This is a genomic window from Luteibacter jiangsuensis, from assembly GCF_011742555.1.
In the GTDB taxonomy this organism is placed as follows: domain Bacteria; phylum Pseudomonadota; class Gammaproteobacteria; order Xanthomonadales; family Rhodanobacteraceae; genus Luteibacter; species Luteibacter jiangsuensis.
In genome coordinates this window covers 111,458-168,015 of record NZ_JAAQQR010000006.1, presented here as the reverse complement: position 1 = coordinate 168,015, position 56,558 = coordinate 111,458, and the positions used below count along the sequence as shown (strand labels likewise).

Annotated in this window: 50 protein-coding genes and 1 tRNA gene (2 of these 51 running past the window's edge); 24 read left to right on the top strand and 27 right to left on the bottom strand. The window is 65.9% G+C overall.

The window, feature by feature from the left end:
- On the top strand, positions 1-412 hold the 3' end of the coding sequence (locus tag HBF26_RS14180; RefSeq protein ID WP_167127768.1) for a dermonecrotic toxin domain-containing protein. The gene continues 2,201 nt to the left of window position 1, outside the view; the window shows 412 of its 2,613 coding nt (coding positions 2,202-2,613); the start codon falls outside the window, past its left edge; its stop codon occupies positions 410-412.
- Positions 413-489: 77 nt separating this feature from the next.
- A complete protein-coding gene (locus HBF26_RS14175; protein ID WP_167127765.1) occupies positions 490-1,887 on the top strand; it encodes a class II fumarate hydratase in 1,398 nt (465 codons plus the stop codon).
- A gap of 158 nt (positions 1,888-2,045) precedes the next feature.
- On the opposite strand, the gene HBF26_RS14170 is transcribed toward HBF26_RS14175, so the two are convergent.
- From HBF26_RS14170 to HBF26_RS14140, 7 genes are all read right to left on the bottom strand, one after another.
- Complete coding sequence (locus HBF26_RS14170; protein WP_167127762.1) at positions 2,046-3,266, bottom strand: serine hydrolase domain-containing protein; 1,221 nt, start codon at positions 3,264-3,266, stop codon at positions 2,046-2,048.
- Positions 3,267-3,323: 57 nt separating this feature from the next.
- Positions 3,324-4,274 carry an ABC transporter permease family protein gene (locus HBF26_RS14165; RefSeq protein WP_167127759.1) on the bottom strand — a complete coding sequence of 317 codons (951 nt, stop codon included), beginning with the start codon at positions 4,272-4,274 and terminating at the stop codon, positions 3,324-3,326.
- A complete protein-coding gene (locus HBF26_RS14160) occupies positions 4,271-5,128 on the bottom strand; it encodes an ABC transporter ATP-binding protein (RefSeq protein WP_167127756.1) in 858 nt (285 codons plus the stop codon). The genes HBF26_RS14165 and HBF26_RS14160 overlap by 4 nt, the downstream gene beginning before the upstream one ends.
- Positions 5,125-5,499, bottom strand: coding sequence for a GntR family transcriptional regulator (locus HBF26_RS14155; protein WP_167023723.1), 375 nt, complete (start codon positions 5,497-5,499; stop codon positions 5,125-5,127). Before HBF26_RS14155 ends, HBF26_RS14160 begins: the two co-directional genes overlap by 4 nt.
- A gap of 5 nt (positions 5,500-5,504) precedes the next feature.
- Positions 5,505-5,840 carry a hypothetical protein gene (locus HBF26_RS14150; protein WP_167023726.1) on the bottom strand — a complete coding sequence of 112 codons (336 nt, stop codon included), beginning with the start codon at positions 5,838-5,840 and terminating at the stop codon, positions 5,505-5,507.
- Between the two features lie 35 nt (positions 5,841-5,875).
- Positions 5,876-6,058, bottom strand: coding sequence for a hypothetical protein (locus tag HBF26_RS14145; protein WP_167023729.1), 183 nt, complete (start codon positions 6,056-6,058; stop codon positions 5,876-5,878).
- Positions 6,059-6,388: 330 nt separating this feature from the next.
- Positions 6,389-8,662: a TonB-dependent receptor gene (locus HBF26_RS14140; RefSeq protein ID WP_167127753.1), complete on the bottom strand. Its 2,274-nt coding sequence runs from the start codon at positions 8,660-8,662 to the stop codon at positions 6,389-6,391.
- A gap of 291 nt (positions 8,663-8,953) precedes the next feature.
- Between HBF26_RS14140 and HBF26_RS14135 the strand changes: the two genes are divergently transcribed.
- On the top strand, positions 8,954-10,363 hold the full coding sequence (locus tag HBF26_RS14135) for a porin (RefSeq protein WP_167127750.1): 1,410 nt from the start codon (positions 8,954-8,956) through the stop codon (positions 10,361-10,363).
- A 126-nt stretch (positions 10,364-10,489) separates the two neighbouring features.
- Here HBF26_RS14135 and HBF26_RS14130 read toward each other — a convergent pair whose 3' ends face one another.
- The gene (locus tag HBF26_RS14130; RefSeq protein WP_167127747.1) at positions 10,490-12,235 is read right to left on the bottom strand and encodes a M28 family metallopeptidase; all 1,746 of its coding nucleotides are present in this window, start codon (positions 12,233-12,235) and stop codon (positions 10,490-10,492) included.
- Positions 12,236-12,533: 298 nt separating this feature from the next.
- On the opposite strand from HBF26_RS14130, the gene HBF26_RS14125 reads away from it, so the two are divergent.
- The 3 genes from HBF26_RS14125 (at position 12,534) to HBF26_RS14115 (ending at position 16,046) form a co-directional block, all read left to right on the top strand.
- Positions 12,534-13,514 (top strand): helix-turn-helix domain-containing protein, encoded by a 981-nt coding sequence (locus tag HBF26_RS14125; RefSeq protein ID WP_167127744.1) that lies wholly within the window; start codon positions 12,534-12,536, stop codon positions 13,512-13,514.
- Between the two features lie 70 nt (positions 13,515-13,584).
- Positions 13,585-14,532 (top strand): LD-carboxypeptidase, encoded by a 948-nt coding sequence (locus HBF26_RS14120; RefSeq protein WP_167127741.1) that lies wholly within the window; start codon positions 13,585-13,587, stop codon positions 14,530-14,532.
- A gap of 80 nt (positions 14,533-14,612) precedes the next feature.
- On the top strand, positions 14,613-16,046 hold the full coding sequence (locus HBF26_RS14115; RefSeq protein WP_167127738.1) for a chloride channel protein: 1,434 nt from the start codon (positions 14,613-14,615) through the stop codon (positions 16,044-16,046).
- An 11-nt stretch (positions 16,047-16,057) separates the two neighbouring features.
- On the opposite strand, the gene HBF26_RS14110 is transcribed toward HBF26_RS14115, so the two are convergent.
- Entirely contained in the window at positions 16,058-16,399 is a 342-nt protein-coding gene (locus HBF26_RS14110; RefSeq protein ID WP_167023750.1) for a hypothetical protein, read from the bottom strand.
- Positions 16,400-16,620: 221 nt separating this feature from the next.
- Between HBF26_RS14110 and HBF26_RS14105 the strand changes: the two genes are divergently transcribed.
- From HBF26_RS14105 to HBF26_RS14095, 3 genes are read left to right on the top strand one after another with little or no spacing between them, the layout of a single operon-like run.
- A complete protein-coding gene (locus tag HBF26_RS14105) occupies positions 16,621-17,865 on the top strand; it encodes a histidine kinase (RefSeq protein ID WP_167127735.1) in 1,245 nt (414 codons plus the stop codon).
- A complete protein-coding gene (locus HBF26_RS14100; RefSeq protein WP_167127732.1) occupies positions 17,858-18,634 on the top strand; it encodes a LytR/AlgR family response regulator transcription factor in 777 nt (258 codons plus the stop codon). The genes HBF26_RS14105 and HBF26_RS14100 overlap by 8 nt, the downstream gene beginning before the upstream one ends.
- 13 nt (positions 18,635-18,647) lie before the next feature.
- The gene (locus HBF26_RS14095) at positions 18,648-18,980 is read left to right on the top strand and encodes a hypothetical protein (protein ID WP_167127729.1); all 333 of its coding nucleotides are present in this window, start codon (positions 18,648-18,650) and stop codon (positions 18,978-18,980) included.
- Here the strand turns inward: HBF26_RS14095 and HBF26_RS14090 are convergent.
- On the bottom strand, positions 18,977-20,959 hold the full coding sequence (locus tag HBF26_RS14090; RefSeq protein ID WP_167127727.1) for a CocE/NonD family hydrolase: 1,983 nt from the start codon (positions 20,957-20,959) through the stop codon (positions 18,977-18,979). The two genes, HBF26_RS14095 and HBF26_RS14090, sit on opposite strands and share 4 nt — an antisense overlap.
- A gap of 150 nt (positions 20,960-21,109) precedes the next feature.
- On the opposite strand from HBF26_RS14090, the gene HBF26_RS14085 reads away from it, so the two are divergent.
- Together HBF26_RS14085 and HBF26_RS14080 are read left to right on the top strand one after the other, a co-directional pair.
- Positions 21,110-22,708 (top strand): Na+/H+ antiporter, encoded by a 1,599-nt coding sequence (locus HBF26_RS14085; RefSeq protein ID WP_167127725.1) that lies wholly within the window; start codon positions 21,110-21,112, stop codon positions 22,706-22,708.
- Positions 22,709-22,816: 108 nt separating this feature from the next.
- Complete coding sequence (locus tag HBF26_RS14080; RefSeq protein ID WP_167127723.1) at positions 22,817-22,999, top strand: DUF3606 domain-containing protein; 183 nt, start codon at positions 22,817-22,819, stop codon at positions 22,997-22,999.
- A 19-nt stretch (positions 23,000-23,018) separates the two neighbouring features.
- On the opposite strand, the gene HBF26_RS14075 is transcribed toward HBF26_RS14080, so the two are convergent.
- Positions 23,019-24,089, bottom strand: a complete 1,071-nt coding sequence (locus HBF26_RS14075; RefSeq protein WP_167127720.1) for a serine hydrolase domain-containing protein — start codon at positions 24,087-24,089, stop codon at positions 23,019-23,021.
- Positions 24,090-24,297: 208 nt separating this feature from the next.
- Here HBF26_RS14075 and HBF26_RS14070 point away from each other — a divergent pair, with 208 nt between their 5' ends.
- Complete coding sequence (locus HBF26_RS14070; RefSeq protein ID WP_167127717.1) at positions 24,298-24,771, top strand: Hsp20 family protein; 474 nt, start codon at positions 24,298-24,300, stop codon at positions 24,769-24,771.
- Between the two features lie 67 nt (positions 24,772-24,838).
- Here the strand turns inward: HBF26_RS14070 and HBF26_RS14065 are convergent, their stop codons facing one another.
- Both HBF26_RS14065 and HBF26_RS14060 read right to left on the bottom strand, forming a co-directional pair.
- Positions 24,839-25,765, bottom strand: a complete 927-nt coding sequence (locus tag HBF26_RS14065) for an alpha/beta hydrolase (protein ID WP_425483002.1) — start codon at positions 25,763-25,765, stop codon at positions 24,839-24,841.
- 155 nt (positions 25,766-25,920) lie between these two features.
- Complete coding sequence (locus HBF26_RS14060) at positions 25,921-26,670, bottom strand: 3-oxoacyl-ACP reductase family protein (RefSeq protein WP_167127710.1); 750 nt, start codon at positions 26,668-26,670, stop codon at positions 25,921-25,923.
- A gap of 117 nt (positions 26,671-26,787) precedes the next feature.
- Between HBF26_RS14060 and HBF26_RS14055 the strand changes: the two genes are divergently transcribed.
- The 5 genes from HBF26_RS14055 to HBF26_RS14035 all read left to right on the top strand — a co-directional run bounded on the left by HBF26_RS14055 (position 26,788) and on the right by HBF26_RS14035 (position 30,747).
- Positions 26,788-27,726 (top strand): LysR substrate-binding domain-containing protein, encoded by a 939-nt coding sequence (locus tag HBF26_RS14055; protein WP_167127707.1) that lies wholly within the window; start codon positions 26,788-26,790, stop codon positions 27,724-27,726.
- A gap of 97 nt (positions 27,727-27,823) precedes the next feature.
- A complete protein-coding gene (locus HBF26_RS14050) occupies positions 27,824-28,237 on the top strand; it encodes a type IV pilus modification PilV family protein (protein ID WP_167127704.1) in 414 nt (137 codons plus the stop codon).
- On the top strand, positions 28,195-28,770 hold the full coding sequence (locus HBF26_RS14045) for a PilW family protein (RefSeq protein ID WP_167127701.1): 576 nt from the start codon (positions 28,195-28,197) through the stop codon (positions 28,768-28,770). Before HBF26_RS14050 ends, HBF26_RS14045 begins: the two co-directional genes overlap by 43 nt.
- A 226-nt stretch (positions 28,771-28,996) precedes the next feature.
- Entirely contained in the window at positions 28,997-30,025 is a 1,029-nt protein-coding gene (locus HBF26_RS14040; protein ID WP_167128044.1) for a glycosylasparaginase, read from the top strand.
- Between the two features lie 2 nt (positions 30,026-30,027).
- The gene (locus tag HBF26_RS14035) at positions 30,028-30,747 is read left to right on the top strand and encodes a copper homeostasis protein CutC (RefSeq protein ID WP_338039677.1); all 720 of its coding nucleotides are present in this window, start codon (positions 30,028-30,030) and stop codon (positions 30,745-30,747) included.
- Between the two features lie 1,296 nt (positions 30,748-32,043).
- Here HBF26_RS14035 and pdeM read toward each other — a convergent pair.
- The 7 genes from pdeM to HBF26_RS14000 form a co-directional block, all read right to left on the bottom strand.
- A complete protein-coding gene (gene pdeM, locus HBF26_RS14030; protein ID WP_167127698.1) occupies positions 32,044-32,703 on the bottom strand; it encodes a ligase-associated DNA damage response endonuclease PdeM in 660 nt (219 codons plus the stop codon).
- Positions 32,700-35,141, bottom strand: a complete 2,442-nt coding sequence (locus tag HBF26_RS14025) for a ligase-associated DNA damage response DEXH box helicase (RefSeq protein ID WP_167127695.1) — start codon at positions 35,139-35,141, stop codon at positions 32,700-32,702. Before HBF26_RS14025 ends, pdeM begins: the two co-directional genes overlap by 4 nt.
- Positions 35,098-36,693: an ATP-dependent DNA ligase gene (locus HBF26_RS14020; protein ID WP_167127692.1), complete on the bottom strand. Its 1,596-nt coding sequence runs from the start codon at positions 36,691-36,693 to the stop codon at positions 35,098-35,100. Before HBF26_RS14020 ends, HBF26_RS14025 begins: the two co-directional genes overlap by 44 nt.
- Positions 36,693-37,715 (bottom strand): ligase-associated DNA damage response exonuclease, encoded by a 1,023-nt coding sequence (locus HBF26_RS14015; protein ID WP_167127690.1) that lies wholly within the window; start codon positions 37,713-37,715, stop codon positions 36,693-36,695. Before HBF26_RS14015 ends, HBF26_RS14020 begins: the two co-directional genes overlap by 1 nt.
- A gap of 51 nt (positions 37,716-37,766) precedes the next feature.
- A complete protein-coding gene (locus HBF26_RS14010; RefSeq protein WP_167127687.1) occupies positions 37,767-39,530 on the bottom strand; it encodes an ABC transporter transmembrane domain-containing protein in 1,764 nt (587 codons plus the stop codon).
- A gap of 85 nt (positions 39,531-39,615) precedes the next feature.
- Positions 39,616-40,212, bottom strand: coding sequence for an IMPACT family protein (locus HBF26_RS14005; protein WP_167127684.1), 597 nt, complete (start codon positions 40,210-40,212; stop codon positions 39,616-39,618).
- Between the two features lie 195 nt (positions 40,213-40,407).
- Entirely contained in the window at positions 40,408-41,919 is a 1,512-nt protein-coding gene (locus tag HBF26_RS14000) for a GGDEF domain-containing protein (RefSeq protein WP_167127681.1), read from the bottom strand.
- 298 nt (positions 41,920-42,217) lie between these two features.
- Between HBF26_RS14000 and egtB the strand changes: the two genes are divergently transcribed.
- Complete coding sequence (egtB, locus tag HBF26_RS19900) at positions 42,218-44,386, top strand: ergothioneine biosynthesis protein EgtB (RefSeq protein ID WP_167127678.1); 2,169 nt, start codon at positions 42,218-42,220, stop codon at positions 44,384-44,386.
- A gap of 9 nt (positions 44,387-44,395) precedes the next feature.
- Here egtB and pgaD read toward each other — a convergent pair whose 3' ends face one another.
- From pgaD to HBF26_RS13970, 5 genes are all read right to left on the bottom strand, one after another.
- On the bottom strand, positions 44,396-44,839 hold the full coding sequence (gene pgaD, locus HBF26_RS13990) for a poly-beta-1,6-N-acetyl-D-glucosamine biosynthesis protein PgaD (protein WP_167127675.1): 444 nt from the start codon (positions 44,837-44,839) through the stop codon (positions 44,396-44,398).
- The gene (gene pgaC / locus HBF26_RS13985; RefSeq protein ID WP_167127672.1) at positions 44,836-46,086 is read right to left on the bottom strand and encodes a poly-beta-1,6-N-acetyl-D-glucosamine synthase; all 1,251 of its coding nucleotides are present in this window, start codon (positions 46,084-46,086) and stop codon (positions 44,836-44,838) included. Before pgaC ends, pgaD begins: the two co-directional genes overlap by 4 nt.
- On the bottom strand, positions 46,083-47,954 hold the full coding sequence (gene pgaB / locus HBF26_RS13980; protein WP_167127669.1) for a poly-beta-1,6-N-acetyl-D-glucosamine N-deacetylase PgaB: 1,872 nt from the start codon (positions 47,952-47,954) through the stop codon (positions 46,083-46,085). The genes pgaC and pgaB overlap by 4 nt, the downstream gene beginning before the upstream one ends.
- A gap of 5 nt (positions 47,955-47,959) precedes the next feature.
- The gene (gene pgaA, locus HBF26_RS13975; protein WP_167127666.1) at positions 47,960-49,981 is read right to left on the bottom strand and encodes a poly-beta-1,6 N-acetyl-D-glucosamine export porin PgaA; all 2,022 of its coding nucleotides are present in this window, start codon (positions 49,979-49,981) and stop codon (positions 47,960-47,962) included.
- Between the two features lie 252 nt (positions 49,982-50,233).
- Positions 50,234-50,425, bottom strand: coding sequence for a hypothetical protein (locus tag HBF26_RS13970; protein ID WP_167127663.1), 192 nt, complete (start codon positions 50,423-50,425; stop codon positions 50,234-50,236).
- A 123-nt stretch (positions 50,426-50,548) separates the two neighbouring features.
- Between HBF26_RS13970 and HBF26_RS13965 the strand changes: the two genes are divergently transcribed.
- The 3 genes from HBF26_RS13965 (at position 50,549) to HBF26_RS13955 (ending at position 52,340) form a co-directional block, all read left to right on the top strand.
- Positions 50,549-50,905, top strand: a complete 357-nt coding sequence (locus HBF26_RS13965; RefSeq protein ID WP_167127660.1) for a type II toxin-antitoxin system prevent-host-death family antitoxin — start codon at positions 50,549-50,551, stop codon at positions 50,903-50,905.
- Positions 50,902-51,531 carry an ATPase gene (locus tag HBF26_RS13960; protein ID WP_167127657.1) on the top strand — a complete coding sequence of 210 codons (630 nt, stop codon included), beginning with the start codon at positions 50,902-50,904 and terminating at the stop codon, positions 51,529-51,531. The genes HBF26_RS13965 and HBF26_RS13960 overlap by 4 nt, the downstream gene beginning before the upstream one ends.
- Before the next feature lie 476 nt (positions 51,532-52,007).
- Positions 52,008-52,340, top strand: a complete 333-nt coding sequence (locus tag HBF26_RS13955; protein WP_167127655.1) for a hypothetical protein — start codon at positions 52,008-52,010, stop codon at positions 52,338-52,340.
- Between the two features lie 156 nt (positions 52,341-52,496).
- On the opposite strand, the gene HBF26_RS13950 is transcribed toward HBF26_RS13955, so the two are convergent.
- Positions 52,497-52,572 (bottom strand) — tRNA-Ala (locus HBF26_RS13950).
- Positions 52,573-52,645: 73 nt separating this feature from the next.
- Positions 52,646-54,415: an oleate hydratase gene (locus tag HBF26_RS13945; RefSeq protein WP_167127652.1), complete on the bottom strand. Its 1,770-nt coding sequence runs from the start codon at positions 54,413-54,415 to the stop codon at positions 52,646-52,648.
- Between the two features lie 155 nt (positions 54,416-54,570).
- Between HBF26_RS13945 and HBF26_RS13940 the strand changes: the two genes are divergently transcribed.
- The 3 genes in view from HBF26_RS13940 to HBF26_RS13930 are tightly spaced (at most 14 nt apart) and all read left to right on the top strand, a layout consistent with a single transcriptional unit that may run on beyond the window.
- Positions 54,571-55,725, top strand: a complete 1,155-nt coding sequence (locus tag HBF26_RS13940; RefSeq protein ID WP_167127649.1) for an NAD(P) transhydrogenase subunit alpha — start codon at positions 54,571-54,573, stop codon at positions 55,723-55,725.
- A 14-nt stretch (positions 55,726-55,739) separates the two neighbouring features.
- Complete coding sequence (locus HBF26_RS13935; protein WP_425482998.1) at positions 55,740-56,030, top strand: NAD(P) transhydrogenase subunit alpha part 2; 291 nt, start codon at positions 55,740-55,742, stop codon at positions 56,028-56,030.
- Between the two features lie 2 nt (positions 56,031-56,032).
- On the top strand, positions 56,033-56,558 hold the 5' portion of the coding sequence (locus tag HBF26_RS13930) for an NAD(P)(+) transhydrogenase (Re/Si-specific) subunit beta (RefSeq protein WP_167127643.1). It continues 890 nt past the right edge of the window; the window shows 526 of its 1,416 coding nt (coding positions 1-526); the start codon lies at positions 56,033-56,035; the stop codon falls past the right edge of the window.

Here is a 56,558-nt window from a genome sequence, read left to right as displayed (position 1 = left end):
TCCCGCAAACAGCCACCTCGGCGCGTTCTTCCAATACGTGGTACGTACCGCGGGACGAGAGGTCGCATCGGTATCGGACAATGCGATACCCGGGGCGGATCCGGCCATGAGCGAGGTCCACTTTCCTTCGGACATCGGCCCTGATGACATTTATGTCGTGGACTCCACCGACGCGAATTATGCGAAGGCGATCAGCGAGATCATCGAGTCGGAGCATGTATCGACGCCGTACGGCGTTCCGCTGGAGGCGCTGGCGGAATACATGGCCGGCCATCTCGACATCCACGCGCCGAACCGGTTCTCGGAGCATCATCTCGACGCCGACCTGGTTTCCGTGCCTGGACGGGTGCCCGGCGCGGCATCGGACGACGGTACGGCTACGGCCGCGACGCTCCCATCGGCCGCCCGGTGATGCGTGCACCTGTAAATGCGCGCGCCATGGCCTTACCTTAGGAAGCCAACCAACCAGCCTTTATCCGGAGTCCGCACATGAGCAAGTTCCGTACCGAACGCGACAGCATGGGCGAGTTGAAAGTGCCTGCCAAAGCACTCTACGGAGCCCAGACGCAGCGTGCCGTGGAGAACTTCCCCGTGTCGGGACTCACGATGCCGCGGGAATTCATCCGGGCACTGGGTCTGATCAAGTCGGCCGCGGCGCAGGCCAACGTGACGCTGGGGCACCTCGACAAGGCCTCCGCCAAGGCGATCCGCGATGCCGCCGGCCGGGTCGCGGCCGGCGAGGTCGACGAGCACTTTCCCATCGACGTCTTCCAGACTGGGTCGGGCACCAGTTCCAACATGAATGCGAACGAGGTGATCGCTCACCTCGCTGCGGCAAGCGGCCGCCAGGTGCATCCCAACGATCACGTGAACGCGGGCCAGAGCTCCAATGACGTGATCCCGACCGCGATCCTCGTGAGCGCCACGCTGGCGACGAGCGAGAAGCTGCTCCCGGCGTTGAAGCACCTGCGCAAGACGATAGACGGGCGCGGGAAGGAACTGAAAAAGGTGGTGAAGACGGGGCGCACGCACCTGATGGACGCGATGCCGATCACGTTCGGCCAGGAGTTGTCGGGCTGGTCGGCGCAGATCGCCGATGCCGCCGAGCGCATCGGCGACACCCTGAAGCGCACCCGTCGTCTGCCCCAGGGCGGCAGCGCCGTGGGCACCGGGATCAACGCCGACCCGAACTTCGGGCCGGCCGTGGCCGCCGAACTGACGAAGCTGACGGGCGTGAAATTCGAATCGGCGGAGAACTACTTCGCCGGGATGGCCGCGCAGGATGCTCCGGTGGAGCTTTCGGGCCAGCTTCGCACGCTGGCCGTGGCGGTCATGAAGATCGCGAACGACCTTCGCTGGATGAACTCCGGGCCGCTGGCGGGCCTGGGCGAGATCGAACTGCCCGCCCTGCAACCGGGTTCGTCGATCATGCCGGGGAAGGTCAACCCGGTGATTCCGGAAGCGGCGGCGATGGTGGCTGCGCAGGTCATCGGCAACGACGCCACGATCGCCATCGCAGGCCAGTCTGGCAACTTCCAGCTCAATGTCATGCTGCCGGTGATCGGATACAACCTGCTTCAGTCCATCGAGATACTCGCCAACGTCGTCACGCTGCTCGCCGACAAGGCGATCGCAGGGTTCAAGGTGAACGAGGAACACATCCGCGAGGCGCTGGACAAGAATCCGATCCTGGTCACCGCGCTCAATCCCGTCATCGGCTACGAGAAGGGCGCGGCGACGGCGAAACAGGCCTACAAGGAAAAGCGTCCGATCATGGACGTGGCGCTGGAAACCACGGGGCTTTCCAAAGCCGAACTGGCGAAACTGCTCGATCCCGCCGCGCTCACCAAGGGCGGCATCCATGGCGGTGGCGGTGGCGGTGGCTGATCGTCATCCCTGCGCAAGCAGGGATCCAGGGCTTGGCGCGCATTCGGGCGGTAAGGCTCTGGATTCCTGCGTTCGCAGGAGTGACGGGTAGGTCGGATCGTCGTCAGCCTTCAATCTCGTCGTTCCCGCGAAAGCGGGGAAACCAGTGACTCCTCCCATCACAACACGCAGGCCGGATGTCGATCCGGCAGCACCGGCGCCGACCGCACAGCCGGCCGGTCGTAAGGAACGTAGCTGCTCCAGTACCAGGGGAAGCAGGTTTTCCCCAGCACATCGTCGAGCAGGTACGCGAAGATCGACTCCCCGTTCGAGCTGTTGCTCATCATCAGCACGCAGGTCTTCGAGCGTTCCAGGCATACGAAGAGATTATTGGTGCCGTCGTCGTGTCCTTCCTTGAAGAACGCCGGGCCGTGCGGCGATTCGAACGTTCCCACGCCCATGGCGTAACCGAGCGAAATCGCGTCGTTGTCCCTGGAGTCGGCGAGCCCGATGGTAGGGAACTGACGTACCGAATGGATCTTCACCACCGGCTTAAGCCAGGTGCGATACGTGGCAGGCTTCAATCCGTCACCGCGCGACATCGCAGCGAGCAGGTTGGCGTAGTCGGCGATGGTGGTATCCATCGAGCCGGCCGCACGCACCGATTCGCGCCGCTTGTGGCCCAGCGGCTTGCCTGCCTCGTCATAGCCGATGGCCACGTTGTCCGCGAAGTCGTCGCGCCAGACCATGCCGCTGCGCTTCATGCCGTAGCGCTCGAACAGGCGTGCCTGCATCAGCCGGCCCACATCGATGCCTTTGCCGTTCTCGAGCACGAACTGCAGCAGGTTGATACCTTCGCCGGAGTAGCCGTAGCGCGTGCCGGGATCGAAGTAGAACATGAGCTTGCCGTTCGGATCGAAGTCCTTCCCAGGGTGCCAGAAGCGGAAGTTCGGAAACCCGGTGCGATGGCTGAGCAGGATTGATGGCGTGAGCTTCCGCCATCGTTCGTCGCCCGCGAGATCGGCGTACTTCGGATAGTCGGGAAGCGGCTTCGGCAGATCCTTCGCGATGCTCGCGTCCAGATCCAGCTTCCCCTCCTCGACCAGCGACATCGTGGCGTAGGCGAACGCGGCCTTGGTGAGCGACGCCGCATACATCACCGTATCGGTGGTGAGCGGCAAGCCTTTTTCCACGTCGCGCTGTCCGTAGGCCTTCACGGACACGACCTTGCCGTTCTCGACGATGGCGACCGCGAATCCCGGCACCTTCGCTTCCTTCATGAGGAAGGCGATGCGTGCGTCCAATGCTTCGCCACGGAGCGGGGCCGATTCAGCAGCCAGTGCAGGTACGGCGGGAGCGGAAATAGCCAGGAGCGAACCGAACAGCAGGGAACGTAGCATCGTGCGTCCTCCCAAAAGAGGACGGCTCCCGAAGGAGCCGTCCGTTGTCGTCGAAGGTCAGCTGTCGTCGCGCCAGCGGCGGAACCAGATGGCGCCGGCGATCATGGCGGCACCGGCTGCCGCGCCAATCCAGAGCGAGGGGCTGGCCAGGGCGCTGTAGTGGTAGGCCAGGTCCATGCTGTTCATCAGCGAGGCAGGGTCGTCATGACCCACGCCGCTCAGCGGGGAGGCGTTGCCAACCCAACCGCCCGGCGCCAGGCTGCCCAGCAGGCGACCCACCACGTTCTTCCAGAACCACTCGCTCGACAGACCGGCGAAGCCCATCAGGCCGAACCAGGACACGATCACGCCGGCGCCGACGGGTAGGGCGATGGCCCAGAGGAACGGCTTGCTGCGGGCCCAGGACGAGCAGAGCAGCAGCCAGCCGATGGTCGGCAGTGCCCAGATCGCATACAGCGGGATCAGCAGGATCATGGTCAGCACGACGCGGATCGGGTGGGCAGCGATCAGCAGGCTCCACAAGCCGACACCGTGCATGGAGGCGACCACGGTGAACAGGAAGCTCATTGCCAGTCCCACGATCACACCGATGACCACCGCGATCGCCGGAGCAAGCAAGGCGGCGCTGGCAACCTTCGAGAGCACCGTCGAGGTATCCGACAGCGGCAGCGATTTCCAGAAGAGCACGCTGCGGTCGCGGCGATCGTCGTAGAGCGCACCGAGGCAGTAGAAAAACACCACGATGGCCGTGACGCACAACACGACGCCGGCGATGGCGTAGAGCGAGATGTCCACCATCGCGCCGACGTTGTTCATATCCTCGGGGCGGAAACTCATTTCCCCATACTTGAAGACGCCCCAGTTGTTGCGTCGCCCGAAGACCTCGCCGAGGACGATGCCCATGAAGTTCAGCGCGAGGAAAACGATGCCGGTGACCACGGGTGCCCAGAAGAAGCCGCCCTTGTGTTCCCAGAATTCGCGCTTGACCAGCCAGTAGAAGGTTTTCATGCGTAGGTACCCTTCATGGTGGCGACGAAAAGGTCGCTGATCGACGGCCGCCTGACTTCGCCGAGGCGTTCCAGCTGCGGCCGGCTCACGTTGTCGAAAAGGAAGATGCTCTTGCCGAACACCTGGCGCTCGTCGAGTGGTTTCAGTTCGCGCGCCGCGGCCGCCATGTCGGAACCGACCAGGACTTCGGCGAAGCGCTCGCCCAGGCTGTCCATATCCGTGTCGAGCACGATCTTCCCGTCGCGGATGAACATCAGGTCGGTGAGGATGTGTTCGATCTCCTCGACCTGGTGGGTGGTGACCAGGATCGTCTTCTCCTCGTCGAAGTAGTCCTCGAGCAGGCTCTGGTAGAACTGCTTGCGATAGAGGATGTCCAGGCCCAGGGTGGGTTCGTCCAGGATCAGCAGTTTCGCGTCGATGGACATCACCAGCGCCAGGTGCAGCTGCACGATCATGCCCTTGGAGAGCTGCTTCACCTTCTGGCCCCGTTGCAGCTTGGTGCGTGCCAGGAAGGCGTCGCACTTGGCGCGGTCGAAGCGGGGGTGTGTATTGGCCACGAAATCGACGGCGTCGCCCACCTTCAGCCAGCGGGGCAGCACGGCCACGTCGGCGATGAAGCACACCTGTTCCATCAGCTTGTCGCGTTCCTTGCGCGGGTCCAGTCCGAGGACGCTGAGCTGGCCGTCGAACGTCGTGAGGCCCAGGATGGCCTTCAGTGCCGTGGTCTTGCCGGCGCCGTTGGGGCCGATGAGGCCGACGATGCGGCCGGATTCGATCTGGAACGAAGCCGAATCGAGCGCAAGCGACGTCTTGTAGCGCTTGGTCAGGCCGGTGGCGGTGACGACCGCTGTCATGACGGGTCCTCCGTGGAGCCGCTGGCTTCACGCATCAGGGTTTTGAGATCGAGGCCCATGCGCTGCAGGCGGGCATACAGGGCCGGCCATTCCTCGCGCAGGAAGCGCTCCCTTTCACTCTTCAGCAGCGCTTCGCGCGCCCCATCGATTACGAACATGCCAAGACCCCTCCGTTTCTCAACCAGTTGTTCGTCGACCAGCTCCTGGTACGCCTTCGAGACGGTCAGCGGGTTGATCTGGAAATCCCCCGCGACCTGGCGTACCGACGGCAGCGGGTCGCCTTCGTTCAAGGCGCCGTCCAGGATCATGGCCACCACGCGTTCGCGGAGCTGGCGATAAATCGGGACGCTGTCGTTCCAGGTGATGGACATGTATGTCATTCCTTCGCCGTCTGGCGCAGTGCGTTACCGAACGAATAGTAGGGCATGGCCAGCTGCGCACGGATCAGCGCGGCGGCCCGTTCTTCCGCGTTGCGCTTCAGCGCATCCGCGGCGGAATCGAAAGTGGCCTCGCTCAGCAGTGCCGCCTCGCGCACGTCGGCGGCGGTGGGTCGGACTTCGAGCGAGGGCAGGTCGACGACGGCAGTGCCGTTGACGAAGTGGGGAGCGGCGAGCATCGCCGCCGCGCGGTCATCGAAGGAGCGCAGGGCGAACACGGCGGTGCCGGCGATCAGGACGGATGCGGTCAGGGCGATCAGATTCGGCGCTTTCATGGGACGACTCCGATGACGTGCTGCGTGGTGCCGGGTTAGAGGGAGGCGACGTTCGCGCCGGTGTCGGCGTAGACGACGATGGGGGCCAGGTCGGTGACCTTCGTGCCGTTGATCTCGGTGAGCGGGGCAGCGGTGGTGGACGTGCTGCTGAAGACGCCGAGCGTGAAGGCGGCGATGGCGACGGAGGCGGCCAGGGCGATGTAGTTCGGGCTTTTCATGGTGTCTGCTCCTGTGGTGCTGTGGGTGACCGGTGTTGTAGTGAACTATAACACCAGATTTTTAGCCGTCAACCGGAATTTCGTGAAATTCCATATGACTTATGGCCTATGCCGCGCCGGGGTGTGCTGGTGCTGTGAGCCGGCGGGGCACCCGTTCTGATGCGGGATTGCCCGTAAAGGTTTAGGTGGGCGAGCCCACCCTGCGAAGCGAACCCGCCAAATCCCAAGTAAAGAAACCGAAACGCCACGGCACTTTCCCAGCCTCCGCCGAGAACAAAAAAGGCCGGCCCCTCGGGGCCGGCCTTTCGTCGATCGCGATAGTCGTTACGCTTACAGTTCCGCGCGGAACTCCACGCCGATGATCCGCGGATCGTTCACGAACGCGGTGCGGTTGTTGAAGTCGATGCCGCCCGTGATGACCTTCTTGTTCGTGATGTTCCGGCCGTACAGGGCCACTTCGCGCTTGCCGAAGTCCCAGTTGTAACCGATGCGAATGCCGCCTTCGAGGAACGGCTTGCTGCGGAACTCTTCCGAGTCGTACAGGAAGAAGTTGACCTCGCTGCGGTAGTTCCAGTCGGTGTACACGAAGAACTCGCCGCTTTCGCCATACGGGATGCCGTAGCGGGCCGTCCAGGTACCGATCCACTTCGGTGCGTTCGGCAGCACGTTGCCGTCGATGAGGGCGTTGCCGCTCGCATTCAGCGGATCGATCACCGTGCAGCCGCCGCCGCAGGGTGCGACGGCCAGGTTGCGGTCCTTCAGCTCGGTGTGGTTGTAGCTGCCGCCGGCGGTCATGTAGAAGTTCGGCGTGAGATAGGCTTCGAGATCGAACTCGGCGCCGTAGCCTTCTGTCTTCTTCGCGTTGATCAGCTGGGTGACGTTGGTCGCACCGCCCACGGCCGTGAGCTGCTGGTTGTGCATGTTGTACTTGTACACGTCGGCGTTGAAGCGGAGCTTGTTGTCGTCCGACGTGGACTTGTAGCCGATCTCGTAGGACGTGATCGTTTCCGGCTTCGCCGTGGAGATGCTGTTCGCGAAGTTGATGCGGCCCTGCACGCTGGGCGCGCGGAAGCCGTTGGCGATGCGCGCATACACGTTCGAGTTCTTCGACAGCTGCCACGTGCCGGTCAGGTCGCCGCTCCAGCGTGCGTCGGTGGGCTGCGAGGTGAGCGGGCCGACGGGGCCGGTGAAACCGAGGAAGCGCTCGGCCTTGAAGTCGCGCTTGTCGTGCGACCAGCGCGCGCCGGCGCGCACGTCGAAGTCGTCGGTGAAGTTGTAGTCGGCCGAACCGAACACCGCCCAGGCCTTCGTGCGCTGGCTCTGATCCACCCAGCCGTTGAGGGCGTGGTTGTTGAGCGTGTCGTACGAGAAGTTCGTGATCGCGATGTCTTCGTCGAAGTAGTACGTGCCGACCTGCCACTTCAGGCGTTCGGCGCTGTCGTTCGACAGGCGGAATTCCTGGGTGATCTGACGATCCTTCGGCAGTGCATCCGCGGTCTCGGAGTAGAACGGGGTGATGCGATTGGTGGAGCTCGGCTTCGCCGGCGTGCCGGAGGCGTCGTAGCCGCCGTCGACGTCGCCGAGGCTGTACGTAGTGGCGCGCTCGAGACCCGTGATGGAGGCGAAGTTGAGGTCGCCGAAGTGCCAGTTCAGGTGCAGGTTGCTGCCCCAGGTGAACAGGTGCTGCTTGTTGCGGCCGTCCTGTGACACCGAGTCGCGATCGAAGCCCGGCACGAACTGGTCGCCGCCGAGGGTGATGGCATTCGCGCGGTTCACCATGGCGCTGCCGTCGAGCCAGCGGCCGTGCACGTTGATCAGGGCATCGAAGTCGTCCGACGCCTTGTACAGCGCCTGAAGGCGCACGGCGCGGTCGTTGTAGCCGCCCAGATCGTCCTTCTTGCCGGTGTAGTCGTTGTCGATCCAGCCGTCGCGGTGCTGGGCGAGGGCGGAGACGCGACCCGACCAGCTCGAGCTGAGCTTGCCGCCGATGGCGGCCTCGGCGTTGGCGGTGCCGTACGAACCGTAGGACACGCGGGCATAACCCTCGGTTTCCTGCGTGGGCTTGCGCGATTCGAACTTGATCACGCCGGCCGGGGAATTGCGGCCGAACAAGGTGCCCTGCGGGCCGCGCAGTACTTCAACCTGTTCCAGGTCGAAGAGCGGGAAGCCCTTGAGGATCGGGTTCTCCTGGACGATGTCGTCGTAAACCATCGACACCGGCTGCGACGCGTTGAGGTCGAAGTCGCTGTTGCCGAGGCCACGGATGTAGAAGCGCGGAAATTCGCGGCCGTACGACGTCTCGGCATAGACGCTGGGGGCGCGCGACGCAAGCTGCAGCACGCCGTCGCCGGCCTGGCCGAAGGCCTCGAGCTTCTCGGCCGTCACCACGGTCATCGAGATGGGCACCTTCTGCAGGTCTTCCGTGCGCTTTTCGGCGGTCACGTTGATGGTCTGCAGCGTGGCGGTGCGGGCAGGCGCATCGGAAGGCTGCGTTTCCTGCTGGGAGGCGTCCTGGGCGACAGCCGTACCCGCGGCGAGCGCGGAGGCGATGGACAAGGCAATGACGAGACGTCGCGGCGTGCGGCGCGGGCTTGCGAAGGACATGGGTTGTTTCCGCCTGGGATGCGTGGGTAGGAGAAGCGTCTCGCCCAATGCGGTGGAGCCGGTCCCCGGGCGAGGCGCGTCTGCCGGCAATTATCCACTGTGACGCCTTGATGACGAAAGGGTTGCGGCGCGGAACCTCGCTCCGCGTGGAAGCCGCAGGCGCCTGTCACGGAAGTGCAACGCGGTCGGGCTACTTTCTCCTCGCTCAGTATGAAGCGACAACTTGACGACAGATGGCATCTTGATCGCCGACGTTTGAGTATTTTCTCAAAGATATTCAGGGAATCACCCATGAAGAAAATCCCGCTGGCCGCAGCCTTCTGGACCATGTGCGGCACCGCGGCTGCCGAAGGCGCCCCGCAGGCGGCCGTGGAACTGTTTGTCGACACGGCGACACGGCAGATCTTCGCCGAGCCTGGACCCGGCCGGCAGCGGCTCGGCAAGTTCGTGCCCGTGGTCGAGGGCGCGGCGGCGTCCGCCCCGGTCGCCAGTGCGCGCGATGCCACGGTGGCCGCGCCGGCCACTGTGGCTGCAGTTCCCTCGGCGCCGGTGCGCTCGTCGTCCACCAAGGCCTGGTACGAGAAGATCGGCATCCGTGGTTATGTGCAGATGCGCTACAACCAGGAGCTGAGTGGCGATGCGAAAAGCCTGAAGTCACCTGGCGACCGCTTCATCGGCCGCGACCAGGGCTTCGGTATCCGTCGTGCGCGCGTGGTCATCAGCGGCGACGTGAGCGACAGGATGTCGATCTACATTCAGCCGGACCTTGCCAGCACGCCCTCCGGTTCGAGCACCACCCATTTCGCGCAGCTACGCGACGCCTACGCCGACCTGTGGCTCGACAAGGAGAAGACGTGGCGCATCCGCGCGGGGCAGTCGAAGATTCCTTACGGTTGGGAGGATCTGCAGTCGAGCCAGAATCGTCTTGCCCCCGATCGCGCCGATGCGCTCAATTCGGGTGTTCGCGACGAACGCGATCTTGGCGTCATCGCCTACTGGTCGCCCGCGGTGGCCAAGGAGCGCTTCGCCTATCTGCAGAAGTCGGGCCTCAAGGGGTCGGGCGACTATGGCGTGGTGGGTTTCGGCGTCTACAACGGACAGGGCGCGAACCGGCCCGATCGTAACGATCAACTGCACTCGGTCATACACTTCTCGTATCCGTTCAAGTTCGCGAACGGCCAGTTCCTGGAAGTGGGTGCCGACGCCTACGCCGGCCGCTACAAGGTGTCCACCGCCGCCGCAACGATCGACGGCGCCACCTTCACGCCGCGGGTCGATGCGCCGGAGGCAGGTTCCACCGACCGCCGCGTCGCGGCGCACGTCGTCTACTATCCGCAGCCCTTCGGATTCCAGGCGGAGTGGACCGTGGGCAAGGGCCCGGAACTCGATATCGCGCGCCGCACGATACGCACGAAGTCGCTGCGCGGTGGCTATGCGCAGGTGATGTACAAGTTCGACGGCGGGTACGGCTCGCTCATGCCCTACGCGAAATGGCAGACCTACCGCGGCGCGGCCAAGTTCGACACCAATGCTCCGCGCATGAACGTCGACGAGGTGGAAGCCGGCGTGGAATGGCAGCCGTCCAACGCCGTGGAGCTTGCCGTGGCGTGGGCGAACATGCGCCGAACGGACGTGAGCGCATGGCCGTACCGCCGTGTCAACGGGCAGTTGCTGCGGATGCAGTTGCAGGTGAACTACTAGCGGGCGCTTCTTCACAAGCAATGCAGGCTTTGTGTGGGAGCCGCTTCAGCGGCGATGGGTGCTCGCGGCAAGGTTGCCCGCTGCCGCGGGATCGCCGGCAAAGCCGGCTCCCACACAAAGCAGTCGTTATTTCTTTTTCTTCGAGCCTTCGGCCAGCGACTTCTCGCGCACCGCCTTGAACTCGCTGCCGTCCTTCCATACCGGCCACACGTCGCTGTCGGCGAGCTTCTCACCCAGGCCATAGAACGCCTTCACGTTCTGCATCACGCCGTCGAAGTTCCAGCGCATGTCGTAGACGTCCGTCGGCTGGTGGTAGCGGTTCTTGCCGTAGTCCTCTTCCGCGGCCATGCCGGCCGCCTTGCCACCGTCGACCATGTCGATGCCGCCACCGGCGGCAAGGGCGGGCACGCCCGCCTTGGCGAAGTTGAAGTGGTCGGACCGGAAGTAGTAACCCTTCTCCGGCGCCGAATCGCCGCTGACCACACGGCCATCGGCCTTGAGCACATCCGCAAGCATGTCTTCCAGATCGTTTTGCCCGTGGCCTTCCACCGTCATGTCGTGCGTTGCGCCGCCGATCGCCAGGGCATCCATATTGATGTCGGCGACGGTCTTTGCGAGCGGGAAGGGCGGGTGCGCCACGTAATATTTCGAGCCGAGCAGTCCCGATTCTTCCATCGTCACGGCAGCGAACACCACGGAACGCTTCGGTTTCTCCTGGGCGAACTTCGCGGCGATCTCCAGCATGGCCGCGATACCGGTGCCGTTGTCGATGGCGCCGTTGTAGATCTGGTGCCCCTTGAGCGCCGGGTCGTGGCCGAGGTGGTCCCAGTGGGCGGTGTACACCACGGCTTCGTCAGGCTTTTCGCTGCCCTTGACCATGCCGATCACGTTGTTGCTCAGCGAGTGCGTGATCGTGCTCTTCAGGTGGAGGGTTGCCTTGGCATCGAGGGGAACGGGCTTGAAGCCGCGCATGTCGGCCTGCTTTGCCAGTTCGTCGAAATTCTTCCCGGCCTTGGCGAACAGGCGTACGGCCGCATCATGGGTGAGCCATCCGGCCACCGGCAGGCGCGGCGCGGGGTCTTCGCTTTCCGGCAGGTCGAGGCGGGGCGTGGTCCAGCCGCTGCGAACCACATTCCAGGCGTAGCCGGCCGGCTCCGTCTGGTGCACGATGAAGGCCGCCGCGGCACCTTTGCGCGCAGCCTCTTCGAATTTGTATGTCCAGCGGCCGTAGTAGGTCATCTCGCGGCCCTTGAACAGGTTCGCGTCGCTGCCGTTCCAGCCGGGGTCGTTGACCAGCATCACCAGCGTCTTGCCCTTGACGTCGAGGCCGTCGAAGTCGTTCCACTGGGATTCGGGCGCGTCGACGCCATAGCCCACGAACACCACGTCGGAATCCTGCAGGTCCACCTCCGCCTTGGCCTGGAGCGTGCCGGCGACCATGTCGGTGCCGAACGCGAAACGCTCCGTGACGCCACCTTCCGCGATGTCCAGGGTGAGCGAGTCCTGGCCGGTCAGGGCGGTGGACACGGCGGGAACCGTCTGGATCCATTCGCCCTTGTTGCCAGGCTCCAGCCCGGCCTGCTTGAACTGCTCGATGATGTAATTCGTGGTCAGCCGCTCGCCGAGGGTGCCGGGTTTCCGGCCATCGTATTCGTCCGACGAGAGGGTCCTGAGATGCGCGGCGAAGTCCGCGGCCGTGATGTCGGGGGTGAACTCGTGGTGCTCGTTGGCGACGGCGGGCAGCGGCGGGGGCGGGGCGGTGGAGGGGCGGGCCGGCGCAGGGGCTGGCGCGGTCGCGGTCTTGTCTTCGTCGTGGGACTGACACGCGGCCAGGGTAAGGACGGTCAGGCAGGCGAGAGCGAGGTGGCGCATTGGCGTGGGTTTCCCTTCGCGGCAGGTAACACGAGGAGTGTATCGCCAGCTGCCCGGCCTTGGCTGAAACCTGAAGCACGAAGTCGGCCAATGCTCGTGCGGGGCGCCGATTGCAAATGCGCTGAATCGGCAAATTCACAAAGTACTGGCATTTGATCCCATACATCGTTAGTTATAAGTGTCGCCGGAATGTCAGCGTACAGGCCGGCGAGGGGGTAGGCATCGAGCGCCATGCCGGGGGCCGTCCACTACGGAAGGCGGCGGACGTTCGCGGGAGTGAGCACTGGGAGGTAATCGCATGAGCCGCCTTGCCGATATACAGGGAATGGAAGACTACGATCTCGTGAAACTGGGCGCCGTGCTCGGCGTGTGCGAGGTCGACCTGCTGACGTTGAGCCCTGCGCGACCGCGCGCGGCGATCGCCACCCGGATGCATGACGGAATAACGTATCTGTCCGCGCACATCGATTTCGATGTGCGAGGCGCTCTTACGGTTCCCGAGGACGCGTGCATGCTTGTCTACCTGCACGAGACTGGCGAACGCAGCTGGTGCCAGGGCATCGGGGTGGAGTCCGACATGGCCGTCACGCTGTTGCGCGGCACGCCAAGCGACTTCATGTTCGAACGCGGCACCCGTTTTACCCTCGTCATGGCGCCATATGCGCGTTTCCGCGCGCGCTTCCTGGCATCCGACCATGCCGACGTGGACATGGCCGCGCAGCGGCTTCGCCTTTTTGCCGTGCGCTCCGAGCATCTGAAGCGCGCCTATCGGCAGATCGCCGCAAGCACGCACGATGCCGACGATCACAGCATGGGTCCGATCGAGGACCTGCTGGATGAGCACATCCGCGTTGCGCTTGCGTCATCTCCCGAGGAGCGCCCGGTAGCTTCGCGCGGCCGGCGCGCCCATTACCAGGTGGTGCGACGAGCCGAGCGCTTCATGCGCGCCAACCTTCGCCGCGATATCTACTCGCAGGAACTGTGCCAAGCCGCGGGTGCCAGCGAGCGAGGCCTTCGCTATGCGTTCGACGACCTGCTCGGCATTCCGCCCAATCGCTACCTCGCCATGCTGCGCCTGTGCACGGCGCATCGCAGTCTCGTCACGGCCGAAGCGGGCAGGCGCTCCGTCAAATCCGTCGCGCTCAGCTGCGGCATGTGGGACCTGTCGCGTTTCGCCGAGAAATATCGCAGCGTATTCGGCGAGCAACCTCGGGAAACGTTGACCAGGCATGCACCGTCGGAAGACCTGACGCCGGCCGACGAGTACTACGACTGGTGAGGGCGCCCATTCACAGTTGCCTTGGCTCGCCGGGAGAGGTATTGGTAGGGATCGCCACGCCTTACCCGACATGCCGAAACGACTTGATATAAGACTCATCGCACCTTCCGGTTACGCCGCGGATCGCGCCGCATGCCATCGAGGCATCGAGCGGCTCCAGGCGGCCGGTCATCGCGTGCAGGGTGAGGCCGTCGTCGAGCGCACCTTCCTGCGTTTCGCGGGCAGCGACGCCGAGCGAGCGGCCGACATCAACCAGCTGGCGGATGCCACTGCGCCGCTGCCGGACATGGTCATGGCCACCTGCGGGGGCTATGGCGCCATCGCCTTGCTCGACCTGCTCGATTACGGCGGGCTGGCCACGCGTTTCCGCGATCAGGCCTGCGTTTTCGTGGGGCACGGCGATTTCACGGCCATCCAGTGCGCACTGTACGCGCGCAGCGGCATCGGTTCGCTGCATGGTCCCATGCTCCTGCAGGATTTCGGCGCCACCTACCTGCGCGAAAGCACATGGCGCCACTTCTGGCAGACCGCCACTTCGCCGCGCACCGAAGTGAGCTGGCTGTGTGCCGAAGACCAACCCGACCTTCGCGTCGAGGGCACGATCTGGGGCGGCAATCTTTCCACGGTATGCAGCCTCATCGGCACGCCTTATCTGCCTGAGTTCGACGGCGGCATCCTCTACGTGGAGGAAACCGGCGAGCAGGCGTGGCGCGTCGAGCGCATGCTCTACGAGCTGAAGCTCGCCGGCGTGCTCGACCGCCAGCGCGCGATCCTGATCGGCGGGCTCTCGGGCCAGCGCGTGAGCGAATACGACAACGGCTACGACACCGAACACGCGCTGCAGCGCTTCGGCGACGCGTGCGGTCTTCCGATCCTGCGAGGTCTGGCCTTCGGGCATGGGCCCGACAAATGGACATTGCCTTTCGGCGCTCAGGCGACCGTGGACGTGCTCGACGGAACGGCACACCTCACAGCCTCGGGATACCGGCATGCTGGCGACGCGTCCTCCGTCAACTGACGGCCTGTTCATCTGCCAGCCAGCTACTGGGCGTAGATCCCGGTAGCCTTGCGCCGCATTCTTCTTTTGCGGCCCCCTCCATGATCGATCCCCTGCACGCACCGCACGACCGTGCGGCGATTCCGCTTGCGCCATCGCTCGATCAGGCGCTTGCCGACGCACATATGGAGCCGCGCTTGCCGCTGCTGAGCAGGCGCGTGCTTCGCATCGGACTGCTGGCCATCGGACTGGGTCTCGTCGTCGGTTGCGTGGCGCGCTTGCTCACGATGCTGATCGGGCTGGTGACCAACCTGACCTTCCACCAGGTGTGGAGCACGGCGCTGACCTCTCCGGCGGGCCATCGGCTTGGTGCCTGGGTCATCGTCGTGCCGGCGATCGGCGGCATCGCGGTGGGCATGATGGCTCGCTGGGGATCGCGCGCCATACGCGGCCACGGCATACCGGAGGCCATGGAGCAGGTGCTCACCAACGAAAGCCGTATCCCCGCGCGCATGACCTGGCTGAAGCCGCTCTCTTCGGCGATCGCGATCGGCACCGGCGGCCCCTTCGGTGCCGAAGGGCCGATCATCGCGACCGGCGGCGCCCTCGGTTCGTTCCTGGGCCAGCGGCTGCCGGTGAGCGAACATGAGCGCAAGACGCTGCTGGCCGCGGGGGCCGCGGCGGGCATGGCCGCCATTTTCAGCGCTCCGGTATCGGCGGTATTGCTCAGCATCGAACTACTGCTTTTCGAACGTCGTGCCCGCTCGCTCCTCCCCGTGGCGCTGGCTGCGGCCACAGGGACCGGGGTGCGTTTCGCCCTCGAAGGCCCCGGACCGGTGTTTCCCATGCCCGCGCTCTCCGCAGTGGCGCCACAGGCCCTTGTCGCGTATGCCGTGCTCGGCCTTCTGATGGGCGTGGCGGGTGTGTTCATCACGCGGCTCACCTACGGCATCGAAGACGCTTTCGAAAAGCTGCCGATCCACTGGATGTGGTGGCCGGCCCTCGGTGGCCTCGTGGTGGGCGCGGTGGGGTACGTCATGCCGGCCACGCTCGGCGTAGGCTACGACAACATCACGAACGTCATTTCCGGGCGGCTGGGGCTGGCCGCGATGGTCCTGCTCGCGCTGGCGAAGCTCGTTTCGTGGTCCGTGGCCTTGGGCAGTGGTACCTCCGGCGGCACGCTCGCCCCATTGTTCACCGTCGGCGGCGCACTTGGCGGCGCGTGCGGCATCGTGCTCGCCATGTGGCCGCCGCTGCATGTCGATCCGCACATGGCCGCATTGATCGGCATGGCGGCGTTATTCGCAGGCGCGTCGCGCGCGCTCATGACGTCCGCGGTCTTCGTGTTCGAGACGACGATGCAACCACATGCGCTGCTGCCCCTGCTGGCAGCCTGCACCACGGCCTATATCGTGTCCGGCCTGATGATGCGGCACACGATCATGACCGAGAAGATCGCCCGCCGCGGCGTGCACGTGCCCACCGATTTCGTGGCCGATCGCGAACTGCATCGCCCCGGTGCGTCCGGGGCGTAAGCCTGATCGCGTCAGGTGAGGGCGGTGACCTGGGTGGCGCCGATCACGCCGATGAAGACGATCGAGAGCATCCAGAAGCGGGCCGGGTCGCGCCATACGCAGATGCCCAGGCACACGATGCCGAGCACGCATGACACGATGCCGGCAGCGGTGAGGCCGAGGGCCACGAGCGATGGATCGTTGCCGCCCGAGGCGATCAGCATGGGACGGAAGATCGCATACCAGGCAAGCACGAGGCAGGCACCGCCCACGATGCCGAGCAGCCAGTTGGCGGGATGGTGTTTCGGCAGCATGTTGATGCCGAGGAAGATCGAAAGTACGACGACAGCGAAAACGACGAGCAACAACGCCATGCATTGACCCCTTTGTCGTGGCCTGCGGTCCCCACCGCGAAAGCCGTCTCCCGAGAATGACCCATCGGGCACCCCAGGTCATGCTGCGGCGCGCAAGCGAAGCGATCCCCGCCGCGAGTTGGCCTGTTTCGTCGCCGCATGAGGCGTTTCGTCGGAATCGCCACCTGCCGCGCGGAGACGCGTCGTATGCTCCACGGCGTTTCCAGGGTGGAGTAGGCAAGATGGCAAGCCTGAAGTTCCTCGCACGCATCGTGGTCGCGTGGGTAGCCGCGCTCTGCGTGCTGATGGTGGTGTGGTCGGCGCTCGGTTGGAACCGCGGCGACCTGCCGTGGATATTCACCCTGGCATGGTTCGTAGGCGTGCTCGTCGCACTCGCGCGGGGCGTGACGCACCTCTACCGGGTGCGCGTCATCGCTGGCCGCATCGACGCGGAAACCGTTTCCAATCGTCAGCGGCGTCGTGTCGAGGTGGCATACCCCGCCGACGAGGCCTTTGCCATTGCCGAAGAGGTGATCCGCGAGCTGCCCAATGTGCAGCAGGTGACCAGCGCGCGCGGCGGGTTGCAGCTGCGTGCCGTGATTCGCGCTCCGGCTGCGGAGCAGAACCGCCGGCGTGCCCGGGCCCAGTGGCAGGCGGCGATCGACCGGGCGACGAACGTCTCCGCCACGATCACGCCCGGCGATGGATCGAGCAGTGTCATGTTCGCATGCGAACCCGACAGCGGCGCATGGACGGATTGGTTCAACCCCGACGGCGGTACGTCGCTGGAACTGGCGGAAACGCTGGTGCGGGCGATGACCCAACGCCTTTCCGAACGGCGCAATCGCGAGCGCGCCGACGCGCGGCAGACGAAGATGGAAAAGGAACTCACGGCGGCGCAACTCGGCCTGCTGCAAGCGCAGGTGGAGCCCCATTTCCTCTACAACACGCTGGCCAGCGCGCAGGAGCTGGTGCGCACGGATCCGGCCCGCGCGGATCGCATGCTCGGGCATCTCATCGACTACCTGCGGCGTTCGCTGCCGCGCACCGATGGCTCTCTCTCCACGCTGGGCGAGGAACTGGAGCGCTCCACCGCGTGGCTCGAGATCATGAAGCTGCGCATGGGCGAGAGGCTTGCCGTGCACACCGACGTTCCGGAGAGCGCGCTCAAGGTGCCGATCCCGTCGATGATGCTGCAGACGCTGGTCGAAAATGCGATCAAGCACGGCCTCGAACCGAAGCCGGGTGGCGGCGGCATCTGGATCCGCGCCGGCGTGGACGGCTCCGGCCTTTCCCTCACGGTGGCCGACGACGGCCTGGGTTTCCGCAGCGACGGTGCGGGCACCGGCATCGGCCTGAAGAACCTACGCGAGCGGTTGCGCCTCATGTACGGCAGCACGGCCACGTTCTCCATTGGCAACAATTTCCCCCATGGCGTCGCCGCGACGATCACGTTCCCGGCGACGGGAGTGGCCGATCATGCGTAACACGCCTTGCTGCATCGTGGCCGAAGACGAGAAGCTTCTCGCCGCGGCCCTGCAACGCGAGCTTTCCAGCGCCTGGCCGGAGCTGGAGGTCGTGGAAGTCGCCGAGGACGGCGGCGCGGCGCTCGACGCCATCGCCACGCACCGCCCGGACGTGGCCTTCCTCGACATCCGCATGCCCGGTCTCACCGGCCTTGAAGTGGCTGCCGCGGCGGCCGACGCGAGCCCGCACACCCTGGTGGTTTTCATTACCGCGTATGACCAGTACGCAATCGACGCATTCGAGCGCGGTGCCATCGACTACCTGCTCAAGCCGGTGACGCCGGACCGGCTGGCCCAGACGGTGACGCGGCTGCGCGGCCGTCTTGCCGACGCGGCACGCCACGTGCATCGCACCGCGCAGGTCGCGCGGGACCTCGGCGAGCGGCTGGAAGGCTCGGCCGACGAGCCGCTGACGTGGATCACGGCGAGCACGGGAAGGGCGACACGGCTGATCCTCGTGGAAGACGTGATCTATTTCCGCGCGGACAACAAATACACGCTGGTGGCGACGGCGGAGGGCGATGCGCTGCTCACACGACCCATTCGGGAACTGTTGCGCCAACTCGATCCGAAGTCGTTCCGACAGATCCACCGCTCGACCATCGTGAACCTGCGGCAGGTAGCTTCGGTGGAGCGCGACGATACCGGCAAGGGCTGCCTGCGCCTGCGCGGCCGCCCGGAGACCCTGGCGGTGAGCCAGCCATTCATGGCCCTCTTCCGGGCCATGTGAGCGAGGAGACGACATGCGCATCTTCCTGGCCATCATCTATTGCTTCATGAACCTAGCCGGCTGCACCGACAGTCAGAACCGGACACTCGTCGCCACGACGAAAGAGAACGGCGTGACGACCCTCGACAGCGTCGTCGAAGTGCGCATGGGGCGTGCCCGCTTCGCCTGCGAGGCGAGTGCGGGAGGGCAGTGCCACTACACGGTGTTCGACGGCGAAAAGCCGATACGCACGTTCGCTCTTGCGGTGTCGGAAGAGCGCCTGGTGGACGGCCTGCCGTCCGGGTTCACGTTATGCGTGTATCCCATCGAAACCAAGGCGTTCGCCAGCGACTGCCGTACTGCTTAGCGCGGCACCACCGTGAAGGTGATCTTCGACGGGTGTTCGGCATCGTGGTGCACCGCGTTGTGCGCGATCACGCCCTTCGCCTCGTCGTAATTGTTGCCGCCCGTGTTGAGGTTGCGGTCGAAGCGCGGGAAATTGCTGCTCGATATGGCCACGCGCAGCTTGTGCCCCGGGAAGAAGAAGTTGCTGGTGTCGATCGGCTGGAAGGTCACCTTGTACACCTCGCCGTCCTTCATCCACACCGGCGGCTTGTCGTAGCCCTCGCGGTAGCGCATGCGCTGGATGTTCTCGGTGAGGTTCCAGGCGGTGCCGTCCGGATGTACATCCATCACCTTGAACGTGAAGTCGGTGTCCTTCGCGTCGGACGACACGTATAGCGTGACCGTGATCGGGCCGCTCACTTCCGTGCCTTCCTTGAAGGGCTCCGAGTCGTACACCAGGATGTCGTTGCGCGCGAGCTGCGGGTTCTGGTCGAACGAGCCGAACTTCACCGCCGTGCCCTGGCAGCAACCGCCACCGCCCAGGGTGGTGACCGGGTTGGCGGGGTCGTAGACGAAGCGGTCCGGCTGATCGGTGCCCCCGGCGGCATCGACGAGCTTGCCGTCGCCGTATAGGGTGTTGGCCTTGCCGCCGCTGGTGAAGTAGAGGTCCCGCGTGACGGCGCCGGCGGGCGGCCATGTGGGCGAGTCGTGCCACTTGTTCTCGCCCATCACGTAGTACATCACCTTGGGCTGCTTATCCACGACGGGGCTGTCCACCCCCTTCAGGAACTTGTCGAACCATCCATACACCAGCGCCTGGTAGTCGAACCGGGCATCGCCCACGTCGAGGTCGCCGATCATCGTGTGCTCCGTGGCGCGGGTGAATGCGCAGTGGAGGACCGGTGCGATCACCGCGTACTGCTGGTCGGCGATTTTCTTCGGGGCCGTGGCCCGCACGTGGTTATACGCCGCGAGGTTGGGCGACACCGATACGTCGAACCAGCTCATGAACCACAGGCCCGGACGGTTGATCTTCATGTTGTCGTGCCACAGGCCGCCCTTGTACCAGGCTGCGCTGTTCGGCGCGCGCGCGATCATGTTGCCGCCCGTGGGCACGTCCATGGCGTCGGCGAAGATGCCCTTGGGGCCGCCGACGGCCTTCATGATGTCTTTCTCCGGCAGGGTCCAGAACGCCTTGTCCCAGTCGGGCTCGGGCGGCTGGGAGTCCAGGTCGAACATCTTCGACGCCTGGATGAGGTCCGCCTGGGAGAGGTTGGAGGGGAACATCGGGCGCAGCTGATTCTGCTCCTTGTAGAGCCAGTCGATGAAGAGCATCTGCACCGCGCCGCCCCGATACCAGTTGCCTTGCTCGTAGTAAGGACCCACCCGGCCCACGCCGGCACCGAACCCCTGCACGTTGAACGTGGCCAGGCCGGGTTCGTCCTGGGCCACCACCGCCATCTGCCATTCGGCCGTCGACGAGCAACCGGTGGTGCCGACCTTGCCGCTGGACCACGGCTGCGAGGTGATCCAGCGCACGGCGTCCACACCGTCGGAGAGTGGGGCGCCGAGGATCTCGTAGTTGCCTTCCGAGAAATAGTGGCCGCGCTCGTTCATCTCGACGAAGGCGTAGCCCCGCTTCACCGCTTCGAGTTCGTGAGTCATGTCGCGGGGCGCGCCGAGCTTCACGTCCCAGAAATTGAAGTTGTAAGGCGTGCGGACGAAGATGGCCGGCACCTTGCCGCCAGCGTTTTTCGGCCGATAGATGTCGGCCGCCATGCGCTTGCCGTCGCGCATCTTCACCATCACCTTGCGGTCGATCACGGCCACGTCTTCGAGCTGCTTCTCGATGTCCTTCCGCTTGGCGATCGTCGCCAGCTGCTCGCGGGTGAGGCTGGTCTGCTGCGCGGCGACGGGTGCGGCAACGAGGGCAAGGCAGAACGAGGCAGCGCCGACCGACAGCGCGGTCCTGACGTGGCGGAGGGCAGGGCGCTTGGACATCGATGGTGCCTGTTTTCAGGGACGGTTCATCGAGTCTGGCAAAATGTCCGCGTCCGGTAAATGCATGACTTCCGGCACGGTAGCCATGCTTCCGTGCAATAGACGTCCGTCCCGACACGGCTAAGATGCCGGTACCGCTTTGGGGGACGCATGGCTTCGACCGAGACTTTCAAGTTCATCCTCGTATTGCTCGTGGCGATCCTTGCGCTCGAGTTGATCGCCCGCCGCCTGCGTTTGCCTTCCGCGGCGGCGCTGCTCGCCGGTGGCATCGCCATCGCCTTCCTGCCCGGCGTGCCCGAGGTCAGCTTCGATCCCGAACTGGTGCTCACCGTCTTCCTGCCGCCGCTCCTGATGGATGGCGCCTTCTATACGGTGTGGGCGGAGTTCCGCCGGTATCTCGGCGGCATTCTCTGGCTAGCCGTAGGGGCGGTGGTGTTCACCACCTTCGCCGTCGGGGTCACCGTGCACTGGGTGCTGCCCTCGCTCCCGTGGGCCGCCTGCTTCGCGCTCGGCGCGGTGGTGTCGCCGCCCGACGCGATCGCGGCCAAGGCGGTGCTCGACAAGGTGCGGCTTCCGCGTCGCCTGACGGTGCTGCTGGAGGGCGAAAGCCTGCTCAACGACGCGACCGGGCTCGTGCTGTTCCGGTTCGCCGTGGCCGCCGCGCTGACCGGCGCCTTCAGCATGCAGGACGCCTTGCTCAGCTTCGTGGGTCTCAGCCTCGGCGGCATCGCCGTGGGGCTCATCGTGGGCGGCCTGGTGGTGCTGACGCTGCGCCGCATCGACCACGTGTTCCTCGCCATCACGGCTTCCTGCCTGTCGCCCTGGGCGGCCTACATCGGCGGCGAATCGGTGCACGTCTCGGGCGTCATCGCGGTGGTCACGTGCGGCATCATCTTCGGCTGGTACCAGCACGACGTGTTCACCGCCAACGTGCGCATGCGCAGCACGGCGTTCTGGCAGGTGCTCATCTTCCTGCTTGAGGCATTGGTGTTCATCCTCATCGGCTTCTCGCTGCGTGGCGTGATCGAGAGGCTGGGTGGCGTGGGGCAGGCCCTGCACACGTTGGGTGTGCCCATTCTCGCGGTGCTGGTCGCCGTGATCTTCTCCCGCTTCGTCTGGGTTTACGCCACGGACTATCTCCGCGTGCCGTTGGCCCGCATGGTGGGGCGCAAGCCCTCGCCGCCTTCCCCGAAGGCGTCGTTCCTGCTGAGCTGGGCGGGTATGCGCGGCGTGGTGACGCTGGCGATCGCGCTGTCCCTTCCCGAGGCGATGCCGGGACGCGACCTGACGCTCGCCGCCGCCTTCGCGGTGATCCTGGTGACCGTCGTGATCCAGGGCAGCACCGTGGGCGCGATCATCCGCTGGCTGGGACTGGAAGCGGAGGGGCATGCCGACTCGACGTATCTCAACGAAGGGCAGGCATCGCTGCTCATCGACAGCGCGCAACTGGAAGCGGTGAAGGCGCGCGCATACGACGACCAGGGCACGCTGATCCATCCGCGGCTGCTCGAGCAGTACACGTACCGGGTTTCCGTCGCGGAGCGTTACAGCAAGACGCCGGAAGCATTCACGGGCGGGCGCGAGGCGCATTACGACGTGGTGCTCGCGGCCATCGCCGCCGGTCGCGCGGAACTGCTGCGTCTGCATCGCTCGGGACGTATCCACGACGAACTTCTGCACTACATCGAACGCGACCTCGACCTCCAGCAGATCGAAGCGGAGAACGACCGGGAAAGCCCCGGCATCTGACCGCCACAACCCCGCACGCGGGAAAGATGGGCGGAATCTTGCCGGGAATTCCACGCGGCATTCACCCATGCGCGGGGCACGCTCAGAGGCCCCGCCGGAGGTTCAGACATGGCTGACGACAAGAGCAATCGAGGACAGGCCGACCGCGACCGCATCAACGTCAACGAAGACTACGAGGTGCGCTACTGGACAAAGGAGTTCGGCATTTCGGAGGACACCTTGCGTGACGCGGTGAAGCGTGTGGGGCCCATGGTGGACGACGTCCGCGCGGAACTTCGTCGCAAGCGGTGATGCTCGCCGGTTCGCCGGACTAGCGGCTCTCCTCGTAGCTGGCTCCGAGCAGCGCGGTGGCGAGATCGCCGATCTTCATGTGGTCGTAGCTCGTGTGGTTCATCAAGACAACGGTATGGCCGTCGTCGATGACCCGCCAGGCCAGCACGCGGTAGGCGCCGTCCGAGCCGTATTCCCAGGCGACGGTGCGCGGCTTTCCCGCCACCTCGAGGACCTTGGTGCGGCCGCCGAGGGCATAGCTCTGCTGCGGCCGCACCACCCTCATGAGCGTGCGTACGCTTTCCGCTTTCAGGATGCGGCCTGAAAACAGGGCGTCGAGCAGCGACAGCATGTCGTCGGCGCTGGTGTAGTAGCCACCCGCGAGGGTCATGAACGGTGGAAGCTTCTTGTCGAGTCGCGACGTCGTGGACGGCGCGCCCTTGAAGCCTGTGGCCATCCCCGGGATATCGCCCGGCATGCCGGAAAAGACACCGCTGTGACGCAACGCCAGCGGCTCGGTGAGGAAGCTCCGTACGAGGTCGTCGTAGGAGCGGCCGGTGGCACGCTCGATCACGCCTTTCAGGACGATCCAGTTCGAATGTGAGTAGTCCCACTGGGTGCCCGGTTCGAAAGCGAGGGGGCTGGAGGCGAAGCGATGGATCGCGATAGCCGTGTTCAGCGTGAGGTCGCGTGTTGCCGGGTCGCTCTTGATGGCCTTGTCGATGTCGTTCGGGATGCCGCTCGAATGCGTGAGCAGGTGCAGCAGGGTGACCTTGTCTCCCGATGCCTTCGGGTAGTCGGGCAGGTAGTGCGACACGGGCTGGTCGAGCGAAAGAATGCCCTGTTCCACCAGCCGCATGACGACGATGGAGGTCACCCATTTGGAGAAGGAGCCGGTCGGGAAGGCGGTGGCCGTATCCAGGGCCACGTCGGGAGCCACCCGGGCCTTGCCATAGGCAGCCCGGAAGACAGAGCCCTGGCCGTCGGAGACGAGCACCACACCGTCGAAACCGCCGGCGGCGGCCTTGTCGGCGATGACCTGGCATGAGCCACATGTGGCGGCGGCGCTTCCCGACAAGAGCAGGAGCAGCGAGGCGATGAAGGTGCGCATGAGTTCCCCCCGAAAAACGGTTCGATGCGGGAAAGGGCTCCGGGGTTTAAGGGTTCGGCCGTCTAAACGATCCATGAATCCGGGGTCTTGAAATCCTTCCGCCGCTGCATAAATTACTGCTCGCCGGCCGCCTCGGGGCCGGCCCACCGCTCGCTATGGGGGCGGCAAGGAGAACCCATTCCGTATTGCTTCTAAGGAGGATATGGCCATGCGAACTCTTCTCGATTATTCCCCGCTGCATCGTTCAAGTATCGGTTTCGACCGCGTGTTCGACCTGCTCGAGAGCGCCGCGCGTAACCAGGCGTCCGACAACTACCCGCCGTTCGACTCCATCAAGCTGGACGAGGATCGCTATCGGGTGACCATGGCGGTCGCCGGTTTCCGCGAAAGCGACCTCACCATCACCACGCAAGGCAACCTGCTGCTGGTGAGCGGCGAGCACAAGGGAGAACCAGAAGGCGAGTACCTGCACCGCGGTATCGCCACCCGGCCGTTCCAGCGCCGCTTCGAACTGGCCGAGCACGTGCGCGTCACCGGTGCCCGTCTGGCCGATGGCCTCCTGTCCATCGACATGAAGCGCGAGGTTCCGGAAGCCATGAAGCCGCGCCAGATCCGCATCGATGCGGGCGAGGGCGGCGAGACCTCGGTGCGTCAGATCACCGACCACCAGGTCGCCGCGTAAGAAGGGATGGCCCGGACGCCTTTCCGGCGTCCGGGCCATGGGACGGCTTCCATCGCACGGATGCGCCTCAGCGAGTTTCCGCGGGAATCATCCCGATCGTCGCGAGCCACTTCTCTGCAAGTTCGGGCCAGTGCGTGATGGGTTCGGCCGTGGGCCGCAGCCCGAACGCGTGCCCACCATGGGCGTAGAGGTGTAACTCCGCGGGTGCTTCGGCCTTCGTCATGGCCGTGTAATACACGAGCGCCTGGTTCGCACCATCGACATGGTCGTCTTCGGCTTGCAGCACGAACGTCGGCGGCGTGTCCTTCGTGACGGGGATGTTCGGATTCAGCGTGCGGTAGTCGGTGGTGAGGTGGCCGGGGTAGATGGCCAGCGCGAAGTCGGGGCGTGCGCTTTCCTTGTCCACGGCATCCACCGGGGCATAAATGCGCTTTCGATAGTTTGTGCTCGCTTCGGCGACGATGAACCCGCCGGCAGAGAAACCGAGAACACCGACCTTGTGTGGATCGATATGCCATTCGGCTGCGCGGGCGCGTACCAAGCGCAGCGCGCGCTGGGTGTCGGCGAGCGATGGCAACGACAGCGCGAGGTTGTGCGGCCTGCAATCGCATCGCCAGTCGTACGGAGCGCTGGGTACGCGGTACTTCAAGAGCACGCAGGTTACTCCTCGCGGCGTGAGCCAGTCGCAGACTTCCGTGCCTTCCAGATCCATCGCCAGGCCTTCGAAGCCGCCCCCTGGCACGACGACGACCGCCGCACCCGTGTTGCCCGAGGCCGGCGAATAGACGGTGATCGTCGGCTGCGAAACATTGGTGACCCACGTCACCGGTTTGCCGCCGATGAGGTCGGTGCCCGTCTTGACCGACTCGGGACCGGGCACCGCATTCGCGTTGGGCGGCTGACCCGGCCACAACGGTATCTGGCTGCGCCCTTCCGCGGGCTGCCAGGTGGCGGTTTCGGCCATTGCGGCGCTGGATGCCAGCGCCACGACCAAGGCGACGAGGAACGGCCTCATGTGTTTTTCCCCTGCGTGAATGGAAAACCCATTCTTCAACGCATGCGGGGCGTGGTGCGGCGGGATTGCTGTCCTTGCTCGGGCAAGCCGTGCGGAGGGAGGGGATGCCCTCCGCTCCGTTTCCCCGTCCGGGTTCAGGCGGCAAAGCCGCCGTCGATCATGAGGCTGGCACCGGTGATGTAGCCCGCTTCCGGCCCCGCGAGGTAAGCGACGAAGCTGGCGACTTCCTCGGGGTGTCCATACCGTCCCGCGGCGAGCATCGGGATGAGGCCTTGTGCCATCGGGCCGCTGGCCGGGTTCATGTCGGTGTCGACAGGGCCGGGCTGCACCACGTTCACGGTAATGCCTTTCGGGCCCAGGTCCCGGGCAAGGCCCTGGGTCAGTCCCTGCAACGCCGACTTGCTCATGGCGTAGACCGCGCCGCCGGCGAAAGGCATGCGCTCGGCGTTGGTGCTGCCGATGTGGATGATGCGGCCGCCCTGGCCCATGATTCTCGCCGCCGCGCGGCTGGCGATCACGGCGGCGCGCACATTGACGGCGAGCGTGCGGTCGAGATCCTCCGTCGTGAATTCCTCGATCGGCGCGATGGCGAGCACGCCCGCGTTGTTCACGAGGATGTCCAGCGCGCCGAAGGCTTCCCTGGTCTGCGTCACCGCCGCCTCGATCGCCTTCTCGTCGGCGCTGTCCGCCTGAATGGCCATGGCGCGACCGCCGGCCTTTTCGATGTCGTCGACAACGGCTTGGGCCGCTGCGGCGCCCTGGACATAGGTAAGCGCGACGGAGGCACCGCCGGCGGCCAGGCGGCGGGCCACCGCCGCCCCGATACCACGGGATCCGCCGAGGACGAGGGCGCTCTTGCCCTGGATGCTATTGAGGTTGCTCATGGTCGATCTCCGGTAAGTGGAATGGCTCTCGTGCGCCATCAATTTAGGCGCGCGGAGCCACAACCGGTAGCCACGGAACGGTAGTTTCATTCCATCCAGAAGGTTTAGAATCGAAACGTGGACACCTTGAATGGCATCGCCTGTTTCGTTCGCAGTGCGGAGGCGGGCAGCTTCGCCGCGGCAGCGCGCGTGCTCGGGCTGACGCCCGCCGCCGTCGGCAAGAACGTCGCACGGCTGGAGGTGGAACTGGGTGTGCGGCTGTTCCAGCGAACGACGCGCCGCCTGTCGCTCACCGAGGCCGGCGAAGCCTTCCGCCAGGACGTGCAGGGCAGCCTCGACCAACTGAACCACGCGATGGCGAATGCGAGCGCCCGCACGACGGGCCCGGCCGGCGAGTTGCGTGCGGCGCTGCCCAACGCCTTCGGCCGTGAATACATCGTTCCGATGCTGGACACGTTCCTTACATCGTTCCCGTCCATCCGGGCGGACTGGCGTTTCGACAATCGGCCGGTCGATCTCATCGCCGATGGCTTCGATGTCGCGATCGGCGGAGGCTTCGATCTCCGGCCCGGCGTGGTGGCTCGCGCACTGGCACCTGCGCATCGCATCCTCATCGCGTCGCATCGGTTCCTCGACGACGGCCCGGCCATCGCCACGCCCGCTGATCTCGCGGGCCGAAGCGGCATCCTTATCCGTTCGCCGCAGACGGGACGCGTCAGGGACTGGGTGCTGTCCAATCGCTATGGCGCGGAAGCGGCCATCGAACTGGACAGGAGGGTCCTTTTCGACGACCCCGACGCCGCGTGTCACGCGGCGGCCCTGGGTATGGGCATCGCGCTCGTGGCGGTGCAATCGGCATTGCCGTGGATCGAACGCGGCCGGGTGAAGCGTGTGCTGCCCGACTGGTGGGTCGAAGGCGGCAACCTGTCGCTGTATTACCCCGCGCAAGCCTTGCTGCCGCAGAAGACCCGCGTATTCATCGACCACATCGTGGAGAGCTTCCGCGTGCAGGATCTGGCAGGCCGCTTCAACGCCCTGCACCCCGCCGTGCTCTGAGTGCGGGCGGCCACCACCGTCACCGGTTACACGTGCGCACGCAACGCATCGCCGGCTTCCCATGGCGGAGGACGGGCGCGCGAACGAGGCTGCACGGATGCGATACGACCGTGGCTCTTCCCTCATCGAATCACTCACCGCGCTCGCGATATTCGCCATCGGTTCGGCTTGCCACGCCGTGTGGATCGGGCAGTCCATGGCCACGCATGCGCGCGCGTCGCGGCTGGTCGCCGCCACCACGATCGCCTTGAGCCTCGAGGCACGAATGCGCGTGAACCGGGAAGGCGCGCTCGCAGGGCACTACGAAAGCGAAGCACGCAGCCTGTCCTGCGCCGCCGGTTGCGACTGGCGTGAAATCGCCGCCGCCGACCTCTGGCTTTTCCACAAGGCCATTGACCGGCATCTCGGCGCAGGTGCGTCCTCACGTGTGGCGTGTGGGCCCGCGAGCGAATGCACGATTTCCATCGCATGGTTGGGCCGTCCCGTTATCGACTGGTCGTTCCGACTGTGAATGCGCGGGGCTTCACCCTGATCGAGTGGCTGATCGGAACCGCCGTCGCGGGCATCGTGGGCGCGATCGCCCTGGCGGTACTTTGCCGAACAGGGCTCGTGGCGGCGCGTGCGCAATCCGACGTGCGCATCGACGCCGACGCCTGGCTGGCGCTGGCCGCCATCTCGCGCGATCTGCGTGCGGCTTCGCAATGGCGCGGCTGCCTCGACTCCGACGCCTGCGCGATCGGAGCGCCACGTCGCGTCGGTTCCGCGATCGTCGCGGACAAGGTGCAATGGTTTGCCGACGATGGCCTGTGGCGCTGCGAGCGGGACGAGACGCGTCTCGGGAACCCTTGGGCCTGCGACCGGTTCCTCGATAGTGTTGCTTCCGTGCAATTCGTGGTGGACCTGCGCAGAGGCCACGGTCGGACGATTCGACGCGACTACGCGGAAGGCGACGGCGACAGAGCCAAAGCGATCGAGGTCGTCGTATGGACTCGCAAGAGCAGGCCCTACTCCCGCACCACCGGCCTTCATGAACGTGCGCACTGAGCGTGGCGCCATCCTCATCGTGGTGCTCGCGATCCTGGCCATGATGACGGTCGTGGGCGCGGCGGTGTCGCACTCCGCCTCGGCGCGCATGCTGGCGGTGCGTGAGTTTCTGCGCGTCGAAATCGAGGCCCGCAAGTTGCGCGACGCACAGGTGGCGACGCAGGCAGCCGCCATGCGACCATCGGTGGCGGCGCGACACGCGCGTCGTCGAACAGAAGGGGAGGCCATGGATCGCAGACGATTCCTACAGGGCGCCACGATAGCCTCGGGCGTGGCGATGACCGCGACCGGTCTTGCGAAGAGTGCCGCCAAGGCACCTTCAGGCGCATCGGGCGGCACCGTTCCCCGCGTGTGTTCCACCTGGGACTTCGGCGTGGCCGCCAACCAGGCGGCGTGGAAAGTGCTCTCGGCCGGCGGCCGTGCACTGGACGCCGTGGAACAGGGCGTGCGTGTGCCCGAGGCGGACCTGAAGAACCATAGCGTGGGCCGCGCGGGATACCCCGATCGCGACGGCAAGGTCACGCTGGACGCCAGCATCATGGACGAAAGTGGAAATTGCGGCGCCGTGGCCGCGATCGAGCATATCGCCCATCCCATTTCCGTGGCGCGGCGGGTCATGGAGCGCACGCCGCACGTGCTGCTCGTTGGCGACGGCGCGCTCCAGTTCGCGATGGAGCAAGGCTTCCCCCGCGAGGAACTGCTCACGCCCGAGTCGGAAGCGGCGTGGCACGAATGGCTGAAGTCGGCGAAGTACAAGCCGGTGGCCAACAGCGAAGTGAAAAGCTACAACGCGGGCCCGGGCGGTACGCCGGGCGATGCCAGCAACCACGATACCATCGGCATGCTTGCCATCGACGCAAAGGGCAATCTTTCCGGCGCCTGCACCACCAGTGGTATGGCTTGGAAGCTGCACGGTCGCGTGGGCGACAGCCCCATCATCGGCGCGGGACTCTATGTGGACAACGAAGTCGGTGGCGCCACCTCGACAGGCGTCGGCGAGGAAGTCATCCGCAACGTGGGCAGTTTCCTGGTGGTGGAACTGATGCGCCAGGGGCGCTCGCCCGAGGATGCGTGCCGCGAGGCCGTCGAACGCATCCTGCGCCGCAAGCCGAACGCGAAGGATCTCCAGGTGGGCTTCCTCGCTATGGACAAGAAGGGCAACGTCGGCGCCTGGGCGATCCAGAAAGGCTTCTCGTACGCGGTTTGCGATGCGAAGAAGCAGGATGCGCTGATTCCCGGCAAGAGCACCTACTGATCGTGGCGCTGCTCGAAATCGCGGCCAATTCGGTGGCGTCCGCCTTCGCGGCACAGGAAGGCGGTGCAGGCCGCGTCGAACTGTGTGCCTGCCTGGAAGAGGGCGGGGTCACACCCTCGCACGGCACCATCGCGCTGGCCCGCGAGGGCCTTTCGATTCCGTTGTACGTGTTGATCCGGCCTCGCGCGGGCGATTTCCTCTACGAGAACGCCGAGATCGAGGCGATGCTCGACGACATCGCCCATTGCCGCGACCTGGGTTGCGAAGGCGTCGTCGTCGGCGCGCTCACCGCGGAAGGCGAGGTGGACCGCGAGGCCTGCGGGCTGTTCCTGCATGCGGCGGAAGGCATGGGCGTGACCTTCCACCGTGCGTTCGATCTCGTACCGGACCGGCACGAGGCGCTGGAGGCATTGATCGATCTCGGCTTCGAGAGGGTACTCACGTCCGGCGGCATGCCCAGTGCGGTGGCAGGTGCTTCCGCTATCGCGCGGCTCGTGTCGCAGGCAGGCGGCCGCATCGCGGTCATGCCGGGCGCAGGCATCGAGCCCGGCAACGTCGTCGCGTTACGCGAAGCGACGCGCGCCAGGGAGTTCCATGCCTCCGCCAAGCGTCGCCTGCCATCGGCCATGCGTCGCGTTCCTGGGGACGCACTGGGCATGGGGGCCGGCGAAACACGTACGGATGTCGAGACTGTGCGCGCTCTGGTCACGGCCTTGGCCTGAGCGGTTGGTGTGACTTCGTCTCGCGGAATGCCTGTTGAGTTCGCTTCGTAGGGTGGGCTCGCCTGTTCGGCCTCGCGCTCGGCGCTCGTACGTGGTCGGGAAGCCAGTACCCGTTCCCCTCGCCGCGAAGGCTTACGTCGTTCCTTGCGAAAGGAGAGCCGCTGCGCGGCTCAATGTCTTATGGCTTCGCCGCGGCGGACCCGGGCGTTCGGGCGGGGGTCTTCGACTCGGCATCCCTGCCTCGGCGAAGACGGCGGGCCGTCCTGGCCCGCCCCCTTGCGGGCCTTTTCCGCCCGCACGCCCTCGACTCCAGACATCGCGGCGAGGGGAACGGGTACTGGCAGCGGACGGTGCGGGTTCCTGTTGGGAGAGCGAAGCGTGCGTTGGGAAAGCGGAGCGCGAGCCGATGGTGTGCTTTGGGATGTCAAGAGCACTCCTCGTCAGCCCTGCCTTATCTTCGAGCGCAAACTCGAGCAACCATACGGGCGTAAGCGAGGAGACACCGGCGCGGCGACCTTGCTGCGAAACGATCGGTTAGATCTGGGAACGAACGGTCGACCGCGCCGGCTCTCGACACCTAATCTGACAGCAAACGGGCCAGATAAGGCACGACGGTAGGATGGGACGCTGCGAGACCGTCGCATCGCACCCTTGTGGGAACCACTTCGCTTTGTGTGGGAGCCGCTTCAGCGGCGATGGGTGCTCGCGGCAAGCTGGCCCGCTGCCGCGGGATCGCCGGCATAGCCGGCTCCCACAGAGAGCGTCGCGAATCGTCTCTCGTGCGGATGGGCATAAACGCGCAAGGCGCTCTCCTACAACACGCGAGAGACTCCCAACTATCGTCGTGCCTGCGAAGGCAGGCACCCAGCGACTCAAGCGCGGACGGTCACGACAGACCAAAACAACAACGCAAGCCACGCACCAAACACCACACCCCGCCGCATCGTCCGATGCCGGCAGCCGTCGCCCTCGCCGCGATGTCTGGAGTCGAGGGCGGCCGGGCGGAAAAGGCCCGTCAGGGGGCGGGCCAGGACGGCCCGCCGTTTCCGCCGAGGCAGGAGGCCGAGTCGGAAACCCCCGCCCGGACGCCCGGGTCCGCCGCGGCGACGCCATGAGACATTGAGCCGCGCAGCGGCTCTCCTTTCGCAAGGAACGACGTAAGTCTTCGCGGCGAGGGCGACGGCTGCCGGCCTCCAGATCACGGCACACGCGCCGATGCGATGCCGCAAGGCGAGCCCATCCTAAGAAGCGAGCCACACAAGTACCAAGCACGAAGAACAAGAGGCCCTGAACCGGCTACACCCGGCCACGCTGTCTCACCGGCACCAGCCCCGCGGGTGTGGTCGCCACGATACGTCGGCCGGACTCGGGCACGATCTCGTGCAAGCCGGTCAGTGTGCCGAATGCCGGCAGCATGGCCACGTCGCGATCAAAGACGAATGCCGGCAGGCGATGCCGTCGCCAGCCGTCGCGCACGGTTACGCCCGGATGCACGTGCCCTGCGAGCGTGTAGCCGCCCTTGTGTGGCGACGGATGGTGCGCGAACACGAACGGTGGCGCGAACACATGATCGGGGCGCACGTCGATGCCCAGCGTGGCGACGTCGAAGTGTCTGTCGTGGTTGCCCGCGATGAGGTCCATCGCTACTTCCGCGTGCGATTCGCGCCACGTGCGAACCTTTTCCACCCAGCCACTACGTTCCGTCGCCGCGCCGTGCACCAGGTCGCCGAGGACCACCAATCGTGCCGGTGCAAACTCGGCGATAAGCGCGTCGAGACGGGCCAGATCGTCTTCGGTGTCGCCGCTGGGCACGGCGATGCCTGCGCGCCGGAACACCGCACCCTTGCCGAAATGCACGTCGGATACCAGCAGTGTCCGTCGCGCCGCCCAGTGAATCGCGCGTTGCGCGTGCAAGGTGAGACGTTCGCCCGCGACCTCGATATCGTGCGTCATCATGCGTCGGCTCCTGCTTCCAATGTGGCGAGCATCCGCTCGACGCGGGTCTTCCAGTCGTCGCCGGCGATGCCGCCGCGCAGCCGCTCCACCCAAAGCGGAAAGGCGAGGGGACTCAGCCGTTTCGTTTCGCGCCACAGCAGCCGCGATCGCGACACGCGTAGCAGGCACGCGCGCAGCCGCGAATAGTCCAGCTGCTGGTCGAGTACTTCGCGCTCGGCCTGCCATAGCAGGGGGTGCGTGGGGTCGTGGCGGCGAAGCACGTCGAACAGCAATCCGCTGGATGCCTGCAACTGGCGAAGCGTCTTGCCGTGCGCGGGATATCCGTTGAAGACGAGCCCGGCCACGCGGGCGATCTCGCGGAACTGCCGCCGCGCCAATTCAGAGAGATTGATGCTCGCGCGGATATCGGCACGAAGGCCCCAGGGATGAAGCAGGCGGCGCATCGTTTCCTCGTCCAGGGGTGGCATGCGCGCAGCCGTCAGTGTCAGGCCGTAGTCGTTGACGGCGTACCCGTAGTCGCCGGGCTGGATTCGAGCCATGCGATAGGCGAGCACGGCGGCCAGTCCTTCGTGCGCCAGACGCCCTGCGAAGGGGAACACGAAGAGGTAATCGCCTTCGCGGGTACGGGTGCGCTCGCAGAGCGTCTCGTCGACGCGCGGAATGGACGACTGCCGGCTCTGTACGTCGAGCAATGCTCCGAGCGCGCGCATCTCCGCGGACGCAGGGATGCCGCCCGCCAGCGCCTCGCGCAGTTCGTCCGACAGTTCGCCGGAGAGAGGCAGCCGTCCGCCCATCCAGCGAGGCACCCCGCCTCGCCGGTTGGGTGCGGCGCGCACGTAGGCTGTCATGTCGCGCACGCGCACCAGTTCGAGGTTGCGGCCGGCGAAGAGGAAGCGATCGCCGGGCCGGAGTCGCGAAAGGAAGCTCTCTTCCACCGTGCCCAGCCGGGCGCCCTTCATGTAACGCACGTGCAGGCTGCCGTCGGACGTGATCGTACCGATCGAGAGGCGGTGCATGCGTGCGATGCGCCCGCTGTCCACGTGGAAGCGGCCGTCGGTTTCCACCAGCTTCTGGTATTCCGGATAGCTCGCCAGCGCCGAGCCGCCGGTGCGCAGGTAGGCAAGCACCGCGTCGAAGCGTTCGCGCGGCAGGTTGGCATAGGCAAGCGACGACGTGATTTCGGCATAGGCGTCGTCGGCGGTGAAGCCACCGCCGAGAGCCATGGTGAGCAGGTGCTGCGCGAGTACGTCGAGGCAGCCGCGCATGGGCGGGCGCGGTTCGAGGTGTCCTGTCTCCAGTGCGTGGCGTGCCGCGGCGATCTCCGCGAGTTCAAGCAGGTGGGTCGGTACGCAGAGGATGCGGGAAGGAGCACCTGGCCGGTGCCCACTGCGGCCGGCGCGTTGGAGCAGGCGCGCGATGCTCTTGGGGCTGCCGACCTGGATCACGCGCTCCACGCTGGCGAAGTCGACGCCGAGATCGAGGCTGGACGTGGCCACCACGCAGCGCAGGGCCCCCACGCGCAAGCCCTCTTCGGCGGCGAAGCGCAATTTCGGGTCGATGGAACCGTGGTGCAATGCCAACGTATCCGGCGACTCCGGCCATACCGACGACAAGGCCTCGTGCCACAGTTCCGCCTGCGAGCGCGTGTTGGCGAAAACCAGGCTGCTGCGTGCCGTCATTACGGCATCCAGCACGCGTGGCAGCTGCGAAAGCCCCAGGTGGCCGGCCCACGGGAAACGCTCGCCGCTTTCCGGCAGAGCGCTCTCGACGATCGTTTTCTTCTTCGAGCGGGCGCCGATCAGCACGCCGTCAGGGGCGAGCGCGTGCAAGGCTTCGTCGAGGTTGCCGAGCGTGGCCGACAGCCCCCAGGTGCGCAGGCCAGGCAGCCAGTGACGAAGACGCGTCAGCCCGAGTTGCAGCAACGTGCCTCGCTTGTTGCCTACCAGCTCATGCCACTCGTCCACGACGATGCCGCGCAGGTTGGCGAAACGCTCTTTCGCATCCGGATAGCTGAGGAGCAGGGCCAGGCTCTCCGGCGTGGTGACCAGCAGTTCGCACGCACCGCGGCGGAGGCGGGCCCGTTCGGCGCTGCCGCTATCGCCCGTGCGGCGCAGCACGCGCCAGGGAAGTTCCATCGCTTCCACCGCGGACGCGAGGTGTTGTGCGGTGTCCGTGGCCAGCGAACGCAACGGCGTGATCCACAGGAGTTGCAGGCCCATCCGCGGCCGCAGCACGGCGTCGATCAGCGGACCGCCCGCGGCAGCCAGTGTCTTTCCGGTGCCGGTCGGCGCGTGGATCAGCCCGTTATGGCCCTTGTGCCACGCGCGCCATGCTGCCCGCTGGAACGGTGCGGCACGGCGTTCCTGCGCGGCGAACCACGCGAGGAGGCGCGCCTCAGCCCGACGCCAGGCGGCGGAGGTCGTCGAGCTTGTCAGCATCGCGAATGCCCAGATCCGTACGCCAACGCAGGATGCGCGGGAAGCGCACTGCCACCCCGGCCTTGTGGCGGCCCGAGGCCTGAATGGCCTCGAAGGCGAGTTCGAAGACGTGCGTGGGTTCGACCGAGCGCACGGGTCCGAAGCGGTCGATGGTATGCGCGCGGATCCAGCGGTCGAGACGGCCGATCTCGGCGTCGTCGAGGCCCGAATACGCCTTGGCCACCGGCACGAGCGTGTCGCCTTCCCAAACGCCGAAGGTGTAATCGGTGAAGAGCCCGGAACGGCGTCCATGACCCGGCTGCGCATACAGCAGCACGGCATCGACCGTGTAGGGGTCCACCTTCCACTTCCACCAGTCGCCGCGCTTGCGGCCGACGCGGTAGGGCGATTCCAGGCGCTTCAGCATCAGCCCTTCGGTACGCCGCTCGCGCGACTCGTGGCGCACGGCGGTCAATGCTTCCCATGTCGACGCGTCCACGGCGGGCGACAGCGCGAGCGTGGGACCATGCCCTTCCACCAGTGCGGCCAGCATGGCGCGTCGCTCGCGAAGCGGACGTTCGCGCAGGTCCTGGCCGTCCAGTTCGAGTAGGTCGTATGTCATGAGTCGCACCGGCGTGTCGGCAAGCAGCTTTGCCCCGGGCTTGAGCTTGCCGATGCGCTTCTGCAGCGCGGCGAAGGGCAGCGGATGCGCTTCGTCGAGCGTCCACGCGAGGATCTCGCCGTCCAGCACGCAGCCGTCCGGCAAGTTCAGCGCGGCTCGCTCGATCTCCGGAAAGCGGCCGTCCAGCCGTTCTTCGCCACGCGACCAGAGCAGCGCGCCGTCGGCACGGCGCATCAATTGCGCGCGTATGCCGTCCCATTTCCATTCGGCCAGCCAATCCCCGACGCTTCCCAGCACATCGATATCCTGCTCCAGCGGCGAGGCAAGAAAGAACGGGTAGGGCCGTTCGCCGGCGTGCTCGTCCGCGCGTTCCGGTCCCGCGAGCGCGAGGAAGGCGTCGGCCGTGGGCTTCCATGTGCCGCTCAGGCGATGCGCGATGAGATCCGTGGGAAGATCGGCCCACTGGGCCAGGGCCTGCACGACGAGTCGGTGCGAGACGCCGACGCGCAGGGAGCCGGTGAGGAGCTTGTTCACCAGGAACACCTGCTCCCGCGGCAAGGGCCTCCACCATTCGCGCAGAAGCTCGATGCGTTCCGACGGCTCCAGACGGGCGAGGGAGGGCAACCTTGCTTCCATCCAGACGTGCAGGGGCACGTTGTCGCCGCCGTCTTCCGTGCCCGGAAGCATGAGCGAGATCGTCTCCGCCAGGTCGCCGACGTGCTGGTAGCTGTCGTCGATCAGCCAGTCCGCATAACCCGTTTCCGCCGCGAGGGCCAGGCGCAGCTCTGTGGACGTGGCCGTGCGCTTGAGCTTGCCGCCACCCAGGACGTAGACCGCCCACGCCGCGTCGACCGCCGGTGCTTCCGCGAAATACGCCGCCATCGCGTCGCGCTTGGCGGACGTGGACGAGGTGCGGTCCAGGGCTTCGAAGAGCGCGGCGAAGCGGCGCATCAGTCGCCTTCCTCACTGCTGCGTGACTCCGGCAGGGTGCCCCCGAGGGATCGCAAGGGGAACGCCTCGTGACCGGTGTCGCGCAGGTGCCTGACCAGCGCTTCGCCGTCGCCGTGCGTCACGTAGATGCGCTTCGCGCCGCAGTCGTCCACGCTGCGCAGCAGGCCCGGCCAGTCGGCGTGATCGGAAACGACAAAGCCGCGGTCGTACCCGCGACGCCGCCGCGCGCCGCGTACCTGCATCCATCCCGAGGCGAAGCCGGTCGAGGCCTTTCCGAAGCGGCGCATCCAGGGCGAGCCGGCGGCGGACGGCGGCGCCATGATCAGTTCACCGGCGAAATCCTTGCCGCGTGCAGACTCGCTGACCGCCACCGTCGGCAGCATGTGCACGCCCGCGTTCCGGTAGACCTCCACCAGCCGCAACATGGCGCCATGCAGGTGCACCGTGCGGTCGGTACGCGTGGCCAGTTCCGCCAGCAGACGCTGGGCCTTGCCCAGCGCGTAGCAGAACAGCACCGCCGGCACGCCGCGATCGCGGCATTCGTCGACCCACGCCAGGATGTCGGCCACCACCGTGCGCATCGAGGGCCAGCGATAGATGGGGAGGCCGAAGGTGGATTCGGTGACGAACACATCGCAGGGCACGGGTTCGAACGGTGCGCAGGTCGGATCGGGATCGCGCTTGTAGTCGCCGGACACGACGACAACCTTGCCGCGGCCTTCTATGCGGACCTGCGCCGCGCCGAGGATATGGCCCGACGGGTGGAACGACAGGCTCGTGTCGCCGAGGGTGAAGCGTTCGCTCCAGTCGTGCGCGTGGATGACGGACTCCGCGCCCAGCCGTTCGCGCATCAGCAGGGTGCCCGCCGAGGCGACGTGATAGAGGCCGCTGCCCGATCGCGCGTGATCGCCGTGCGCGTGCGTGACGACGGCGCGCGCCACGGGCTGCATCGGGTCGATGAAGAAGTCGCCCGCGGGACAATACAAGCCTTCGGGGCGCGGCAGCAGCAGGTCGCTATCCATGCCGCGACGTTAGGTGGCGCTTAGTCAACGCCGCGAAAAGGTGACGCGGGATCAGGCGACGAACTGCAACCGGGCCAGTTCCGCGTACAAGCCGCCCTCGGCAAGCAGGCTGTCGTGGGTGCCCTGGGCCACGATGCGGCCGCCGTCCATCACCACGATGCGATCGGCACGTTGCACGGTGGCAAGACGATGGGCGATCACGAGGGTGGTGCGCCCTTTCTCCAGGCGCTCGAGCGCGTGCTGGATCGCGGCTTCCGATTGCGCGTCCAGCGCCGAGGTGGCCTCGTCGAGCAGCAGCAATGGCGCGTCGCGCAGGATGGCCCTGGCGATGGCCACGCGCTGCTTCTGTCCACCAGACAAGCGCACCCCGCGTTCGCCCAGCGCGGCCTCGTAGCCGTCGGGCAGGGCGGAAATGAAGCTGTCCGCTTCGGCCAGGCGCGCGGCCTCGCGCACCTCGTCGTCGCTGGCGTCCCCCCGGCCGAAACGGATGTTGTCCGCCGCCGTGCCGCCGAAGATCACCGTCTCCTGCGGCACCAGCGCGATGGCCCCGCGCAGTTCCGGAAGGGCAAGCGCGCGCAGGTCGACGCCGTCCAGGCGTATGGCGCCGGAAACGGGGTCGTGGAAGCGAAGAAGCAGGCTGAACACCGTGCTCTTGCCCGCGCCGGAGGGACCGACCAGCGCCACGGTTTCGCCTGGCGCGATCTCCAGGTGGAAATCGGAGAGGGCGGGAACGTCGGGCCGCGACGGGTAACGGAATTCCACATGTTCGAAGCGCAGGGCGCCGGTCACCGGCCGCGGGAGCGGTTCCGGCGCATCGGGCGTGCGGATCGTGGCCCGTTCGGCGAACAGTTCCCCGATGCGTTCCATGGCGCCCGCGGCTCTCAGCACGTCGCCCCACACTTCGGAAAGGCCCGCCACGGAGCCCGCAGCGAAAATGGCATAGAGCACGAACTGGCTGAGCACGCCGGGAGCGAGATCGCCGGCGATGACGTCGCGCGCACCGGCCCACAGCACCAGGGTGATCGCGCCGAAGATCAGCACGATGACGGCGGCGGTGAGCAGCGAGCGCATGCCGATGCGCCGGCGGGCCGTGGCCAGCGCAAGCGCGATGGCGCTGGCATAGCGACGACTCTCGATCGGCTCGCGCGCATAGGCCTTCACCGCCTGCGCGGCATTCAGCGTTTCGTTCGCGACCGCGGCGGCGTCGGCGATGCGGTCCTGGCTGTTCCGGGACAGCTTCTGCACGCGCCGGCCGAATACGAGGATCGGCAACATCACGGCGGGAATCACCAGTGCCGTTAGGCCAGCGAGGCGCGGGCTGGTCCAGGCCATGGCCGCCGCGGCGCCGATGAGCATGACGGCACTGCGCAGGGCCACGGAGATGCCCGAACCGACCAGGGTCTGCACCACTTCGGTGTCGGTGCCCAGCCGGGAGGTGAGTTCCCCCACGCGCGTGCTTTCGTAGAAGCCGACATCCAGCTGGATGACGTGCTCGTAGAGCGCCGTGCGCAGGGAGGCGAGCGACCGCTCGCCGAGCAGGGCGATGCAGAAATAGCGGGCGGCCGTGGCAATCGCGAGCACCAGGGCCACGCCGAACAGGGCGAGGAAGGTGCCGTTGATGGTCGCGAGGCTCGACGCGAGGAAGCCGTGGTCGATGATGTGCCTGACGGCGACCGGCAGCACCAGCGACGCGCTGGACGAGATGCCGAGGAACACGAGCCAGCCGAAGGCGAGCCCCTTGTGCGGCTTCAGGAACGGCCAGAGGTTGCGCAGCGCGCCGATGTTGCGCGACTTCTCCCTGCGTTGCTCGCTCATGCTCACGTCGTTGGTTTCCAGGCAATTCGGGAACGGATGGGGCCGCCCGGTACGGTATTCAACCGCGAATTCCTGCGAAACGGCTTCAGTCCAGGCGGCGGGGGCGCACCCGGCCGCGGGTGAGGTCCACCACCCGCGAAACGATCGAATCCAGCGCATCCAGCGGTGCCGCCACCGTCAGCGTCGCGCCGTCCGCCTCGAACGTTTCCCTTTCCACCGTCGCTCCCATCTCGCGAAGGCGAGCGTCGAGCAGGGCCAGCTCGCCGAACTCGCAGCGCAGCGCCAGGTGCCCGACGGGCACGATGGGCGTCCGCGGCGCGAGGCGCAGGCATTCGGCGGCACTGCCGCCGTAGGCCCGGGCGAGGCCGCCCGCGCCGAGCTTGATCCCGCCGTACCAGCGCGTGACCAGTACGGCCACGCGGTCGCAGCCTTGCCCGTCGATGGCGGCGAGAATGGGCCGCCCCGCGGTACCGCCGGGTTCGCCGTCGTCGTTGAAGCGATAGGCGTCGCCGATGCGATACGCCCAGCAGTTGTGCGTGGCTGCCGGATCGCCGTTCGCGTCGAGCCATGCCAGGGCCGCGGCAGGCGAATCCACAGGGGCGGCCTGGGCGAGGAACCGGCTTTTCCTGATCTCTTCCTCGTGCCGCCACGGTGCGGCCAGCGTATCCAATGGCGTGCTCAAGGTTCCAGGTGGCGCAGTTCTCGGGGCAACGAGGTTAAGGCATCCGCCGTCATGGTGTCTGCAGCGGTCTCGCCTGGTAGGAGCGCGCCCTGCGCGCGACCGCTTTTCGCCCCAGTTTGCAGCCTTGCGCGCCAGCTCCGAGCCACGGCCTCAAAACATGTCGCGCGCAGGGCGCGCTCCTACGGTGGCCAGCGATCAGCCGATGTAGCGCGAACCGTCCAGGCGCACGGTGTTCATGCGCCCGTCTTCCTGGCTGCCCACGCGATTGCGCCCGGCCTGCTTCGCACGGTAGAGGGCGCGGTCGGCCGCGTTGAGGAGATCCAGCGGGCCGCTTTCCGAACTCGCGTTGGCGGCGGCCACGCCGACGCTGATGGTCACGACGCCGACCGGGCTGAACGGGTGCACGATGGACAGCGACTGGATTTCATGGCGCAGCTCTTCGGCGAGCGCGACGGCGTCCGGCAGGTTCGTGCCGGGCGCCACCACCGCGAATTCCTCGCCGCCGAAGCGGGCGATGAAGTCGCCCGCGCGCAGGCCCCGGCGCAACAGCGCGGAAGCGATGGTGCGCAGGCATTCGTCGCCCGCGAGGTGCCCGAAGCGGTCGTTGAATTCCTTGAAGTGGTCCACGTCGATCATGAGCAGGGCGATCGGGGCCTGCTGGCCTGGACGATGCCATTCGTGCAGCAGGCGTTCGTCGAGTGCGCGGCGATTGGCCAGGCCGGTGAGGCTGTCGACGAAGACCAGCCCCTGCAACTCGTCGCGGCTGCGGACGAGGCGGAATTCTTCTTCCACCAGATCCACCTGGGCCAGCGTGCCGCGCAGCCCGATGCCGATCACGGCCGCGATGGCGGCGCCGATGCCGAGGACCGGATAACCCGGAATCACCATCAAGCCAAAACCGAGCACGCTCATGGCGAGGAACGTGGGACTGGCGCTCTGCACGAAGCGCACCAGATACACCGGGGCATGCCAGTAACGCTGCGGCATGCGCGTGGTGGTGGCCAGGAAGAGGGCGAGGAACGGCACGTCGAGCAGGACGTCCCATGGCGAGGTGCCGAACTCGGGATGCCCGCCCAGTGCGACGTAGTGATTGTAGAAATAGCCGGAAAGCGCGTAAGTGACGAAGAAGGCGCTGACGCCGCGGAAATAGAAATGATCGTCCGCCCGGTCCGTGGCGAGATAACGCAGCAGCGCGGCCACGGCGAGGCAACTGTTCTCGAAGTCGAGCATATAGGCCACATCGACCGCAGCCTGCGTGCCGACGGCCCCTTCCAGGGACACGATGGAGAACGTGCGGATGTAGAAGAGCACGCCGAGCAGCGACGCCAGCACCAGGTCGATGGCCATCGCCCATTTCTTGCGCGCCGCCACAGGGGCCGACGAGACGGACACGAGCACCGGCAGCACGTACAGGATGTAGAAGAACATGCTGTCGCCGGGCGCCGGATTGGAATTTTCCAGCACGTAGTTCTGCCGCGCCGAGAGCGACATGCCCACCGCCCACAGGGCAAGGCTGGCCAGCAGCAGCCACCACCGGCGGTCCCTCGGCGTACCCGACCGCCGCCATGCGACTGCCACGCCGACCATGGCAAGGCCGGTCACGGAGAAGAAGAACGTGTATGAGATGGCCATGCCCAGGTCGGGCACGAGGACAAGCGCCGCCACGTGGGCCGCGATAATGCTCGCCGCGACGACTGGGTACTTCATGGCGAACCTCCCGCCACCTGCAACACATTAGTCATATCGGCCGTGTGGGCGGGAAATTTAGAGCCATGGAAGGATGTTAGGGGCCGCCCGGCCCCCAAGGTGTTAAGCCGTTCCCAGGAAATCATGGTGCGGCGTGTCAAAAGCGATGGGGCAGTGCAAGAAAACATCTTTGCGAATCGGTAACGTCACCTGTTCCCGTTTGTCGGCTTGGATTCGCCCTGCGTGGGTCGCAGGATGTCCGATCCAGCCGCATGCGCCCAAGCGTATCCGGGACTGATCGTTCCACCAGGGAGCCCCCATGCAAGCCCTTGTCGATACATCCATGGCGCCCGGCGCCTCCATGCATGGCCGCGACGGCCTGCTTTCCCTCGCGGAGCGTTACGACGCGGTCCGTGCCCGCACCGAGGCACTCGTGGCATCGCTCGGACCGGAAGACATGGTCGTGCAGTCGATGCCCGACGCCAGTCCGGCCAAGTGGCACCTCGCCCACACCACATGGTTCTTCGAGACTTTCCTGCTCGGGCCGAACGTGCCCGGTTACCAGGTTTTCGACACCGACTTCGCCTATCTGTTCAACTCGTACTACGAAGCCGTCGGCCCTCGCCACCCGAGGCCGCTGCGCGGGTTGCTCACCCGTCCGGCCGTGCCGCGCGTGCTTGCCTATCGCCACCACGTGGACAGGCACATGCGCACCCTCCTGGCCGCCGACCTCTCCGCGGAATTGCAGGCGCTGGTGCGCCTGGGCTTCGCACACGAGGAACAGCATCAGGAACTGCTCGTGATGGACGTGCAGCACCTGTTCGCGCAGTCTCCGCTCAAGCCGCCTTTCGATCCTTCCTGGAAGGCTCCGGAACCAGGCCCCTCGGGGCGCTTCCGTCCAGTGGGCGGCGGCCCTGTCCGCATCGGCGCGAGCGACGAGACCTTCGCCTTCGACAACGAAGGGCCTGTGCACACGGTGTGGCTCGAACCCTTCGAGATCGCCGACCGGCTGGTGACCAACGGCCAATGGCTGGCCTTCATGGCGCTGGGCGGATACCGTCGGCCCGATCTCTGGTTGTCCGATGGCTGGGCCCAGCGCCAGGCCGAAGGCTGGGAAGCGCCGCTCTACTGGCAGCACGACGGCGAGGCCTGGTCGCACATGACGCCGGGCGGCTGGCGGCCCGTCGATCCGGACGCGCCGGTGACGCACATCAGCTACTACGAGGCCGAGGCATTCGCGCGCTGGGCCGGGGCGCGCTTGCCTACCGAGGCCGAATGGGAGCACGCCATGCGCACGCGCAACGATCTCGAGCAGGTCGACGACGTGGCCTGGCAATGGACGTCGAGCGCCTATACGCCGTATCCCGGCTTCCGCGCGGCGGACGATGCCGTGGGCGAATACAACGGCAAGTTCATGAGCGGCCAGATGGTCTTGCGCGGTGGTGCCAGCGTGACGCCGCCAGGTCATTCGCGTGTGTCGTACCGCAACTTCTATCGTCACGGACAACGCTGGATGTTCGGCGGAGTGCGTCTCGCGCGCGACGCGGGGAATTCTCCGGACCGCGAGCAGCTGACCTTCCTGCGCGATACCCTCGCGGGACTCTCGTCGTCACCCAAGGCGTTCTCGCCGAAATATTTCTACGACGGCACCGGCTCGGAGCTCTTCGAAGCCATTTGTCTCACGCCCGAATACTATCCGACACGCACGGAGACGGCGCTGCTGCGCGAGATCGCACCGGCGCTCGCCGAGGCGATACCGCAGGGCGCCGTGCTGCTCGAACTGGGCAGCGGCGCCAGCGACAAGACGCGCATGCTCCTGGACGCGGCGCCATGGATCTCCGCTTATGTGCCGGTAGACATCAGCCCCGATGCGCTTGAAGGTGCGACGGCACGATTGCGCGAGGCCTACCCGTCCCTGGCGGTGCAGCCGGTGGTGGGCGATTTCACCCAGGCGATCGAGCTGCCGCCCTCGCTCGCCGGCAGACCCGTGGTCGCCTTCTTTCCGGGTTCGACCATCGGCAACTTCACGCCGGAGGAAGCGGTGGCGCTCTTGCGATCGGTGCGCGAACGGCTCGGCGACGACGCTCGCTTCATCGTCGGGGCCGACCAGGTGAAGGCGCTGGACGTGCTGCTGGCCGCCTATGACGATGCGGAGGGGGTAACCGCAGCGTTCAACCGCAATGTGCTGGTACGCATCAACCGCGAACTGGGCGGCGATTTCGACCCGCAGGCGTTCGAGCATCGCGCCGTATGGAATCCGGCTTGCGAACGCATTGAAATGCACCTGGTGAGCCGTGAGGCGCAGCGCGTCACGGTGGCCGGACAGATGTTCGCGTTCGCCGCCGGCGAGTCGATCCACACCGAGAACTCGCACAAGTTCACGCCAGCGTCGTTCGCCCGCCTCGCGGCGGACGGCGGATGGGAGGTGGAACGTTCCTGGATCTCGCCGGATCCGGCCTTCGCAGTATTCGTCCTGAAAGCCGTCTGAGCGTTTCGCTCAGGCGGCATCGTCCAGGGTCATGAAGCCATCGGCGGAAACGCTGATCACGGCGCGGCGGTGGGCCTGGATCTTCAGGGCATCTTCCGTGGACGCCCCGATCGCTGCCGCCGTCTGCGCCACGCCGACCGGCTTGTTTCCACGGCGCTTCTGCTTGCCGGCGAAGCGCGCGTGATTGTATCGGGACCAGGAGAAGAAGATCGTGGCGCATGCCACGGCCACGATCAGAATGACGTTGATGTCCCCACCGTTGTCGACAAGATCGAACACATGCAGCTGTACCCACGCAGTGCGCACCCCGAAGGCCCAGGCGAGAAGGGTCAACAAGGGCAGCCACAGGAAGGCCCAGAAGAGCCAGGCGAAAACCGTAAGGGTGGCGAATGCGGCGCGTTGAGTGTGCGACTGGCGCTCCGGCCGCTGGATGATGATGGCTTCGGCTTTCATCGCAGTCCCCGGTCCGGGCTGACCCAGATGGCGCGCGTGCCGCGGCGCTTGAACAACGCCTTGGGAAACGCGACCACCGACGTCGCCGTATTGAGCAGCCAGTACACCAGCGGGTACCAGATCATCCAGTAGTAGTTCCGGCCGATGCGCGTTTCATAGCGGCGGTCGATCAGCAGGCTGATGAGGAACTGCGACAGGCAGATCACGCCGAGCACCACGCCATGCCACTGCGGAAGGAGCGTCTGGACATGCAGTGCGGGCGGCAGTGGAACGAATTGCCCCAGCACCCAGAGCACGATGATCGCCGCCATCGTGTACGACCAGGCCAGGCTGGTGATGTACTCGAAGGCTACCGGCCACATGCGCCGCTGGCGCCACTTGAACAGGCGGCGCGTGTAGCGAAGCAATACCTCCGAGCCGCCTTGTGCCCAGCGCAGGCGTTGCTTCCACAGGCCGCGGAAGGTTTCGGGCATGAGGATCCAGCACAGCGCATTGGGTTCGTAGCGAATCTCCCAGTGCCGCATCTGCAGGCGCCAGCTCACGTCGATGTCCTCGGTGACCATGTCGGTGTTCCAGTAGCCGACGTCGTGCAAGGCACTCTTGCGAAAGCAGGCGATCACGCCCGATACGGTGAAGATGCGTCCGTAGATGCGCTGCGCGCGCTTGATGAGGCCGATGATCGACGAGAACTCGCCGACCTGCACCTTCCCCAGAAGGGTGGAGCGGTTGCGGATGCGCGGGTTGCCCGTGACGGCCGCGACGCGCGGGCTGTCGAGCATGTGCATCATCATCCAGTGGGTGGCGTAGTCGTCCAGCAATGCATCGCCGTCCACGCACACGAGGAAATCGGCACGCGAAGCGAGCGCGGCCGCGCGAAGGCCCATGGCCTTGCCCTGGTTGCTCGACATGTGGATGACCCGCAGCGAGGGATACTGGGCCATCAGTTGATCGAGCTGCGCGCCGGTGTCGTCGGTGGAACCGTCGTTGATGGCGATGATTTCAAAGTTCGGGTAGTGCTGCGAGGCCAGGTGGGCGATGGTCTCGCGCACCTGCTCGCCCTCGTTGTGGCAGGGCACCACGAGGCTCACCAGCGGATATTCCGGCAACGGGGTGGGGTGCACGCGCGGGGGCTCCCGTCGCTCCCAGCGCATGAAGTAGATGACGCCGCCGCTCATCCAGAAAAGCGACATCACCAAGGGGTAATAGAACGCGAACTCCAACAGGGCGTGAAGGATGCCACCGTTCATCGCGCAGGCTCCGGGTAAGGGTAGTCGGCGGAGGAAATGGCGGGTCGAATGACTTCCAGGGCCGGGCGGTCGTTGAGGAAATCGTCGGGGTAGTAGCCGATATGGCGCACGCCCAGGGCCTGCACGGTGCGCATGCGCGTGGCGATGTCCCGCGCAAGGACGGGCCGGTGCGTGCGCCAGTCCTGCGTCGCGAATTCGAACAGCGTCTTGTCCATGGCCCCGGGTGTCGCCTTCACGGCGGCCACGAGTTTGCGGTACCAGCCCAGGCGGTCGGCCTGGGCGTCGAGTTGCGGCATGGCCATGACCGCGGTCATGTCATAGGCACGATTGAAGGCGGCAAGGCTCTGCGCGAACCAGGCTTCCGCGGCGGGTTCCACAATCGGACGGGTGTAGATGTTGCGCGCGGTGCGGAGCTGCGGACGCCACAGCTTCATGCGGGCCGTCAGTTCCTGCGTGAAATCGATGAGCGCCTGGGTGTTCTGGGCCGGGGTGTTGTGCGCCCACGGACCGAGGTTGTCCGTGTCGCGCAGGTAAGCATCGTCGGAATACAGCACGCCGGCTTCGGCGGCGTGCATCGCCAGGTCCTCGTACACGTCGCCGATCAGGGCCCGCACCTTCGGATCGTACGGTGCGAGGCGATAGTGGTCGCCGCCGGGTTTGGGCTCGCCGGCAAGCGTGGGCAGTGATTTGCCGGGGAAACGGAAAGCGAGCACCGGCATCCATGCGTACACCCGCACGCCGGCGCGGGTGCGAAGCTGCCATGACACCCGCGAGAACAGGTCGGCCCGCACGGGCAGGTGGCGATTGGGGAAGTACACCGCGTCGGCGACACCGTCGCCATCGGGGTCCGCGTACGCCTGCAGCCAGACGTCGGTCGGATTCATGCGCTTGATGCGGTCCAGCAGCTTCGACAGGTTGCGGTCCTGCTGCGCCGGATCGGGGTCGTACACGTAATCGAGATCGACCTGCACCACGCGCGCGGGATCGATCCTGGCCTGGTGGCGGATGAGCCAGCCGAGCCGGTTCGCGGTGACGTTGTCGCTCACCAGCAGGCGCGGCACGGTTCGCCCCGGCTCCAGATCGGGATTGCTGTCGCTCAGGCTGAAGGTGACTGTCATTCCCACCTCGGCGGCCGCGTCGCGGCCGATCCGGGTGTACTCGCCGTACGGCCACGCCAGGGCCCGCGGCCGCACGCCGATGTGCTGTTCGATCTCCCGCGAACTGTGTTCGAGGTCGTCTCGGATGCGTGCGCGGTATTCGTCGACCGTTTCGTACCGGTGCTTCGCATCGTCATAGCTCAGCGACGCCGCGGTCGGCAGAAGATTGCCCTGCGGATTCGCGTCGTGGCCCTGGTGCATGGCCCACGAATGCGAGGCGATCTCCACGAGTCCGGATTGGTGCATTTCCGCCACCTGGTCCCAGGTGAGGAAACAGGAGCGGTCGCAATCGCTGCCGTTGTAGGGCATGCGCTTGCCGTCGGCCAGGTCCATCCAGGAGCCGACCAGTGCCTGCACGGCGGGATAGTTGTACGCGCGCAGCAGGGGATACACGCGCGTGTAGAAGCTCTCGAGGCCATCGTCGAAGGTGAGCAGCACGGCGTCCTTCGGCAGCGGAGCGCCGCCGTGGCTCGCCTGCACCACCTGTTCGAGGCTGACGACGTGGTAACCGTTCGCCTTGAGCCAGTCGAAGTGGGAAATGAGGTGGTCGGTACTGATAGCGTCCGGATCGCGGTCGCCATGGGTCCCGACGTCGTCACGGACATCGTGGTACGCGAGCACGATCAGGGCCGGCCGCACGGCGGCGACCGGTTGCGCGAACGCGGGAAGCGCAAACCCAAGCAGGGCCAGCAGGATCAACAGCGGGCGCATCGTTCTCATTCTCCCCAGTGCAGCGTCAGGTCGAGGACGACGCGGTGCTCGCGCCGTCCGTCGTACGGTTGGTTGTGCCAGCCCAGGCCCCAGCCGACGTTGAAGCCGGGCCCCGTCTGGATCACTTGCCCGTAGCGAACGCTGGCCATCCAGTCGGTGGCATAGCCGCGTTCGGCGTACTGGCCGACGGCGACGTCGATGCGTTGGGTGACGCTGCGGTCGTAGAACTGGCCCAACAGGTTCTGCAGACGTCCGGTCAGGGCGTAGCTGCGATCGCGGCGGGGATTGAAGTAGGGCCGGTCGGTTCGCGAATTCGTCGAGCCGCCGATTTCCACGCCACCGTCCAGCGAGAGGTTGGGGGCGGTGTGCAGACGCTGCACGACGGCTGCCAGCCACCCGTTGCGCCGGTTCCCGTCGCTGAAGCGGTCGCGCGAAAGCCCGATGCGTGCCTGGGTCAGTTCGCTGGCGCGCCAGGTGACCGCCGTATCCAGCGTCTTCGCGGAGATGCCGTAGTACTGCGCACGAAGCGGCGTGTCGTCGCCCGCCGTGCTGTAGTCGGCCGCCCAGGACCAATGATCCGACAGCGACCAGTTGAAACCAGCCTCGGTCGCCGTCTTGCCGACGTAGCGGTCGGCGGAGGGCAGGGCCTGCACGTAGCCCTCGAAGCCATAGGCGTAGCCACGGATGCCGACGCCCGCCCGTGTCCGGCGCACATCGCCTTCGGGAAGCTCGGCGGTGGAATAGCGTCCGAGCGCGACGATACGCCAATGGTTGTCGATGAGCGGACTGGCGATGGTCGCCTGGGTGGTGGCGTCGCGATCGCCGAAATCCGGGCTGGAGCCCTTGCCGCGTTCGCTGTCGATATCGAACTGCCAGCCGCGCTCGCGCTCCCACGATTCCCGTGCACGATCGACACGCTGGTTGCGGGAGGCGAGCGCGTGCGCCGTGTCCAGGTCGGCATCGACGGCTGCGTAGTCGTTGAGCACGCGTGCGGTGTTGGCCTTGCCGATATAAGCGCCGGCCTCGCGCGGGTCGAGCGTGAGGGCGATATCGAAGTCGTCGCGGGCGCGCCGCGGCCATCCGCGGGCCAGCTCCACCATGCCGAGTTCGCTGCGCAGCTGCGCATTTGCGGGCGCCTCGCGATTCAATGGCTCCAGCCGCGCATAGGCATCGGCATGCATCTCCACGTAGTCGCGCACGGCGGCGGCGTTCAGGTCGGCGTCGACCTTGCGCTGGTTCTGCGCCGGTGCGGCGATGCCGCGCACGCGTACCCACTGCGGTTCTTTCGCGGCGAGATCGTCGATGGTGCGGAAGGCTTTTTGCGTCTGCCCGGATTCGAGATACGCGTACATGAGCCCGATGCGCGGCTCGCTCTCCGTGCGGTCGTACGGGCCGGGGTCCTTCGCGATGCTGTCTTCGTAAAGTGTGACCGCCTCGGCGGGGCGGCGCTTTGCCAGCAACGCGTCGGCGGCTGCGCGCTCCGCATACGGGGGCAGCGTTATGCCTTCTGCGCGAAGGGCGTCGTAACGGGAAACGGCTTCGTCCGCATGGCCCGCGCGCGCCAGCGCCACGAGCAGGTCGAAGCCGGCGCGCCGGCGCAGGTCGGCCGGCAACGACGGGTCATCGGCGACGTGCCGGGCGTCTTCCACGGACTTGTCGGCTTCCACGTAGGGGTGGAACGGATCGGCGGGCTCGCCGTCGGCCCAGCGGATCTCCTTAGCGACGCGATCCGCCCGAAGGCGATAGGTGTCGGCTGGCGAGAGTCCAGGTCGGAGCGTGGCCGCCAATTCTCCGGCGCGCGCGCTGGCGCCCAGTTCCGTCAACAAAGTGACGTTTAGCGCCTGCGCTTCCGGGTCGTTCGGCCATCGCGAGAGGACTTCCTGGCAATGCGCAAGCGCATCGACGCGCTGTCCCTCGTCGCGTTCGTGACGGGCCCTGGCCAGCAAGGCATCGCGGTCCGCCGGGGCGGCCGCCGCGGCGGCTAAGGGCCCGTGGAGGGCCAGCGCGAGCGCGAAGCACAAACGCATCCCTGGCACCCGTGCTGCGCACGGGCGTGTCGTCGAATTCAGTTTCATCCTGCCAACCAGCTCCATTCCGGCGTTCCGGAGCGAAATCCCGGTGCCGATGGTGAAGAAAAGGTCGCTGTGTGTTGCTGCCTTGGCGACCAAGCCCGCTATTGTCGCCGCAAACACCGTGCCAGAGACACCCGATAAGTGCTTCTACCGGGCCTGCCATGCGACCTAGGCCGAAAGTTATATGCCGCCACGATGCGGAATGGCTCAGTGCTTTACCGACGCCTGCAACGCTGCCGCCAGTCCGGCGTCGCCGCTGAGCACGTCTTTCCACGCCAGCGAAATGCCGTTGCGCTTGCCCTTGCCAACGAGCTTCAGGCCGTCGGGATCGATGGTCAGCGTGTACGCCTGGCCGTCGACGTCCAGTTCGCGCTTCAGGGGTTTGTCCAGAGGAGTCATGGGCTTTCCAGCTCAGTCAGGGTGACGCGAGGATGGCGCCGTCCATGTCGGGGGAGGGTGTATTGTCATGGCCCAAAAAGGGAATTTAGGGTATATTGACCATGAGTCCTACAGGATCCGACGATGGCCCTGACCCTCAAGCTCGATCCCCTCGAAAATCTGCCCCGCACGCCAGCTTCCGACGTGAAGAAACTGGGCTGGCGCGGTGTCATGCGCGCGATCGGGCGCAAGGGCAAGGTGGTCGTCACGAATCACAGCGAACCCGAGGCGGTCATTCTCTCGGCCGAGGAATACGGCCTCATCCTCAGGGCGCTCGACGATGCCGGTGCGCGCCAGGCGTCGGCCCTCGACACGCTTCGCCGCCGATTCGACGAACGTCTGGCCTCCTTGCAGGCCGACGACGCCAACGAGCGGCTGCGCGCGCTGATGCAGGGTCCGACCACGCTGGCCGGCAAGGTCAAGGCCGGGGAGTCTCATTGACGGGGCGGCCTGTCCTCTACGTTCTCGCTGGCGTCAACGGAGCAGGGAAGAGTTCGATCGGCGGATACCGTCTGCGGCAGGCCGGCCTGGACTGGTTCAATCCCGATGCCTTCGCGCGGGAACTGGTTGCGTCGACCGGTTGCGGCCAGACCGAAGCCAATGCCATGGCATGGCAGGAAGGCATGCGGCGTTTCGACGATGCGATCGCCGAGCGCGCGGCCTACGCCTTCGAAACCACGCTCGGCGGGCGCACCGTGCCCGCGAAAATCGCCGAGGCGTCGCGCACGCACGACGTGCTGATGTGGTTCTGCGGATTGTCCTGTCCGGAGAAGCACATCGCCCGGGTGAAGGCGCGCGTGGCGGCGGGCGGCCACGACATTCCGGAAGCGAAGATTCGCGAGCGCTATGTCTCCGCACTGGAAAACCTCGTGGCGCTCATGCCGTCCATCGCCTTTCTACAGGTGTACGACAACAGTGTCGATGTCGCCCGTGGCGAAGCGATCCCCGATCCGACCCTGCTGGCCGACATCGAAGGAGGCACGCTCGTCCGGCCGACGGACCTGGCAACGCTGCGTCTTACTCCGGACTGGGCGAAGCCGGTGTTGGCGGCTGCCATGCCGGGGTAGGGTGGGCTCGCCTGTTCGGCCTCGCATCGGCGCCTTTGCCGTGGTGTGGCGACGGACGGTGTGGGTTGTTGTTGGGAGAGCCGGAGCACGAGCCGATGATGTGCTCTCGCTTCTTCCCGACCGAGGCGCTGGGCGCCTGCTTTCGAAGGCACGACGGTAGGTGGGGACGCTGCGAGACCGTCGCGTCGCGCTCTTGTGGGAGCCGCTTCAGCGGCGATGGGTGCTCGCGGCATGCGTGCCCGCTACCGCGGGATCGCCGGCGTAGCCGGCTCCCACAGAACGCGTCGCGATTCGTTCCTCGTGCGTATGGAGGCGTTGTAGGAGCCTTCCACCCACCGCCGTGGCCGCACCGTCCGAATAGCGAGCCGCAGTCCCCGGAAATGCGCGAAGACGCTTCTTTATCGCGCTTTCATAAAGTGTATATACGAACGCATCGGACCTTATATTCAATAGTCTGGCTAACAACGGAGTTTGTCGTGAGTTTTGACTGCGTGCTTCACATTCAAGAGATTGGCTACGGTGAGCCGATCGACTGGACTGCCATCAAGGATCAGGTCCTCGCGCTATTGGTTAAGGATGGCATCCACGAGGTTGTGCTTGATGACCTGCAATTGGCGTTCAGTTCAGGGCAGGCACCATTCCGCCTCCATTCCGCACACTTGTGCGACGTACTCGGCAGGGTGGCAAAGCTCCTACCGGACGCTCATTTCGAGGCCCGGGGGTTGGGGGAGGAGTTTCGCCATACATGGATTCGTGAGTTTAAAAACGGCGAAACGGTCTTTGAGGCAGGTCCGTGGGACTATGAGTGAAGCGTCAGCCTATCGGGGGGGCACGTGGCTTCTGGGACAGTGACGGGATAACCCGCGTGAGGCGCCCCGTGTCACCGGGTATGGGACAAATCGAGGACACGGAAAGCAAAAAGGCCGAGAGTTTGCGTCCTCGGCCCTTCTGTACGTGCTTGATTTTGGTGGAGCGGAGGAGGATCGAACTCCCGACCTTCGCATTGCGAACGCGACGCTCTCCCAGCTGAGCTACCGCCCCACGAAGCGCGAACTATATCAGCGATCCTGGCGACTGCCAACATCCTCCGGGGCGCCGCCGCGCGGTCCGCGGGTCATGGCTCCGGGATCAGGTGGAAGGCCTTCAGCAGCTCCCCGACCTCCGTGGCTTCCAGCTTCTTCAACAGGTGTTTGCGCAGGAACTCGGGGCCAGGAAAGTCGATCGGCTTGCCGTCCCGCAACGGGCCGATCGCGGCGAGCAGGGTGCGGATGTCGTAGGTCGAGTTGAAGACCTCGGGTACGCCGCGTTCGACGTCGAGCAGCGTGTAGACAGCTTCCATGGGCGTGCGCACCGAATACTCCGTCGTGAAGATGCAGTCGCGCTGCCTGGATTCCGCGAACTGCCCAATGAAGGCGAAGTTCACCGCCCCCTTCGGCACCACGTCCGGCCGGTCGCCCGCCTGGCGCGGCATGAAGAAGGCGGTGATGTACGGCATCATCACCGGTACAGTTCGCGCCCCGGTGGCGGCGAGTTCCGGAATGTCCTCGACCGGTACGCCGAGGTGATAGAGCCATTCCTGCGTGATTTCCTCGCCCGTGCAGTCCTGCATCGGCTTTTTCACGTAATCGCCCGGCCGGTCCACGAACAGAGCATAGAGCCAGCCGACGATCTGGTCTTTCGGCTGCTTCCTGAAATGGGGCTGGCGACTCACCGTCCAGCTCATCAGCCAGCTCGAGTCCTTGACGGTGACGATGCCGGCCGTCACGACCTTGCCGCTGAACGGGTCGCGCTTTGCGATCCGTTCGATGTATCGGGGAATGCGTGCGTCCAGCGTCGTGATGGTCGCCGACGCCCATTTGGTTTTCGGGATGTCGCCCCCGAACACATCCGGGCGGCCAAAGGCAGGGTCCTTGGCCGCGATGCGGCGCCACAGGTCCCAGGCGGGAGCCGGTCCGTCCTTCAGTCTTGCCGGCGTGTGGTGATCGCCGTCGTCCGAATTTTCGGTCAGCGAGCCGATCGTGATGAAGGCAAGATCGTCGGGTCCTAAATCCACGCCGCCTTCGACGCCGTTCTCGATCCAGTGAATGCGCGTGGCCTGTTTGGTGTCGCCCTGGATGACGAAATCCACATCCGTCACCGTGATCCCGTAGCGGAACCGTACGCCTCGTTCTTCCAGCCACTTCACCAGCGGCAGGACCATCGATTCGTACTGGTTGTAGCGGTTGAACTTAAGCGACGAGAAGTCGGCAAGGGAGCCGATGTGGTGAATGAAGCGATGCAGGTACAGCTTCATCTCGAGCGCCGAATGCCATTCCTCGAACGCGAACATGGTGCGCCAGTAGAGCCAGAAGTTGCTCTTCAGGAACGCTTCGCCGAACACCTCGTCGATCCGCTTGTTTTCCATTTCCTCGCGAGTGGCGAGGAAGACTTCGACCAGTTCCCTCTGCGCCTTGTCGCTCAAGGTCAGGAGTGCCTTATCCGGCACATCCTGCCCTCGATTCTGCGTGACACGCTGGAGCGAAACGTTCGGATCGTCCTTGTTGACGCGATAGAACTCGTCCAGAACGCTCGCATCCTCGATTTCCAGTGACGGAATCGAGCGATAAAGATCCCACAGGCACTCGAAGTGTTCTTCCATCTCGCGGCCACCGCGGATGACGAAGCCCTTGTCCGGCACGTCGAGACCGTCGAGCGCACCGCCCGGCAAAGCGAGCTCTTCGAGAATGGTGATGCGCTCTCCGGCGACACCGCCATCGCGGATCAGGAAGGCGGCTCCGGCCAGCCCGGCAAGGCCCGAACCCAAGAACCAGGCTGTTTTCTTATCGGCACCTAGCGGCTTGCGGGGGCGAACGAAGGCCTCGTAGTTCCCACTGCTGTAATGCATGGCTCGCAATTCCTCGCGGTTTGGCAGGTTGGAACGCACGATAACAACCGATATTCGGTTGCACATGATCTGTGTCAATTCGGCCAGGGCCGAAGACGCCTACGTTCTCTTATGCAGGCACGCCGGCAGGGTGGGCCAACCATGTGGAGCAGTGAATGGCGATCGAGATAGCGGTGCTCAGGGAAACCGGGCCCGGAGAGAGACGCGTTGCCACGGTCCCGGCGGTCGCTGCGCGCCTTGCCCGGCTGGGCGCATCGGTGACATTGGAGCGCGATGCGGGTTTGCGTGCGACGTTCCTCGATCAGGCCTATCAAGGCGTGGCCTTGGCGGATACGGCACCGGCGCTGATGGCGAAGGCCGATATCGTCCTGGCCGTGCAGCCTCCGTCCGTCGAGGCGATCAAGGCCATGAAGCCGGGAGCGGTGCTGATCTCGTTCCTCTATGGCGCCCAGAACCCAGCCCTTGTCGCCGCATTGCGCGACGGCAAGATAACGGCCTTCGCCATGGAGCGCATTCCGCGCATCAGCCGGGCGCAAGCGATGGATGCCTTGTCGAGTCAGGCCGCGCTTGCGGGTTACTACGCGCCGCTGCTGGGTGCCGTGCACATGCCGCGCATCCTCCCGATGATGACGACCGCCGTGGGTTCGCTCCGTGCCGCCACCGTCCTGGTAATGGGGCTGGGCGTGGCCGGTCTCTCCGCGCTGGCCACCGCGCACCGGCTCGGCGCCATCACCGAAGGCTACGACGTGCGACCCGAAACGGCCGAACAGGCCCAGTCGCTTGGCGCGAAGTTTGTCGATACCGGCATCGATGCCCGCGGCGAAGGCGGCTACGCCCGCGAACTGACGGCGGAAGAACAGGCGAAGGTGCGCGAGGTCGTTTCGCGGCATATCGCGCAGGCCGACATGATCGTCACCACGGCAGCGGTGCCGGGTCGGCGTGCACCCATCCTCATCTCGGCGGAGCAGATCGCGGCGATGAAGCCGGGCGCGGTCATCGTCGACCTCGGTGCCGAAAGCGGCGGCAACTGCGAGGGCACGCGGCCGGGTGAAACGGTGACAGTGGGCCACGTGACGATCCTGGGCCCGCTCAACGTGCCCTCGGCGCTCGCACAGCATGCGAGCGAACTCTATGCGAAGAATGTCCTCAACCTGGTCACGCTGTTCGTGAAGGATGGCGCGATCGCTCTCGACTTCGACGACGAGGTGATCGCGGGAACCGTCCTCACGCACAGCGGAGAGATACGCGACGAAGGAGTCAGGAAGGCCGTGGAAAACATCGAACCATCCTGCGTGGAGACGGCGAAATGACCATGGATACCACAATGACCTGGCTTATCGCGCTCTACATTTTCATGCTGGCTGCCTTCACGGGTTACGAAGTGATCAGCCGCGTGCCTTCGATCCTCCACACGCCACTCATGTCCGGGTCGAACTTCATCCACGGCATCGTCGTGGTCGGCGCGCTCCACGCGCTCCTCAACGCGACGACGCCTTTCGCCCAGACCGTGGGTTTCATCGGTGTCGCGCTCGGTGCCGCCAATGCAGGCGGCGGCTACGTCGTGACCGATCGCATGCTCGCCATGTTCAAGTCCAGCGGCAAAGGGAAGAACTGAACATGCTGATTCAGCACATCGTTGGGCTTAGCGGCCTGGTCGCCGCGTGCCTATTCATCTTCGGTCTCAAACGCATGTCGTCGCCGGTGACCGCGCTATCGGGCATCGTCGTGGCGGGCATCGGCATGGTGGTTGCCGTGGCGGCCAGTTTCCTGGTGGTGTTCGACCTGCCTGCCGACGTTGCGCCGAACCGAGTCGTGAATGTAATGCTCGCCGTCGTCGCGTTGTGCGTGGGTGGGGGCTGGGCATTCCTGCGCGGGCGCAAGGTCGGCATGACCGCCATGCCGCAGATGGTGGCGCTCTATAACGGCATGGGCGGTGGCGCGGCTGCTGCCGTGGCAGCGGTGGAACTATCGGCCCGGGCCGAGCCTACGGCGCTGGGCATGGCGACGACCGCTGCCGGCGCATTGATCGGCGCCATCTCGTTGACGGGTTCTGTGATCGCCTGGGCCAAACTGGACGGCAAGATACAGAACCCGTGGCGCTTCGCAGGGCAGCGCATCGTCAACGGCACGCTGTTTCTTGCCA

Coding starts and splice junctions, on each gene's coding strand:
- HBF26_RS14000 (WP_167127681.1), bottom strand. CDS start 41,919: ATGAAGTACCCAGTCGTCGCGGCGAGCATTATCGCGGCCCACGTGGCG.
- HBF26_RS14130 (WP_167127747.1), bottom strand. CDS start 12,235: ATGCGCCACCTCGCTCTCGCCTGCCTGACCGTCCTTACCCTGGCCGCG.
- HBF26_RS13965 (WP_167127660.1), top strand. CDS start 50,549: ATGGCCCTGACCCTCAAGCTCGATCCCCTCGAAAATCTGCCCCGCACG.
- HBF26_RS14010 (WP_167127687.1), bottom strand. CDS start 39,530: ATGAGCGAGCAACGCAGGGAGAAGTCGCGCAACATCGGCGCGCTGCGC.
- HBF26_RS14040 (WP_167128044.1), top strand. CDS start 28,997: ATGGATCGCAGACGATTCCTACAGGGCGCCACGATAGCCTCGGGCGTG.
- HBF26_RS14125 (WP_167127744.1), top strand. CDS start 12,534: ATGAGCCGCCTTGCCGATATACAGGGAATGGAAGACTACGATCTCGTG.
- pdeM (WP_167127698.1), bottom strand. CDS start 32,703: ATGATGACGCACGATATCGAGGTCGCGGGCGAACGTCTCACCTTGCAC.
- HBF26_RS14120 (WP_167127741.1), top strand. CDS start 13,585: ATGCCGAAACGACTTGATATAAGACTCATCGCACCTTCCGGTTACGCC.
- HBF26_RS14155 (WP_167023723.1), bottom strand. CDS start 5,499: ATGTCCATCACCTGGAACGACAGCGTCCCGATTTATCGCCAGCTCCGC.
- HBF26_RS14070 (WP_167127717.1), top strand. CDS start 24,298: ATGCGAACTCTTCTCGATTATTCCCCGCTGCATCGTTCAAGTATCGGT.
- HBF26_RS14060 (WP_167127710.1), bottom strand. CDS start 26,670: ATGAGCAACCTCAATAGCATCCAGGGCAAGAGCGCCCTCGTCCTCGGC.
- HBF26_RS14085 (WP_167127725.1), top strand. CDS start 21,110: ATGGCTTCGACCGAGACTTTCAAGTTCATCCTCGTATTGCTCGTGGCG.
- HBF26_RS14045 (WP_167127701.1), top strand. CDS start 28,195: ATGGTTGGGCCGTCCCGTTATCGACTGGTCGTTCCGACTGTGAATGCG.
- HBF26_RS14140 (WP_167127753.1), bottom strand. CDS start 8,662: ATGTCCTTCGCAAGCCCGCGCCGCACGCCGCGACGTCTCGTCATTGCC.
- HBF26_RS14110 (WP_167023750.1), bottom strand. CDS start 16,399: ATGGCGTTGTTGCTCGTCGTTTTCGCTGTCGTCGTACTTTCGATCTTC.
- HBF26_RS14015 (WP_167127690.1), bottom strand. CDS start 37,715: ATGGATAGCGACCTGCTGCTGCCGCGCCCCGAAGGCTTGTATTGTCCC.
- HBF26_RS14105 (WP_167127735.1), top strand. CDS start 16,621: ATGGCAAGCCTGAAGTTCCTCGCACGCATCGTGGTCGCGTGGGTAGCC.
- pgaD (WP_167127675.1), bottom strand. CDS start 44,839: ATGAAAGCCGAAGCCATCATCATCCAGCGGCCGGAGCGCCAGTCGCAC.
- HBF26_RS14160 (WP_167127756.1), bottom strand. CDS start 5,128: ATGACAGCGGTCGTCACCGCCACCGGCCTGACCAAGCGCTACAAGACG.
- HBF26_RS14090 (WP_167127727.1), bottom strand. CDS start 20,959: ATGTCCAAGCGCCCTGCCCTCCGCCACGTCAGGACCGCGCTGTCGGTC.
- HBF26_RS13970 (WP_167127663.1), bottom strand. CDS start 50,425: ATGACTCCTCTGGACAAACCCCTGAAGCGCGAACTGGACGTCGACGGC.
- HBF26_RS14050 (WP_167127704.1), top strand. CDS start 27,824: ATGCGATACGACCGTGGCTCTTCCCTCATCGAATCACTCACCGCGCTC.
- HBF26_RS14165 (WP_167127759.1), bottom strand. CDS start 4,274: ATGAAAACCTTCTACTGGCTGGTCAAGCGCGAATTCTGGGAACACAAG.
- HBF26_RS13935 (WP_425482998.1), top strand. CDS start 55,740: ATGACCTGGCTTATCGCGCTCTACATTTTCATGCTGGCTGCCTTCACG.
- HBF26_RS14135 (WP_167127750.1), top strand. CDS start 8,954: ATGAAGAAAATCCCGCTGGCCGCAGCCTTCTGGACCATGTGCGGCACC.
- HBF26_RS14150 (WP_167023726.1), bottom strand. CDS start 5,840: ATGAAAGCGCCGAATCTGATCGCCCTGACCGCATCCGTCCTGATCGCC.
- HBF26_RS14025 (WP_167127695.1), bottom strand. CDS start 35,141: ATGCTGACAAGCTCGACGACCTCCGCCGCCTGGCGTCGGGCTGAGGCG.
- HBF26_RS13945 (WP_167127652.1), bottom strand. CDS start 54,415: ATGCATTACAGCAGTGGGAACTACGAGGCCTTCGTTCGCCCCCGCAAG.
- pgaC (WP_167127672.1), bottom strand. CDS start 46,086: ATGAACGGTGGCATCCTTCACGCCCTGTTGGAGTTCGCGTTCTATTAC.
- HBF26_RS14100 (WP_167127732.1), top strand. CDS start 17,858: ATGCGTAACACGCCTTGCTGCATCGTGGCCGAAGACGAGAAGCTTCTC.
- HBF26_RS14115 (WP_167127738.1), top strand. CDS start 14,613: ATGATCGATCCCCTGCACGCACCGCACGACCGTGCGGCGATTCCGCTT.
- pgaA (WP_167127666.1), bottom strand. CDS start 49,981: ATGCGTTTGTGCTTCGCGCTCGCGCTGGCCCTCCACGGGCCCTTAGCC.
- HBF26_RS13940 (WP_167127649.1), top strand. CDS start 54,571: ATGGCGATCGAGATAGCGGTGCTCAGGGAAACCGGGCCCGGAGAGAGA.
- egtB (WP_167127678.1), top strand. CDS start 42,218: ATGCAAGCCCTTGTCGATACATCCATGGCGCCCGGCGCCTCCATGCAT.
- HBF26_RS14175 (WP_167127765.1), top strand. CDS start 490: ATGAGCAAGTTCCGTACCGAACGCGACAGCATGGGCGAGTTGAAAGTG.
- HBF26_RS14095 (WP_167127729.1), top strand. CDS start 18,648: ATGCGCATCTTCCTGGCCATCATCTATTGCTTCATGAACCTAGCCGGC.
- HBF26_RS14145 (WP_167023729.1), bottom strand. CDS start 6,058: ATGAAAAGCCCGAACTACATCGCCCTGGCCGCCTCCGTCGCCATCGCC.
- HBF26_RS14170 (WP_167127762.1), bottom strand. CDS start 3,266: ATGCTACGTTCCCTGCTGTTCGGTTCGCTCCTGGCTATTTCCGCTCCC.
- HBF26_RS14080 (WP_167127723.1), top strand. CDS start 22,817: ATGGCTGACGACAAGAGCAATCGAGGACAGGCCGACCGCGACCGCATC.
- HBF26_RS14020 (WP_167127692.1), bottom strand. CDS start 36,693: ATGCGCCGCTTCGCCGCGCTCTTCGAAGCCCTGGACCGCACCTCGTCC.
- HBF26_RS14075 (WP_167127720.1), bottom strand. CDS start 24,089: ATGCGCACCTTCATCGCCTCGCTGCTCCTGCTCTTGTCGGGAAGCGCC.
- pgaB (WP_167127669.1), bottom strand. CDS start 47,954: ATGCGCCCGCTGTTGATCCTGCTGGCCCTGCTTGGGTTTGCGCTTCCC.